Source organism: Pontibacter brevis (assembly GCF_054779655.1).
Window position 1 is genome coordinate 57672 of record NZ_BAAGXV010000088.1, and the last position, 57671, is coordinate 115342.

30 protein-coding genes (2 of these 30 cut by a window edge) are annotated in these 57671 nt (G+C 50.0%); 19 read left to right on the forward strand and 11 right to left on the reverse strand.

Annotated elements, in window-relative coordinates; translation table 11 throughout:
- From ACYVB1_RS19635 to ACYVB1_RS19645, 3 genes are all read left to right on the forward strand, one after another.
- Positions 1-2543, forward strand: partial view of a WD40/YVTN/BNR-like repeat-containing protein gene (locus ACYVB1_RS19635; RefSeq protein ID WP_460925514.1) — the 3' portion only. 406 nt of this gene lie to the left of the window's left edge; 2543 of the gene's 2949 nt are visible here — the last part of the coding sequence; its start codon lies off the left edge, out of view; the stop codon is at positions 2541-2543.
- A gap of 660 nt (positions 2544-3203) precedes the next feature.
- Positions 3204-4502, forward strand: a complete 1299-nt coding sequence (locus ACYVB1_RS19640) for an LVIVD repeat-containing protein (protein WP_460925515.1) — start codon at positions 3204-3206, stop codon at positions 4500-4502.
- A complete protein-coding gene (locus ACYVB1_RS19645) occupies positions 4503-5099 on the forward strand; it encodes a hypothetical protein (protein ID WP_460925516.1) in 597 nt (198 codons plus the stop codon). It abuts the gene before it with no gap.
- A gap of 84 nt (positions 5100-5183) precedes the next feature.
- Here the strand turns inward: ACYVB1_RS19645 and ACYVB1_RS19650 are convergent, their stop codons facing one another.
- Together ACYVB1_RS19650 and ACYVB1_RS19655 are read right to left on the reverse strand one after the other, a co-directional pair.
- Positions 5184-5963 (reverse strand): ThuA domain-containing protein, encoded by a 780-nt coding sequence (locus ACYVB1_RS19650; RefSeq protein ID WP_460925517.1) that lies wholly within the window; start codon positions 5961-5963, stop codon positions 5184-5186.
- 164 nt (positions 5964-6127) lie between these two features.
- Positions 6128-6835 (reverse strand): SGNH/GDSL hydrolase family protein, encoded by a 708-nt coding sequence (locus ACYVB1_RS19655; protein WP_460925518.1) that lies wholly within the window; start codon positions 6833-6835, stop codon positions 6128-6130.
- A gap of 652 nt (positions 6836-7487) precedes the next feature.
- Between ACYVB1_RS19655 and ACYVB1_RS19660 the strand changes: the two genes are divergently transcribed.
- The gene (locus ACYVB1_RS19660; RefSeq protein WP_460925519.1) at positions 7488-10211 is read left to right on the forward strand and encodes a S8 family serine peptidase; all 2724 of its coding nucleotides are present in this window, start codon (positions 7488-7490) and stop codon (positions 10209-10211) included.
- 822 nt (positions 10212-11033) lie between these two features.
- Here the strand turns inward: ACYVB1_RS19660 and xylE are convergent.
- The 3 genes from xylE to ACYVB1_RS19675 are packed head-to-tail and all read right to left on the reverse strand — an operon-like array spanning position 11034 to position 15358.
- On the reverse strand, positions 11034-12473 hold the full coding sequence (xylE, locus tag ACYVB1_RS19665) for a D-xylose transporter XylE (RefSeq protein WP_460925520.1): 1440 nt from the start codon (positions 12471-12473) through the stop codon (positions 11034-11036).
- A gap of 40 nt (positions 12474-12513) precedes the next feature.
- Positions 12514-13845: a xylose isomerase gene (gene xylA / locus ACYVB1_RS19670; RefSeq protein ID WP_460925521.1), complete on the reverse strand. Its 1332-nt coding sequence runs from the start codon at positions 13843-13845 to the stop codon at positions 12514-12516.
- 28 nt (positions 13846-13873) lie between these two features.
- Positions 13874-15358 carry a xylulokinase gene (locus ACYVB1_RS19675; protein ID WP_460925522.1) on the reverse strand — a complete coding sequence of 495 codons (1485 nt, stop codon included), beginning with the start codon at positions 15356-15358 and terminating at the stop codon, positions 13874-13876.
- A gap of 227 nt (positions 15359-15585) precedes the next feature.
- Here ACYVB1_RS19675 and ACYVB1_RS19680 point away from each other — a divergent pair, with 227 nt between their 5' ends.
- A complete protein-coding gene (locus ACYVB1_RS19680) occupies positions 15586-16614 on the forward strand; it encodes a LacI family DNA-binding transcriptional regulator (protein ID WP_460925523.1) in 1029 nt (342 codons plus the stop codon).
- Positions 16615-16846: 232 nt separating this feature from the next.
- Here the strand turns inward: ACYVB1_RS19680 and ACYVB1_RS19685 are convergent, their stop codons facing one another.
- The 4 genes from ACYVB1_RS19685 to ACYVB1_RS19700 all read right to left on the reverse strand — a co-directional run bounded on the left by ACYVB1_RS19685 (position 16847) and on the right by ACYVB1_RS19700 (position 22114).
- Positions 16847-18016 carry an endo-1,4-beta-xylanase gene (locus ACYVB1_RS19685; RefSeq protein WP_460925524.1) on the reverse strand — a complete coding sequence of 390 codons (1170 nt, stop codon included), beginning with the start codon at positions 18014-18016 and terminating at the stop codon, positions 16847-16849.
- Between the two features lie 49 nt (positions 18017-18065).
- Entirely contained in the window at positions 18066-18824 is a 759-nt protein-coding gene (locus ACYVB1_RS19690; protein ID WP_460925525.1) for an SDR family NAD(P)-dependent oxidoreductase, read from the reverse strand.
- 20 nt (positions 18825-18844) lie between these two features.
- On the reverse strand, positions 18845-21007 hold the full coding sequence (locus tag ACYVB1_RS19695; protein ID WP_460925526.1) for an alpha-glucuronidase family glycosyl hydrolase: 2163 nt from the start codon (positions 21005-21007) through the stop codon (positions 18845-18847).
- A gap of 81 nt (positions 21008-21088) precedes the next feature.
- Positions 21089-22114 carry a LacI family DNA-binding transcriptional regulator gene (locus ACYVB1_RS19700; protein ID WP_460925527.1) on the reverse strand — a complete coding sequence of 342 codons (1026 nt, stop codon included), beginning with the start codon at positions 22112-22114 and terminating at the stop codon, positions 21089-21091.
- Between the two features lie 646 nt (positions 22115-22760).
- On the opposite strand from ACYVB1_RS19700, the gene ACYVB1_RS19705 reads away from it, so the two are divergent.
- From ACYVB1_RS19705 to ACYVB1_RS19765, 13 genes are all read left to right on the forward strand, one after another.
- Positions 22761-24155, forward strand: coding sequence for a Gfo/Idh/MocA family protein (locus tag ACYVB1_RS19705; protein WP_460925528.1), 1395 nt, complete (start codon positions 22761-22763; stop codon positions 24153-24155).
- A gap of 67 nt (positions 24156-24222) precedes the next feature.
- The gene (locus tag ACYVB1_RS19710) at positions 24223-25062 is read left to right on the forward strand and encodes a ThuA domain-containing protein (protein ID WP_460925529.1); all 840 of its coding nucleotides are present in this window, start codon (positions 24223-24225) and stop codon (positions 25060-25062) included.
- A 58-nt stretch (positions 25063-25120) separates the two neighbouring features.
- Complete coding sequence (locus ACYVB1_RS19715) at positions 25121-26569, forward strand: putative oxidoreductase C-terminal domain-containing protein (RefSeq protein WP_460925530.1); 1449 nt, start codon at positions 25121-25123, stop codon at positions 26567-26569.
- 216 nt (positions 26570-26785) lie between these two features.
- Positions 26786-27970, forward strand: coding sequence for a Gfo/Idh/MocA family protein (locus tag ACYVB1_RS19720; RefSeq protein ID WP_460925531.1), 1185 nt, complete (start codon positions 26786-26788; stop codon positions 27968-27970).
- Positions 27971-28874: 904 nt separating this feature from the next.
- Positions 28875-31934, forward strand: coding sequence for a SusC/RagA family TonB-linked outer membrane protein (locus ACYVB1_RS19725; RefSeq protein WP_460925532.1), 3060 nt, complete (start codon positions 28875-28877; stop codon positions 31932-31934).
- Between the two features lie 22 nt (positions 31935-31956).
- Positions 31957-33624 carry a RagB/SusD family nutrient uptake outer membrane protein gene (locus ACYVB1_RS19730; RefSeq protein ID WP_460925533.1) on the forward strand — a complete coding sequence of 556 codons (1668 nt, stop codon included), beginning with the start codon at positions 31957-31959 and terminating at the stop codon, positions 33622-33624.
- Between the two features lie 1162 nt (positions 33625-34786).
- The gene (locus ACYVB1_RS19735) at positions 34787-37918 is read left to right on the forward strand and encodes a SusC/RagA family TonB-linked outer membrane protein (RefSeq protein ID WP_460925534.1); all 3132 of its coding nucleotides are present in this window, start codon (positions 34787-34789) and stop codon (positions 37916-37918) included.
- Between the two features lie 11 nt (positions 37919-37929).
- Entirely contained in the window at positions 37930-39876 is a 1947-nt protein-coding gene (locus ACYVB1_RS19740; RefSeq protein ID WP_460925535.1) for a RagB/SusD family nutrient uptake outer membrane protein, read from the forward strand.
- A 270-nt stretch (positions 39877-40146) separates the two neighbouring features.
- Positions 40147-41538, forward strand: coding sequence for a glycoside hydrolase family 30 beta sandwich domain-containing protein (locus tag ACYVB1_RS19745; protein WP_460925536.1), 1392 nt, complete (start codon positions 40147-40149; stop codon positions 41536-41538).
- Positions 41539-41711: 173 nt separating this feature from the next.
- Positions 41712-42881 carry a mannonate dehydratase gene (gene uxuA, locus ACYVB1_RS19750; protein ID WP_460925537.1) on the forward strand — a complete coding sequence of 390 codons (1170 nt, stop codon included), beginning with the start codon at positions 41712-41714 and terminating at the stop codon, positions 42879-42881.
- 98 nt (positions 42882-42979) lie between these two features.
- Positions 42980-44299 carry an MFS transporter gene (locus tag ACYVB1_RS19755; RefSeq protein WP_460925538.1) on the forward strand — a complete coding sequence of 440 codons (1320 nt, stop codon included), beginning with the start codon at positions 42980-42982 and terminating at the stop codon, positions 44297-44299.
- 42 nt (positions 44300-44341) lie between these two features.
- A complete protein-coding gene (locus ACYVB1_RS19760; RefSeq protein ID WP_460925539.1) occupies positions 44342-47299 on the forward strand; it encodes a glycosyl hydrolase 115 family protein in 2958 nt (985 codons plus the stop codon).
- Positions 47300-47370: 71 nt separating this feature from the next.
- On the forward strand, positions 47371-49119 hold the full coding sequence (locus tag ACYVB1_RS19765; protein ID WP_460925540.1) for a glycoside hydrolase family 43 protein: 1749 nt from the start codon (positions 47371-47373) through the stop codon (positions 49117-49119).
- 534 nt (positions 49120-49653) lie between these two features.
- Here ACYVB1_RS19765 and ACYVB1_RS19770 read toward each other — a convergent pair.
- Complete coding sequence (locus ACYVB1_RS19770; RefSeq protein WP_460925541.1) at positions 49654-53091, reverse strand: VCBS repeat-containing protein; 3438 nt, start codon at positions 53089-53091, stop codon at positions 49654-49656.
- 484 nt (positions 53092-53575) lie between these two features.
- On the opposite strand from ACYVB1_RS19770, the gene ACYVB1_RS19775 reads away from it, so the two are divergent.
- Positions 53576-55462, forward strand: coding sequence for an apiosidase-like domain-containing protein (locus tag ACYVB1_RS19775; protein WP_460925542.1), 1887 nt, complete (start codon positions 53576-53578; stop codon positions 55460-55462).
- 314 nt (positions 55463-55776) lie between these two features.
- Here ACYVB1_RS19775 and ACYVB1_RS19780 read toward each other — a convergent pair whose 3' ends face one another.
- Positions 55777-57671, reverse strand: partial view of a cytochrome-c peroxidase gene (locus tag ACYVB1_RS19780; RefSeq protein WP_460925543.1) — the 3' portion only. The gene runs 100 nt beyond the window's last position; only the last 1895 of its 1995 coding nucleotides appear in the window; its start codon lies off the right edge, out of view; its stop codon occupies positions 55777-55779.

Here is a 57671-nt window from a genome sequence, read left to right on the forward strand (position 1 = left end):
GCTCTTCCTACTCCGGAGTAGGTGTTTACAAAAGCACTGATGGCGGTAAGTCCTGGCAACACATGGGCCTTGACGACACGCACCACATCGGCAAAGTCATCCTCCACCCTACAGACCCGAACACGGCCTGGGTAGCGGCTGTAGGTCACCTTTACTCTCCTAATAAAGAGCGCGGAATCTTTAAGACCACCGACGGCGGCAAGACCTGGAAGAAAACACTGTACATCGACGACAACACCGGTGCTATCGACCTGCAGGTAGACCCGCAGAACCCCAACAACGTGTATGCGGCCATGTGGCACCGCGAGCGCCGCGCCTGGAACTTCGTGGAAGGAGGCAAGACGTCCGGAATCTACAAGTCAACAGACGGTGGCGACAACTGGGCAGACATCAGCACGGCCCAGAGTGGCTTTCCGGATTCTGACAATGTGGGCCGCATCGGCCTGAGTCTATTTCCGGGAAATCCCAACATTATGTATGCGCTGGTAGACAATTACGACCGCCGCCCGGTAGAGAAGGCTGCTGACAAACTCGAAATGCTAGACAATGATTTGTTCGCGGGCATGACAGCGGAAGAATTCCTGAAACTGGACGACAAAAGCCTGAATGCGTTCCTGGACAACAACCGCTTTCCGAGAGAGCATACAGCTAAGAGTTTGAAAGCGAAGGTTCGGAGTGGCGAGTTAAAACCTGCTGCGCTATCACAGTACCTGACTGACCCTACCGCTGAAACTTATGCCTCTGAAGTGAAAGGTGCCGAAGTGTACCGCACCGACGATGGCGGCAAAACCTGGCGAAAAACCCACGATGATTTCATCAACGACATGTACTCCAGCTACGGCTACTACTTTGGCGTGGTGCGCGTGGCTCCGACTGACCCGAATAAGATATACATCCTGGGAGTGCCGCTACTTTTGTCGGAAGATGGCGGCAAGACCTTCCGCAACATCGAGGGCGATAACGTGCACTCCGACCACCAGGCCCTGTGGGTGAGCCCGGATAAACCCGGCTACCTGATAAACGGAAACGACGGCGGAATCAACATCACCTACGACGACGGTAAAACCTGGTACTATGCCAATGCCCCGGCTGTCGGCCAGTTTTACTCGGTGGCCGTGGACATGGCCAAGCCTTACAATGTGTATGGCGGCCTTCAGGACAATGGTACCTGGTTCGGCCCCAGCAACTACCAGTACAGCACAGAATGGACGAGCAGGGGCCGCTACCCTTATGAGCGCATTGGCGGCGGCGACGGCATGATGGTGCAGGTGGACTGGCGCGACAACAACATAGTGTACCTCGGCTCGCAATACGGCAACTACACCCGCCTGAACAAGCAAACCGGAGAGCGGACCTTCATTAAGCCAAGCCACAAGTTAGGCGAAACACCCTTGCGCTTTAACTGGGAGGCTCCCATCCACCTGAGCCGCCATAACCAGGACATCCTGTACTTTGGCTCCAACAAATTCCACCGTTCCATGAAACGCGGCGAAGAGATGGAAACGCTCTCCGGCGATCTGACCAACGGCGGCCGCAGAGGTGACGTGGGCTATGGCACTCTGACCACCATAGATGAATCGCCGAAGCGTTTCGGACTGCTGTATACCGGCTCTGATGATGGCGTGATTCAGGTTTCGAAAGACGGAGGCTATACCTGGAACCGCATCTCCGATAAATTGCCACAGAACCTTTGGGTATCTACCGTTGTGGCCTCTAATCACCAGCAGGACCGGGTATATACTTCTCTCAACGGCTATCGCTGGGATGATTTCACGCCTTACCTGTACGTATCGGAAGACAATGGCAGGAAGTGGGAGCGCCTCGGCACCAACCTGCCGCAGGAAGCCATTAACGTGGTGAAGGAGGACCCGAAGAATCCAAACCTGTTGTATGTGGGCACCGACCATGGCCTGTACATTTCCCTGGACAGAGGTAAGACCTTTACAGCCATGAGCAAGGGCATGCCGGCAGTATCTGTACATGATTTGGTTGTTCACCCGCGGGAGAATGATTTAGTAGTCGGCACTCACGGCCGCTCCATCTACTTGTCAAACGTGGAACATCTGCAGCAGCTAACACCGGAACTCATGAACCAGCCGCTGCACCTCTTTGCCTTAAAGCAGGTAAACTATAACGAGCGCTGGGGCCAGAAGTGGAGTGCCTGGAGCGAACCAGTTGTGCCGGAACTCACCATCCCGTTCTACACCAATACGTCCGGCAGCACGATTATCCGAATCAAAACGGACAGCGGGCAGGTAGTGCAGGAAATGCAGGACCAGAGTGAACGCGGCATGAATTACGTGACCTATGATCTGTCTGTAGCAGAAGCCAATGCCAAAGCATATGAAACTGCTATAAACACTGCAAAGAAAGATGGCGAGGAGGCTGTGCAGGTGGAGCCATCAGAAAACAAAGTCATTTACTTACAGCCTGGAACCTATACGGTGGAAGTAATAACCTCCAACGGCACCACCAAAGCACAGGAGTTCACCATTAAAGCACCGGAAAGGCGAAGCAGAAGCTATGGTAAAGTTTTATCATAATTCTTAATCAGGGGCAGCTTATATAAGCTGCCCCTGATTTTTACTACCTGTTCTTCTAACAGCATTTATATCTCATTTCCCAAAGCTCCTTTCATTTTTGCCTAAGCTGCCGTAGTAACGGCTTATCCAGCGACTCATAAACAGCCTTTTTCATTGTTTATGCCTGTGCTCTCAGGCCGAGGGGCCTCGTCTTCGGGCATCGCGCTGTGTATATTTCCTGCCTTACGGCTGCCACTGGCGTGGCACCGGAAATTTACAAGGCGCTCAACCCAAAGACTGGAAACTCATTCACTCCGTGCTGGGAGGTCGCATCAATATTGAAAGGATTATAGAAAAAGCCTTGGGCAACCTGAAAAAGCAGACTCCCCTACTTGGACAAGGAGGGGTAGGGGTGGTTTGACCCGGTATATCATAAAAAATGGGGATATGTAATAAGCTTGAAGGGATAGGGTATTAGCAAATATAAGCTTGTTTATAAAGATGACTCATTGTATGTAGTTCAACAACGGCAGCTTAGGCAGAAAAGAAAATAATACATTTTTATAACACCTTACAACCTTTTGCCCGTTGCTGGGGTCCTCCAAACAGGAGGGCAACAAAAGTCGGACATACTTTGCCAGCCTTGCTTGAAAACATGGTTTCACAACAAGATGAATCAGTATGAGAAATAGTGCGCTACCCCTCTTCCGGCAAGTGTTTGCTTTGCTTCTTTTCCTCCCGGCCCTGCTGCTGAGCTCCTGCTCCGACGATTGCGAGACCACCATTACGTACACCGTGCAGGAACCTGTTTATATGATGCGGGCAGAGTTAAGAAGTTCCTTTAAGATAAATGGTCCGCGTGTGTTGGAGGCGCCCGGCAAAATTTACGCGAAAGGAAATTACCTCTTCATCAACGAGATGAACGAAGGAATCCATATCATTGATAACTCAGACCCGGCTGCTCCACAAATCATAAACTTTGTGGAAATACCAGGCAACATCGACATGGCCGTAAAGGGCAACATCCTGTATGCCGATAGTTATATCGACCTGGTGGCGATGGACATCAGCAATCCGCTGGACGTAAAGCTGGTAAACCGCATTGAGAATATTTTCCCTGCCCATGGGATGCTGGTGCACGATACGGCCAGCGTGTTTATATCGGAGTTTGTGGAGAAAAAAGTAACAGAAGCCTACGGCGCAGATTGTAACGGCGACACCGGTAGCCGCAGATGGGGAAGTTGGCTTGCGCTGCAGAGTGATAGCAAATCTTTTAACTCAGGAGGTGGGGTGCCTGCATCAGGAGGTGCCGGAAAGGGCGGCTCCATGGCCAGGTTCACCATATCAGGCAACCACTTGTATACCGTAAGCCTCTCCAGTATGCAGCTCTTTGACATCAGCAGCGAGGAAAACCCACAGGCAGGTCAGAAAATTCACCTGGGCTGGGGTATCGAGACTATTTTTCCCTACAACGATAAGCTGTTTATTGGCTCTACTACCGGCATGCACATCTACGATAACAGCAACCCCACAAGCCCGGTACACCTTTCCACCTACGCCCACGTCAACAGCTGCGACCCGGTAGTGGTAGACGGCAACCTTGCCTGGGTAACACTTCGCTCCGGCAATGCCTGCGCGGGCTTCACCAATCATCTGGAGGTAATTGATGTAAGCAATGCCCGCAGCCCGAAGCATATTAAAACCTACCCCATGCAGAACCCGCATGGGCTGGGCATAGACCAAAGCACCTTATTCCTCTGCGAGGGGGAGTATGGCTTAAAAGTATTTGATATAAAAGACCACCTGAAAGTGGACCAAAACCTGATGGCGCATTTCAAGGGGCAGGATGCATTTGATGTAATCCCGCTGGGTACTTCGCTGCTGATGATTGGCAAGGATGGCTTGTACCAGTACGACTATAGCAATCCTTCCAGTATAAAGCTGCTCAGCAAAATACCTGTGGTACGCAAAGAGATTTAGATGAAGATAAAGCTGACACTCCTCACCCTTTCCTTTTACATGGCGCTGTCCGGTTTCTCCGCAGCACAGTCGCAGGAAAAAGCTTTTCCTGCGGCCACTACATCACCCGATGCACCCAGGGGCTACATGGGCATGGCTGAAATCGGTTATCTCTACGGAAAGACAGGCGACAACGAATTTAGCTCATCTATTGCCTCCCCCACTGTGCAGCTGTTTAACGGCTACCGCTTCCACAGAATGCTGGCAGTGGGCGGCACAGTAGGCTTCGATTTCTACGACAACGTCCTGATTACTCCCCTGGCGTTGGGTATACGTGGAGAACTTCTAAAGGGCAGAATCAGCCCCATATATGGAATAGACGCAGGCTACGGAGCCATTTTCCTGAGCGATGAAAGTGATGGGCAGCAAAATGAAGGCGGCTGGATGTTCAGTTCTTCTGCAGGTATCCGCGTGAAAACAGGTAACGGCACGGCCTTCACATTTGATGTCGGCTATAAAAGGCAAAGAGCCAGAACAGAAACCAACTGGTGGGGCACCAGAACCGACAGGAAAATAAACTATAACCGCCTGTCGTTGCGCATGGGCTTTAGCTTTTAGGTTGCCGACATTTACTTACAGAGAAAGGGGAGCACCGCTAAAAGCAGTGCTCCCCTTTCTCTGTTTACCACATATTAACAGGCGTTATTCGTTTTGCCCCATTGCATAGTTTATCCCGCCCCATATGTGCTGCAGGAATACAGGGTTGCTGTAGCTCTCTTTTGTGTGGCCCAGGCCAGTATAAAAAGCACGGCCACCATCAAACTCGTGGTACCATACAATAGGATGGTTTTCGCCGTTCTCGCCGCCCTGGTAGGTGCTTTCATCTAAAGTAGCCAGTACTTTTACATCCGGGTTGATGTCCTTGTAATTGTAGAGCTCATCAAAAATCTCCCAGTTATCTGGCAAATGCTTTGTGGAAGGATGGCTCTTGTCCTTTACCCTGACAGTAGCATTCTGTTGCTTCGGATGGCTCAGGAAATAAGCGCCCACCAGTTTGTTGTACCAGGGCCAGTCATATTCTGTGTCAGCGGCTGCATGGATGCCGGCGAAACCGCCGCCGCCCTGTATGTACTGTGTGAAAGCTTGCTGCTGCTGTTCGTTCAGCACATCCTGCGTTGTGCTTAAGAACACAACGGCATCATAATTTCGTAGCGAATCCGGGTTAAAGTAAGCGGCTGCATTTTTAGTGGTGTCCACCTGCACGTTGTGCTCGCTTCCCAGCTTCTGAATAGCGGCGACACCATTCGGTATGGACTCATGGTAAAAACCGGCGGTTTTAGAAAACACAAGAATCCGGGAGGGGTTGGCAGCTTCTGTTTCTGCTGCTACGGGCGTTTGCGAATTGGTGGCAGAGGATGAACAGGACTGGGCACCGCAGGCAAACAGCAGCGCAAAGCCATAAAGGAGTAATGGTTTTTTCATTTTATGGGGTGTAGAGTTAGTAGTCAGAATATTCTTAAACTTAACTTTTCCCTTTCTTAAATGAAAGCGCTGAGCCAGAATGTTAAAACACATAATAACATTCCCTGTTGTTTTCCTACAAATCCTGAACAAACGCCTGGTTGCAAGGCTACCTCCTTATTTACTCATTTTAAAATATCTTTCGCTTTTGGTAGCGCTAGCAGCGCCCACTCCCGGTGCATCTTGCCGGAGTAGTGCAGGCCATCGTTCGCTATGTAAGAAAGGTCAGTAGCAAGTGTCCGTGACAGGGGCGTGATATCGATAAACTCCACACCGGCATTTTGCGCCACCTCCCTGGCCACCGCATTAAAAGCATCTATCTCTGCGGAAATCTGCTGGCGGTCGCGCCCCTGCCCGAAAGGTGTGGCACCCCAATCCGGAATGGATAGCACCAGCACATGCTTTGGGTCTCCTTTCGCCAGCCGAATGGATGTTTGCAGCAATTGGGCAAACTCTGTGCGGTAAGTGGCGACAGACTGGCCGCGGTACTGGTTGTTCACCCCTATCAGCAAAGACACCAGGTCAAATGTTGGCTTCAGGTCAGCCTCGGCAACGGCGCTGGCCAACTGGGAGGTTGTCCAGCCGGTGCGGGCAATCGTAACAGGGTCGCTTATATCCACTTCCTCCTTTCGTAGCAGTTCAGCCAGCTGCATCCCCCACTGGTCTTTTGCAGGTACGCTTTCTCCTATGGTATAGGAGTCGCCTAAAGCTAAGTAGCTGTAGGTATTTTTGCCGGTTGGTGCCGGCTTATCCGTAGGCTCGGGTGTGTCTTGGTTACAGGCGGTCAAAGTGAAGCTGAGCAGTATAAAGCAGAAAATAATATATCGGTGCATACGTAATCATTTGTTTCACCTGTATATACTCTTTTAGCTGCCTTTCAGATTGATCTTCCGCTCATGTTTGCTTTGCATGCAACTCCCTTTAATGTCGCACTTATCTAACGTGTGCTGCAGGAGGAGCAGGCACTGCGCCCTTACACAACAGAAAAAGCAGGAAAAAAAATATTTTTTCCCTGCTTCACTTTTAACAGTCAGCAAACACACATGGTGGTTTTTTGGATAAAAAATCACCATGTCAAAAATGTTACCTGCAGATAACATAGGATGCTCATACCATTAAAAGCTCAAGTCTATTCAAAAGATAAATCCTTATCCTAAACAATACGTTAAACATTATCTTTTAAAAGTTATAGTTACCCTTGTCTAACAAGTTTCCTTTTACTTGCACTACTTTATTCTTTTCTTGCTATTATCCCAAAAAGCAGGCATTACCTTCCAGTCCCACCGAAGGCCATTCCTGCACATCAGAACCATAAAACCTTCTGATACCGAAGCCGTTATTAGAGCATTTATTGCAAAACAGGCGCTTGCCGGAGAAGGCTCATATCATTATAACTCAATGTTCCAGAAACATTTTTCACAAACCGTTCAGTTTTAAATATTCCTTAATTACTATTTTAACTAACTCCTCTAACACATCTCACCTATGAAGTTAATTTTATCTTGTTTAACTATTTTATGCCTGTTTGCAAACAGTGTTTTTGCACAGGTTACCATAGACCCTGAGTTACGACAGGTGCTACAGTCGGCCACTGTACCTGTAGAAGTAGTCGTAACCTTTCATGGAGACAGCGCTCCCACCCAGGCAAACCTCTCGCTACTCAACAGCCTTGGCCTTACATCTGGGGTTGTTTTTCAGTCTCTCCCAATAGCCGGCGTATTGGCTACAGCAGCACAGGTAGATGCCTTAGCTCAGGATGCACAGGTGCGCTCATTGTACCTGAATAAGAAGCTTACTTTATACAACTACCATGATACTCATCTGACAGGGGTCCAAAGACTGAGGCTGGATATGGAGATGACCACCAGAAATGGCGGTATGCCTGTGTCCGGCAAAGGCGTTACGGTGGTGATCAACGACAGTGGCGTGGATGGCACCCATGAAGACCTGAAGCTGGGAAAGAACCTGAAGCAGAACGTAATGGGCTCTACCAACCTGAATAGCTTCACGACACTGGCGCCTCCTACCTGGGCAGAGAATGTTCCGAACACTGACACCAACTCCGGCCACGGCACACATTGCGCAGGTACTGTAGGAGGACTTGGCACCATGTCGAATGGGAAGTACGCAGGTGTTGCCACTGGCGCCGATCTGATTGGATATGGCTCCGGCGGAGCGCTGTTTATCCTGGATGCCATTGGTGGCTACGACTATACAATCGTGAACCAGGCCCGTTACGGCATCAGGGTAATCAGCAACTCCTGGGGTACATCAGGCAAGTTTAATCCAGACAATCCTGTGAACGTAGCTTCCCTGAAGGCTTATGAAAGAAACATCATCTCTGTGTTTGCTGCCGGTAACTCAGGTCCGGGTGCCGACACGCACAACCCATATGCCGTAGCACCATGGGTTATATCAGTGGGTGCCGGCGACAGATACGGCAGACTGATTGGCTTCTCATCCAGAGGCCTGAAAGGCGACAAAGGCACTTTTACAGCCGGAGGAAGAACCTGGACATATGAGAACAGACCAACCTTAGTAGGTCCGGGTGTAGACGTCGTTTCAACACGTGTGCTTGCTCCTGTTTCCTCACTTGCCACACAGAAAGATTTAGAAGTACTGGAAGCATCTGAAGTTCCTTATTATACACATATGAGCGGTACCTCTATGGCTACACCACACGTGGCAGGGATTGTAGCACTCATGCTGGATGCAAACCCTGCTCTGACAGCTGACCAGGTGAAGAACATCCTGCAGCAAACAGCTACGAACATGCCCGGCCGCGAGTCGTGGGAGGTTGGTGCCGGTTACGTGAACGCTTATGCCGCAGTAGATCATATCTTCAGAGGTACTTCCTTTGGCTCATCACTTAACATCAGCAGAACATTCAACAGCAACATCAACGTGAAAGAAGACAGAGTGCCTTTCACCATTAGCTTTGACCCTGTTCTGACAGCCGGAAACACCAGCACCTTTACAGTGGCAGATGGCACAACCGGTATTGATGCCAAGATAATAGCGGGCGGTATTTCCGGAGAGACAGGCAACCCTGTCAACTTAAGCCTCATATCTCCTAACGGAACAGAATACAGATCAGGTATCTCTGTAGCCTTCACTTTGTACCAGGACCGTGCTGTAGCAGTAGCGAACCCTATGGCTGGCACCTGGACAATCAAAATCTCAGGCCTAAACGGCGTTGCATTCCCTGAGCAAATCAGTGGCAGTGTCACAACAAAACAGATTACAGGCGCTACAGGATTGAGTGATATTGCCGGACACCCGGCGGAGGCTTCTATCAGGCTGGCCGTTAGCGCACGTCTGGCAGATGGCCTGAGCGGTGGAAGCTATAAGCCGGATGAGCCACTGAATCGCATCCAACTAGCCGACTACCTCGTGATGGGGCAGGCAGTCCGTCAGTTTATGCCTACTACAGGAGCCGTTTCTTTCAGCGATTTGAAGTCAGACCAGCTTCTGTTGGCAGAGTCAGTTTCAGCGAAGGGTGCAGCGTTAAGAGATGGCTTCCATGCATTTGGTGGCGTTGTGCTGCCTGCTGGTGCCGGCAAATTCTCTCCAAACGGCAATGTGAACAGAGCAAGCCTTGCATATTCTCTGGTGCAGGCCTTAGGCTTACAGGAAGAGGCGCTGAAGCGTAACGGAAAAACTGTAACTGTTAACGTGGACGGTAAAGATTACGCCATAGAGGATGCCAAAGATATTCCGGCTGGCTTAGAGGGCTTTGTAAGTGTCGCACTGGATCTGAGACTAATTAACGCCTACTATACTGTTACACAAGGCCCATACGACCTGGAGCCAACACTGCACGCAACCTTTAAACCGCTGCAGGATGTAACCCGTGCCGACTTTGCCGTAGTGATTACCCGCACTTTCGAGGGCTGGAAGTCGCTGTCTACTGTAAGTGTTTCAAGCATGCAGTCAGCAGGCGCGCAGCAGTGGACACAGAACTTTACTTACCCTAACCCATTCTCTGAGTCTACTACTATCAGCTATGCGGTAGAGCAGGATGGATTTGTTACAGTGGAAGTATTTGATGTACTGGGCAAGAAAATAAATACGCTTGTTTCGGAAGCGAAAGCAGCTGGTCAGCACACGGTACAGTTTGACGGCAGCAACCTGCCGAGCGGAACGTACCTGTATCGTATTAACGCTGGTGGCAAAACCTTTACAAACCGTATGATGATTACGAAGTAGTCGGTTCCTTATCAATTTAAAAGCGGCTGCTCTAATTAGGGCAGCCGCTTTTAATTTTCATCACTTTGATAAGCTACACAGCACAATATTCATTTTTTCAGTCCCAGAAGGATGAGCTGTTGATAGATATGAGGTAGCAGTAACAAACAAAGTAGCGTTAATCAATTGCACAGCACCTTTGCTTTGTCTGATGTACCGGGTCAAACCACCCCTACCCCTCCTTGTCCAAGGAGGGGAGTCTGCTGCTTCAGGTCAACCACTGCTTTTTCCATAGTTATGCCTTTCTAAAGTATATTACCAAAAACAGCCAGCACGGAGTGAAACTGATTCCAGTCTTTGGGTTGAGCGCCTTGTATTTGATGCGGTGCCGAACGCAGTGAGGCAGCCCGCAGCGGAGCTAAAGAGGGCCCCTACCCCCGGCAGCTTCAAATACACAGCGCGATGCCCTTATAGAGGGCCCCTACCCCCAAGACGAGGCCCCTCGGCCTAGAGAGCACAGTGCAACAGCAATGAAGCAGTAGGTCTGATGCCGCTGGATAAGCCTTCACTACGGCAGCTTAGACAAAAACGGAAGGAGCTTTGACAAAAGTGGTATCATTTTACAAAGATGATTAAATCAAGTTTGATACCTTATAAAATGTGTGCTGAACATGAAGCCATTCTTTAACTTACCCTATCCCCTCCAAGGAGGGGAATCTGCAATGAAGCAAAATGTAATGCGTATGAACTAATCGTGGTATAAGATTGGAGACGGTCAAGCTATAAAAAAAAGGCTCTCCATTACAGAGAGCCTTTCATTAAGTTTCGATCAAGCCTGGAATTCTATCTGCCTGCCATTGCATTTGATTCACGCACAGGACTTGCTTCTCCTTTCCAAAGCTGCTCCATTTCCTCAAGGGATTTACCTTTGGTTTCAGGAATCATCTTCCACACAAACAGGAAGGACAGCACGCTCATCAGGCCATAGAAGCCGTAGGTAGCAGCCCCACTGAACTCCATCATAGACGGGTAAGTGGCGGAGATAAAGAAGTTGGCAGCCCACTGCGCCGCAACGGCAACAGCTACTGCTTTTCCCCTGATTTTGTTAGGGAATATCTCCGATATCAGTACCCAGCAGATTGGTCCCCACGACATCATGAAAGATGCCGTATAGATGATAATGAAGACCAGCGTGCCGATTCCGATTACCTCGTAATAAGAAAGACCGGCAATGGCAAACATACCAATGGCCATGCCTACGGAGCCTACCATCAACAGCGGTTTTCTACCCCATCTGTCTACAGTAAGAATAGCAACAACAGTAAAGAATACGTTTACAACACCCATTACCACCGTCTGCAGCATAGAGGCATCTTTACCAGCACCCATGCTTTCGAAAATTCTAGGGGCATAGTACAGGGCCACGTTAATACCCACAAACTGCTGGAACACGGAAAGTAAAACACCGATTACAATCACGGTCTTTCCGTAAGAAAACAGCTTGCCGGAGTGGTGCTCTACCGTATTCTTGATATCAGCAAAGATCCTTTTAGCAGTTTCAGTCCCGTTCACTTTTGCCAAGATTTTCAACGCTTCTTCATCTCTGCCCGCCATGCTCAGGTAGCGAGGTGTTTCAGGAACAAAAAGCAACAGAACCCCAAACAGGCCTGCCGGAATAGCCTCCGAAAGGAACATCCGTCTCCAGCCTACATTGTTAAGCCATTCAACAGACTCCCCGCTGGCAATGCCCCAGTTCACAAAATACACCACCAGCATACCGAAGATGATAGCAAACTGGTTCAAGGAAACCAACCGGCCCCTCATGTTAGCCGGAGCTATCTCACCAATGTATACCGGAACAACAGCGGACGCCAGGCCTACCCCTATTCCACCGATTATTCTGTAAAAGTTAAACATATAAAGCAAGCCCATGGTGGGCTCGCCTTCGTTAAAGAACAAAAACTCCGGATAACCTGACCCTAAGGCAGATATAAAAAACAAAATCGCCGCTATGATCAAGGTCTTTTTACGGCCTATTCCGGATGCAAAAACACCTGAAATGGCACCGCCGATAATACACCCGATCAGGGCACTCGAAATAGTAGCGCCATGCACCCAGGTACTCAGCCCCAGGCTGTCTACCAGATAGGCCTGCACAGAGCGCTCCGCACCCGAAATAACGGCTGTATCGTACCCAAAGAGTAATCCACCCAGAGTGGCGATCAGCGTAATCCCGGCAACATAGGGAATATTCTGCCCCGCCGTTTCTTTTTCGTTCTTCATCTTAATCAACTGGAAAAGGGTTTATTTACTGATTTAGGTATTAGATGTAGCGGTTTATTATGTTCTCCAGGTACTCCTGACGTCCGCTCTTCAGCTCAGGCTCACCGTTCTCGATAGCGAACTGGCGCAGGTCCTCCAGCGTTAGCTTGCCTTCCTCAAACGCCTTTCCCTGGCCGCTGTCGAAAGAAGCATAGCGCTCCTGGCGGATTTGCTTATAGTCAGAGTTAGAAAGGATTTTGTCTGCTGTGATAAGCGCTCTTGCAAACGTGTCGGCACCACCGATGTGGGCATAGAACAGGTCAGCCGGGTCAGTAGAGTTTCTTCTGATCTTCGCATCGAAGTTGATACCGCCGCCCTGTACGCCACCGGCTTCCAGGAACACCAGCATCGCCTCTGTCAGTTCGTTCAGGTTGTTCGGGAACTGGTCTGTATCCCAACCATTCTGGTAGTCACCGCGGTTGGCATCAATAGAGCCCAGCAGGCCGGCATCAGCAGCAACTTGCAGTTCGTGCTGGAACGTGTGGCCCGCCAGTGTGGCGTGGTTTACCTCAATGTTGATTTTGAAATCGTTCAGCAGGTCGTACTTGCGCAGGAAGCCAATTACGGTAGCTGAATCGTAGTCATACTGGTGCTTGGTTGGCTCCATTGGCTTCGGCTCAATGAAGAAAGTACCTTTAAAGCCTTGCTTGCGGGCATAGTCTTTTGCCGTGTGCAGGAAACGGGCCAGGTGCTCCTGCTCACGTTTCATGTCGGTATTCAACAGGGTCATGTAGCCTTCACGGCCGCCCCAGAATACGTAGTTCTCGCCATCCAGTGCGATGGTAGCGTCCAGCGCTGCTTTTACCTGTGCGGCGGCATGCGACAGCACATGGAAATCAGGGTTCGTAGAGGCACCGTTCATGTAGCGCTGGTGTGAGAACACGTTGGCAGTGCCCCAAAGCAGTTTCACGCCGCTTTCCTGCTGCTTCTGCTTGGCATATTCTACCATAGCCTGCAGGCGTCTTTCGTTTTCAGCGATGTCGTTGCCATAGTCCACCACGTCCACATCATGGAAGCAGTAGTACGGCATGTTCATTTTGGTGATGAACTCGAAAGCCGCATCCATTTTGTCTTTTGCTCTTTCAACAGGATCAGATTTCTCGTCCCAGGCGAACTGCAAAGTCGGGCCACCAAATGGGTCAGAGCCGTTTGCGTTGAAAGAATGCCAGTAAGCCACTGCAAAGCGCAGGTGGTCTTTCAGTGTTTTTCCGGCTACAACTTTGTTTTCGTCATACCAGCGGTATGCCAGTGGGTTATCAGATTCAGGACCTTCAAACTTTATCTGTCCTATACCTTTGAAATATTCTTTTTCTCCTATTAATGGATTTGCCATGGTAATGTATTTTAAATTTAGTGTTGATTTATTTCTTGTTCAGTTGGTCCATCAGAAGCGTTCTCCACTCCTGGTAAATAGGCTCGTACTGGGCTGTAGCCTTCGGTTCAATTAGTTTTACCGGATTGAAGTTGCTGAATGCTTCTTCCGGTGTAGCGAACACCGTGGAACCGATGCCGGCGCCTAAAGCCGCCCCCACACTGCCATCATTCTGGTAGAGCTCAACAGGCACGCCCGTGGCATCCACAAAGGCCTGAGCAAACAGCGGGCTCAAAAACAGGTTTGCCTGCCCCGCCCGTATCACTTGCGGGTTCATGCCATTCTCACGCATGATGTCCAGGCCGTAGCGGAAAGCAAACACAATACCCTCCTGCACAGCCCGGAAGATGTGGGCCTGCGTGTGCAGGTTCAGGTCGATGTTGTGGAAATGCGCCCCTACAATCTTGTTGTTGAGCATGCGTTCGGCACCGTTACCGAAAGGCAGAATGCGCAGGCCGTTGCTACCCACCGCGATCTTCTCCGCCGACTCGTTCATGGCGTTATAGCCCTGGCCTCCGCCAACGTTGTGCCGCACCCAGCTGTTCAGGATGCCCGTTCCGTTGATGCACAGCAGCACCCCCACCCGCTTTTCGTTGGTGGCGTGGTTCACGTGGGCAAACGTATTTACCCTTGACTGCTGGTCGTACACCAGTTGATCGCTTACGCCATAGATAACGCCGGATGTACCCGCTGTGGCGGCTACTTCACCCGGATTCAGCACGTTCAAAGACAGTGCGTTATTTGGTTGGTCTCCGGACTTGTAAGTAACCGGGATGCCCGCTTTCAAACCTAGAGAATCGGTGAACTCCTGCTTCACGCGGCCGTGCTCTGAAAACACAGGCTTCACATCCGGGATAAGTGACTTTTCAAACTTGAAGTGCTGAATCACATCCTCCGACAGTGCATCTTTCTTGAAATCCCAGAACACACCCTCTGAAAGCGCAGAGGGGCTTGTGGTGATGTTGCCGGTGAGTTTCATGGCGATGAAATCGCCCGGGAGCATGATTTTATAAATTCTGTTGTAGGTCTCCGGCTCGTTTTCCTTTACCCAGGCCAGTTTGGAGGCCGTGAAGTTACCCGGAGAGTTGAGCAGGTGCGAAAGGCTTTTCTCATGTCCAATGGCATCGAAGGCTTTGTTTCCGATTTCCACGGCACGGCTATCGCACCAGATAATGGAATCGCGCAGCACGTGCTGCTCCTTGTCTACCACGACCAGGCCATGCATCTGGTAGGCAATACCAATGGCGCTGATATCCTGTGGATTATAGTTGCCGCTGGCGTTTGCCTTGCGAATGGCCTGCTGTGTATGCTCCCACCACATCTCCGGCGACTGCTCTGCCCAACCTGGCTGGAGGGACGTAATGGCCGATTCTGTATCCGGGTATTGTGCCGCAGCAAGCGTTTTCTGCGACTGCGCATCCACCACCGACACCTTAATGGAAGAAGTACCTATGTCTATACCTAATAATAACATTTTTGCTTTTGTTTGAGCGGCTTATTATTTCCTTTTCCCGTTTTTCAGGAAGATGCTCTCTTCCATGCCAACGTTGGCATAAATTTGAAAACTTTTACTTACATTAACAAGTGTTTACTTACTTAAACTTAAATAAGTGTAGCAAATACACCTTTTATTTACCTGCACAAAAAAGAAAGAAGTTTTACATTTGCTAACTCTCTATTTCTGATTCTTAGTACAAGCCGTTGAAAAAAGTTACCATACAGGACATTGCGAAAGAGCTGAACATTTCTTTTTCAACTGTAGCCCGTGCACTGAATGACCATCCGGCCATCAGTGGGGCTACTAAAAAGTTGGTGCGGGAGGCAGCTCAGAAGCTAAATTACCGGCAAAACAAACTGGCTTCCTCTCTCCGCTCCGGCCACAGCGACACCATCGGCATCATGGTGCCCAGCCTGGATGTCAGTTTCTTTAGCTCGGTGGTGCATGGTATTGAAAAAATCATGAATGAAAACGGCTACAGCATCCTGCTCTACCAGTCGAATGAGTCCTATGAAAGCGAGAAGAAGGGGGTGGAAACATTCCTGAACTCAAGAGTAGCGGGCATCATTGCCTCTGTCGCCAAAGAAACGACCCGGTATGAGCACTTCGCTGAGATACAGAAGCGACAGATCCCGCTCCTGTTTTTTGACCGGATTGCAGAAGGGCTTCAGGTACCTGCTGTAACGATAGATGATTACAGAGGTGGTTTTCTGGCCACAGAGCATTTAATCAGGCAGGGCTACAAACGCATTGTGCATATCACAGCCGGACAAACCATCGGCATTTTTAAAGAACGATTGAGAGGCTATGTAGATGCTCTTCAGCTATATGACCTGCCTGTAGACGAGAGCCTCATCCTGTACGGGGACTTCTCGCTTGAATTTGGCCGCCAGTGTGTAAAGGAACTATACCAGAAGAAAGTAGCCTTCGATGCTGTTTTCGCCCTCGAAGATTTTACAGCCATGGGGGTGCTGCAGCAACTATTGGATTATAATGTGCAGGTGCCGGAGGAAGTGGGCGTCATTGGTTTTGCAAATGAATCGTTTGCTGCCCTGGTCACTCCCGGTTTGTCCTCCATTGATCAGCAAACGATACCTATGGGAGAAGCCGCCGCCGAGCTTTTTTTAAAGATGCTGCGATCAGAGGATTTATACAACAACCTGCCGGAGCGCATTGTGCTCGATCCTCACTTAATTGTCAGAGGCTCTTCGAAGCGCCTGGCTTCCTCTTGAAGCCCCCAAGGTACTTACCGAAAACAGAAGCGCCTGGGGAATTAATTCTTTTGAAATCATTCCCCAGGCGCTTCTTCACTTCCTGACTTAAAGCTCTCGCTGTTGTTGGTGTTTTTCACCAACAACCCACTTATTAGAGCTGTAGCGTTTTGTTGTTGGTGAAAAACACCAACAACGGCAAAAAGCCCCTGAGCCTAGATATTCTTAGGCTCCGGGGGCCTGCTGAAATTTCTTATTTCGTAGCGACTTCCAGCACAGCATTGTAGGCTGGTTTCGGCTGATACTGGCGGTCGAACAGCATCGGATAGCTGGTGCGGCCCTGAATTGGCCAGTTGTTTAGCCAGGAATCATTGTCTGTCACGCCCCAGAAGGTAACGCGGTCAATTTTATCGCTGTGCTTTTTAAACAGCTCAAAGAGCTCTGCGTAACGCTGCGTCAACTGCTGCTGCACAGAGTCTGGCAAGCCTGTGGTGTACACGTTGTACTTCTCGTCAAACTCGAAGGTCGCATCAATGTCTGCGCCTGCTCTGCCGCTTGGGTTTGGCAACACGTCAATGTCTACTTCGGTGAAGGACACCTTCACCCCCAGGTCCGAGAACGCTTTGATACTTGCCTCTATATCCTCTAAGGAAGGTTCTGTCAGGCCATAATGCCCCTGCATTCCGATACCATCCACTTTGATGCCCTTCTCCTGCAGGTTGCGTACCAGGCGTACGGCACCATCACGTTTTGCAGGTTTCCAAAGGTTATAATCGTTATAATACAGCTGCATTTCTGGGTCGGCCTGACGGGCAAACTCGAATGCCTTCTGCAGGTAATCCTCCCCAATAATCTGCATCCACTTTGACTGCCGCAGTGTGCCGTTGTCGTTCAGGGCTTCGTTCACAACATCCCAGCTATCAATTTTTCCTTTGTAGCGACCTGCTACTGTTTTGATGTGGTCTTCCATGCGCTTCAGCAGCACTTCTCTGCTAACCGGGTTTCCCTGCTCATCCTCAAACACCCATTTCGGCGTCTGGTTGTGCCATACCAGCGTATGCCCCACCACAAACATATCGTTTTGCTCGCCTAAGGCCACGTACTGGTCTGCTGGCTCAAAGTTATATGTATCCAGCTTGGGGTGAACAGACTCCCACTTCAGGAGGTTTTCCGGGCTGATGGTGTTAAAGTGCTGCCTGATAAGGTTGGCAGCTTGTTCATCGTTGCCACTCACCTGCCGCCCGTTTAAAGCAGCGCCCACATAAAACTCATCTTTAAATGCTTCTTTAAGAGTAACAGGAGCCGCTGCAGTTACCTGTTCTGCCGTTGAAGTTTCTGTGGTTGCCTGGTTGGAGTCGGCACAGGAAGTTGCAAGGCAGACAGCTACAAGGGAAGGAGCAACGAACGTTTTGTATAATTTCATTTGTAAGATTTCTTGATTGAGGGGTGTTTATTTGTGTAGGAGGCTGTTATTAAAACCCGATGGAGTTACCGCCATCTACTGGCAGCACGGTGCCGGTTACATATTTTGCCCCTTCCGTGGCGTAGAAATACACGGCGTCCGCCACATCTGCCGGCACACCCAGTTTGCCCATCGGTGTTCTGGACAGCACCTTGTTCTTGCGCTCCGGGTCGTTGTTCAGTGCTTTGGCCGACATATCGGTGGCAATAAAGCCAGGAGCAACACAGTTTACCCGTATGCCTTCCGGAGACAACTCTACCGCCATGGCCCTGGTCATTCCCTCAATAGCAGACTTGGAGGCAGTGTAGGCAATTACCTTCGGAATACCGTACTGCGAAGCCATGGAACTGATGTTGACAATAGCACCTTGCTTCCGCGGCAGCATCACGTTGACTACTTCCTTGCTCAGTGAGAAAATAGCTGTTACATTGGTGAGGATGATTTTCTGGAAATCTTCGTCTGTCACCTCCGTGAACGGCTTTTTCATGTTAATACCAGCGTTGTTTACCAGAATATCAATTCTGCCGTACTCTTTGGCAATACCCTCTACCAGATCCGGTATCCCCTGCAGGTTACTTAGGTCAAAGGAAATAGTAGAGCACAACTCACCGAAGGCTTCTTTGGCAGCATCCAGTTTTTCCTGGTTTCGGCCAATCACAATGGTGCGGATGCCGTTCTGTACAAACTTCTCAGCAATAGCGTAGCCAAGCCCGGATGCTCCCCCGGTTACAATCGCTACCTTTTGTTCTGATGTGGAATTTTCGTTCATATCTGATATAAGTGTCTTGATTAAATCCCGGGGACAAACTTCGGGTCGAGCTGCATATAATACTCCAGTGAGTGCTCCGGCTCTTCCAGGCCTTTTGGTATTGGTCTTTTAGAGAAGGTCTGGAAGTAAAGCAGGCAGGCATCGCGCCACCACTTGGCTTCCTGCTCCTGAATGGCCAGCAGCATTTTCACGTGGTTGAATCTTTCCTCGTCTATCATACCCTCCACTGTATTCCAGGTTTGCTGCATCTGGCGCACGGTGTCTACACCGGCGGAATAACGGTAGGCCAGTTCATCCCAGAGTATTCTGCCTGAGTTCGTTTTATAATCCCACGGCACGTGGTGGAACCACAGCAGGTACTTCTCCGGGCATTTCTTGATGTTGCCAAACTGCTTTTGTACAGGAGGGAAGTACTGTGCCACCGCATTGCTGCCTGTTTTGGTACGGTCAAACCCAATACCCTTTTCATCTGCCTGGTGGTAATACACAGAGGTCCAGTCGGCACGCGGCTTGTCTTTTATCCACGGTCCCGGCCCATAGTGGTGCGACCAGCCCATGAGGTGGTGCAGGCCAAGCGGCGTCATATAATTCACAACAGCCTCATGCGAGTTCAGCATCATCCTTTTTACAGGAGCCACAAACTGGTTGTTGTTCGTGAATGTCATCTTTATCCACTCGTCGGCTATCGCTTCAGAAGTGAGGGAGTGGTCCCAGGCCAGGCGCCCAAAGGTATACCAGTTAGACTGCGCGAACTGGTGCCCCGTCCAGTTGCGGTCGGTGCCGATGTTGCTGACACCTGCGATGGCTGACAGTTGGTGCTTGTCCAGTGTTCCGTCCACTACCTTGGCTACGGTTGAGCCTTTGCCTTTGGCATAGGTGTCCGACTCCAGCACTTCTTTGTAGAGGGGAGCAAGGTACGCCAGATTTGTTCCCTGACCCAGGTACTCCTGCGTAATCTGGAACTCCATCATCAACTTCGTATTGGGCATGGCGCCAAACAGCGGGTGGAATGGCTCGCGCGGCTGGAAGTCGATGGCACCGTTCTTTACCTGCACCAGCACATTGTCCCGGAACTTGCCATCTAAAGGCTTAAACTCATTGAAGGCCTGCTTGTGGCGATCATCTGGCGTGTGCTCGCTGTATACGAAAGCACGCCACATCACAATACCGTTATGGGGTGCCACGGCATCGGCCAGCATGTTTGCGCCATCTGCCTGTGTCCGCTTGTAGTTATGTGGCCCCGGCTGTCCTTCCGAATCCGCCTTCACCAGATAGCCGCCGAAATCAGGAATGTAGCTGTAAATTTCTTTTGTCTTCTCCTTCCACCAGGCCTGCACCTGCGGGTCCAGCGGATCAGCGGTCTTCATGCCGCCAATCTCCATCGGGGCACTGAAGCGGGCGGTGAGGTATACTTTAATGCCATATGGCCGGAAGGCATCTGCCAGGGCTTTTACTTTTACCAGATATTCCTTTGTAAGGACAAGGGCATTGGCGTTCACGTTCGTCAGCACCGTACCGTTGACACCGATAGAGGCGTTGGCGCGGGCATAGTCGATATAGCGCTGGTCGATGTAGCCTGGCAGCCTGTGCCAGTCCCAGAGCGAGAAGCCGGCATAGCCGCGTTCCACAGTTCTGTCGAGGTTGTCCCAGTGGTTGAGCACCCGGTGCTGGATTTTGGGGACACTTACAACAGAGAGGTTGCTGATGTCCTGGTGCGTCTGCAGAAGCCTTAAGAGATGGAACGAGCCGTACAAAACGCCGATATCGTTGTTTGCGGCAATCACGGTGCTTTTTCTTCCGTTCGTGTTTGTTGTCAGCAGCAGGTAGCCATCCTGCCCCAGCGGCTTCAGCCTGTTCTCTAACTGCAGCGAACGAATAAGTGCTGAGTTAGCCGGCGTGCCTGCGACAAGCGCTCCTGCCTGTGTCATCCTTTGGGCTACAGGCACTTCTTTTCCCAGCAAGCCGCTCAGGCCGTTTTTCAGCTCCTTTTGCGCCACCAGCAGGGTGGGCGAATTTCCTTCAAAAACCACTTCCGTCAAGGCTTGCTGGTAGCTGTTCAGCTTGGCGGCATCCGCTATCTTATCATACCGCTGCCACAGCCTGTACCCGTCATCGGCACGCAGGGAAGCAGTTACAAAAAAGAGCAGCAGGAACGGTAAAATAAAAACAAGTTTATGTCTCATAAGATTAAGGGGTGATGCTGGTATGTGAAAGCTTCTCAGCCATGAATTCATGTTTGGACAGGAAAGCAGTTGGAAAGAACATTACCTGCTCTTTTTTAAAGATGACTCCCTTACAATCAACTCCGACCGTAAGGTAACTGTGTTAGTGATGCTGATATCAGACAAAGCGTCCAGGTAATTAATCAGGCTTCTGACCGCAACTTCGCCCATTTCATAGCCAGGGTAATCAATGGTGGTCAGGTTGGGCTCCACAACCCTGGTGATGGGGTCGTTGTTGAACCCGACAACGGCCATGTCGTCCGGTATGGTAACACCTGCCTGCTTCAGGGCCTTCATGCAGTTAACGGCACAGAAATCATTGGCCACAAAAATGCCATCCGGACGCGGGTCCATCTTCAGGATTTGCTCTGCCGCCTTTATGCCTCCCTCCTCTGTCAGGTCTGTTGCAATAACGGAAGCCTCCTTGTACGGCAGGTCATTATCTATCAAAGCATACTTAAAGCCTTTTAGCCTGTCGGCATATACATTGATCTTCAAACTACCTGTTATGTGCACAATGTTCCTGCAGCCCTGGTCTATCAGGTGTGTAGTAGCTTTGTGAGCTGCCTGCACATTGTCTATCACAATGTTAGTGCTTTGTTTGTGCTCCGCCACACGGTCATAAAAAATAACAGGTATGCCCTTCTTAAAGAAAGGCTCAAAGTGCTCAATGCTCTCTGAGTCATGCGACAGGGAAACCAGCAGGCCATCTACCCGGCTGTTGTACATGGTTTTGGCATTGGCTATTTCTTTCTCCATCGTGCCCAGCGACTGGCTTATAATCAGGTTGTAACCAGCCTCATTTGCCACTTTCTCCATACCAGCCATTACAGCCGACTGGAAGTTACTATTCAGGATAGGCACAATAACCCCGATGGTATTGGTGTGCTGCCGGCGAAGGTTACTGGCGAACAGGTTAGAACGATACCCCATCTGGGCGGCTATATCATATATCCGCTGCTTTGTTTTCTTGTTCACGGCAGGATGGTCGTTCAGTGCACGGCTAACCGTGGTAGGTGAAAAACCGACTCCTTTGGCTATATCATAAATAGTTATTTCTTTATTCATTTCTCAGATGGATGTTAGCACAAGGTTCTGGAATCGATTCCATATTTTCTATTACTCTTTGCTTTGCTGTTACACCTTTTAAGACATATAACTTTTGCCCTTTTAAGAAGCACTCTTCTTGTATAAGACAGAGAGGCTGTACCCTCAGGAAAACATGCTGTTTAGTTAACTTCTGTTCACCCAGCCTTACTCCCTCCTGCAGTATGTTCTGCCGCTTTCCACAACCTTATCAAAACAAATTTATGAAATCGGTTGCAATTACCAAAAAATATATTCATGTTTACAATAGTGAGCAGTTACTCAGTAGTCAACGTTTTGCTATATCGTTAAAGATAATCCAGTATATCATCTTTTATTCCAGATAATTAGGCAAAACCCGCTGAGCTAGTAAAAAAATACTGCAGCCGTAAATGTGGCGACAGGCAACGTTCTGAAGCTTTACTATGTAAGCCCGTGCGAATGCACTCAGGGGCAAATTGTGAAATTTTATTTCATTTAAGCCCCTGACCATCCTCTTTTACAAGAAAAGTGTTTCTTCTTAAGAAAGCACCTCTCTTTTTCTTCTTTTCTGCCCAGGGTACCAGTGCATTAGAACCATTAGCATATTTCCCGAAAACATAAGTGTAACTCCTTAAGAAAGAGAGCAATGCCGAACATCAAAAACGCTATCAACAGAAGAAATTTCATTAAAGCCACCGCAACAGGAGCCCTGACTACTTCCCTGGGCATCAATGGCTTTCCCACTATTGTGCCTGCATCTGTACTGGGCAAGAATGCACCCAGCAACCGTATCAATGTGGGCGCAATCGGCACGGGCCGCATATCCCTTGGCCACGACATGCCCGGAGTAATGCAATATGATACTGCAAAAATAACAGCGGTGTGTGACGTAGACAGCAAACGGGCAGAGGCAGGGAAAAACTTTGTGAACAACTACTACACCAAGAAAAATGGCAAACCCTACGATGGTGTTAAGGTTTACACAGATTTCCGGGAGCTTTTACAAAACAAAGACATTGACGCTGTCATCATCAGCACGCCGGACCATTGGCATGCCCCTATCGCTATTCTGGCAGCGGAGGCAGGAAAAGATATCTACATGCAGAAACCTGCCTCCCTTACTATCAGCGAAGGCAGAGCCATGAGCAACGCAGTACACCGCACCGGCCGTATTCTGCAGATCGGAAGCCAGCAACGCTCTTCACCACAGTTCCGCTACGCAGCAGAGTTGGTTCGGAACGGACGGATTGGACAATTAAAAACCGTTTACATTGGCCTTCCGGGTGACCCTGGTGGAAACGAAGAGCCAGCGATGCCCATACCGGCCAACCTGAACTATGACATGTGGCTGGGCACCACGCCCTATGTGTACTATACCGAAAACCGGGTGCACCCTCAGAACAGCATCGAGGCCAGGCCTGGCTGGTTGCGTTGCGAGCAGTTCGGTGCCGGCATGATTACGGGCTGGGGCTCCCACCACATCGACAGCGCCCACTGGGCCATGGACACAGAATATACCGGACCCATAGAAGTTAAAGGATGGGCAGAATACCCAACTTCCGGGCTGTGGGATGTGCATGGCAAGTTTCAGACAGAAGCCCTGTATGCGAATGGCGTAAAAATGATTGTCAACAATGAGTTCGAGAACGGGATCAAGTTTGAGGGCACAGAGGGATGGATATTCGTTACCCGTGGAGATTATGCCGCCACGGCCAGTGACCCGGTGAAACAAAAAGGAACGAAAGCGCTTACAGCCAGCAACAACAAAATTATTACGTCTGTTATTGGCCCGAACGAGATTCATTTAATTGACAGCAAAGAGCACCATGGCAATTGGCTGGAGTCAATCAAAAGCCGCAATCCTCCCATTGCCCCGGTGGAGGTTGGCCACCGCTCCTGCTCTGCCTGCCTCATTCACCAGATTGCCATGAAGTTGAAACGCACCGTATATTGGGACCCTATCAAGGAGCGCTTCAGAAACGACGACGAAGCAAACAGCATGCTGTCGCGACCGCAGCGTTCGCCATGGGCTATCAGCTAAGCAAAGCTGTTGCAGAACCTGCTATAACCATTCAAAACTTTGAACAAGGCAATCTGAGTATAAGCTTATGAAGCCAATTTATAACTTCTTTTTCCTGTGTTTCCTGTTTGTAGCCCCGGCAACCTATGCCAGCGCACAACCTGCCGGGAAAGTTGACTGGGGTAAGGTGCGCGTGCTGGTGTATACTAAAAACGGGGAAGGCTATGTGCATGACAATATTCCCCATGCTGTAAAGGCTATTCAGAAACTCGGCCGGGAAAATGGTTTTACAGTAGATGTAACAGACAACCCGGCCGCTTTCACAGACAAGAACCTGAAGCAGTATACCTTCCTCCTGTTCCCCAGCACCAACAACGATGTTTTTGAAACAGATGAGCAACGGGTGGCTTTCCGGCGGTATATAGAAGCGGGAGGCGGATTTGTAGGCCTGCATTCTGTTACCGGCACGGAGCGGAACTGGAAGTGGTTTAAAATGATGGTAGGCGGCTCCTTTTTGTGGCATGCCAGCTTTCAGCCTTTCAAAGTGAAAGTAATGGACAAAGACCACCCGACTGTTCAGAGCCTGCCGGCAGTGTGGGAAAGAGCCGACGAATGCTATTTCGCAAAAGAGCTGTACCCGGGCATAAAGGTACTGCTGGCACATGATTTAAGCTCTTTAGACAGAAAGGAAGAAGAAAAAATAAAAAGCGCCTCTGCCCCATTTGCAGACTACTACCCTGCCGCCTGGTACCAGCATTTTGACGGCGGCACAGTTTGGATAACCACACTGGGGCATGACAAGCAATCTTATGAAGACCCGACCTTTATCAGGCACATCTTTCAGGGAATGCATTATGTAGCCAGTCAGCGCAAAAACCTTGACTACGCTAAATCTTATGCCGCTGCCAGAGACACGCCACTTCCATAAGTAACGGGCAGCATAATTTAAACTTAGATAAAACCAGTCTAAATTTTATTCGTCACCTATGCTAAAAAGAATCTCCGCTTTATCATGCAAGGCAGCAGCTTTAACATTACTGGTCTCCTGCTCCGCCAAAACACAGGAAACAAACACACAAGCTGTTGCTACTAATACAGAGGCAACCGTGACTTCTTCAGAAAAAGTAAGATTAATCACCCTGGACCCTGGCCATTTCCATGCGGCACTGGTGCAGAAGAGCATGTATGACAATGTAGACCTGGTTGTGCATGTCTTTGCGCCTGCAGGCGACGATGTACAGGAACACCTAAAGAAGGTAGAGGCTTATAACAGTAGACCGGAAAATCCTACCAACTGGCAGGAAGAGGTATATACCGGCGCGGATTATTTACAGAAAATGCTGGCTGAAAAGCCCGGCAATGTGGTCGTGTTGGCAGGGAACAATCAGAAAAAGACAGAATATATCAAAGCTTCAGTAGACGCTGGTTTGCATGTGCTGGCCGATAAACCAATGGCCATCGACACAGAAAGTTTTGGCTTACTGAAGGAGGCTTTTGAATCTGCCACAAAAAACGACGTGCTGCTCTACGACATCATGACAGAGCGCTACGAAATCACGACCATGCTGCAACGGGAGTTTTCTATGCTGCCAGAGGTGTTTGGCACCCTGCAGAAAGGCACCCCCGCCGATCCGGCTATCACAAAGGAAAGCGTGCACCACTTCTTTAAATACGTATCGGGAATGCCGCTGAAGCGCCCGGCCTGGTTTTTCGATGTAACGCAGGAAGGCGAGGGCATTGTAGATGTCACCACGCACCTCGTAGACCTGGTGCAGTGGGAATGCTTCCCGGAACAGGTGATTGATTATAAACAGGATGTCCGGATTACGAATGCCCGCCGCTGGAAGACGAACCTAGCCCCGGAACAATTTAAACAAGTAACCGGAATGGCTGACTACCCTGCTTACCTTAAAAAGGATGTAGGAAAGGACAATCAGTTAGCGGTGTATTCGAACGGCGAAATCAATTACCAGGTGAAAGGCGTCCACGCTAAAGTATCGGTTATCTGGAACTACAAGACACCCGAAGGAGCCGGCGACACGCATTTTTCCATGATGAAAGGCACAAAATCCAACCTGGTGATTCGCCAGGGGCAGGAACAAGGCTATAAGCCACAACTTACCATTGAACCTGCCAGCGGCACTGACCTGAATGCTTTCGAAAAAACGCTGAAAGAGAACCTGGCGACCATACAGCGAAAGTACCCTGGAGTAGAGGTCAACAGAACCGGAGATACCTGGATTGTAACCGCTCCGCAAAAATATCATGACGGCCATGAGGCACACTTCGCACAGGTAGCAGATAAGTTTCTGGAGTATGTGGCTGCTGGCAGTATGCCTGATTGGGAAATACCGAACATGATAGCCAAGTATTACACCACAACCAAGGCACTGGAAGTTGCCAAGCAGAAAAGCACCACTACTTCAAGAAGATAGCTACCGCCAATAAAACACGATAGGCTCATTCTACTACTCCTGGCTTGGTTCTCCGGTTTCGTGACGCAGGGTGCGTACTGAAACCTTGAACAAAGGGGCAGTGGCTTATTAAAGGTAGACGCAGGCAATGACGCTCGCGCTATTTTAAGGGCACAGCTTAAACAGAATAATGTAAAAGATTTCCCCATATTTCAACCACCAGACAGCATCATACACATGAAAAACTCTCAATTCGATCGGCGCAGGTTTATAAGAGACACTGTTACAACAGCTGCTGGCCTTGCCATGTTTTCAGCCTTGCCCCAGGAAGCGATGGCCTCCCCGAAAAACTTTGCCTCTAAGCCGCTGGGGAGTGGGCAGGAGCACAACAGAGGAAATGCAGTTGCCCCGCGCATTCGTTTTTCTGTCATAGGCATCAACCATGGCCATATTTATGGCCAGGTAGAGGCTGTGAAAAGAGGCGGCGGTGAGTTTGTTTCCTACTATGCAAAAGAACCGGAGCTACTGGAACCATTCGCCAAGCGTTTCCCGGAGGCAAAACTTGCCCGCAGCGAAAAGGAAATCCTGGAAGACAACTCCATTCACCTTGTTCTCAGCTCCATTATTCCTGCTGAGCGTGCGCCCCTTGGTATCCGGGTCATGCGCCATGGCAAAGATTACATGTCAGACAAGCCCGGCATCACCTCGCTGGAGCAGCTGGCGGAAGTAAAGCGCGTGCAGAAGGAAACAAAGCGCATTTATTCCATTATGTACAGCGAGCGCTTCGAGAACCGTGCTACCGTGAAGGCCGGGGAACTGGTGAAAGCCGGGGCTATTGGCAAGGTAGTCCAGACAATTGGACTGGGGCCCCACCGCATGAACGCGAAGTCACGCCCTGGCTGGTTCTTTGACCGCAAGCATTTCGGCGGCATCATCACTGACATTGGTTCGCACCAGTTCGACCAGTACCTGTACTTTACAGGCACGACCAAAGCCGATATAGTGGCTTCGCAGGTAGGCAATGTACATCACCCACAGTATCCTGCCTTTGAAGATTTTGGCGATGTGATGGTGCGCGGCGACGGAGGTACAGGCTATATCCGGGTAGACTGGTTTACACCCGACGGGCTGAAATCCTGGGGCGACGGACGTTTGACCATACTGGGCACAGACGGCTTCATCGAAATTCGCAAGAACATAGACATTGCCGGGCGGGACGGCGGAAACCATCTTTTCCTGACAGACCAGAAAGAGACACGGTATATCGATTGCAGCCAGGTACACCTGCCTTACGGTGAGCAGCTTGTGAATGACATCCTGAACCGCACGGAGACCGCCATGACACAGGAGCATTGCTTCCTGGCTACAGAACTGGCACTAAAAGCGCAGCAGCAGGCCCAGAAAATGACCCTCAAGGCATAAACCGCCACCCGGTTATACTGTCATTGTTGCTGAAGAAGATTAACGGCCGATGAACGAACATCCATAACAATCATTTTATCACACAACCCGAAGCTGCAGCACTTCTTGCAAAAGTGCTGCAGCTTCGGGTTGTGTGTTTTCAGCCTACACCGCCCCTACACACACCAGTTTATCAGGAATCACACATCAGACTATACATAATAGGAATATATCTGTGTCACAACATTGGACATTTAAAAGAACAAGTAGTACCGCGTATTGACTCCTTGTATCACTCCTATTTACTTAAGAAGTAAAAAAAACTTTTGGAGAATTAAAATAAATACCTATATTTCAACACAGTAAACAATGATTGATTAATCACTAATAAGCCCATGAACAGGCGAATCCTTTATTAACCCATATTTTACAGACAAAATACCGGTTAATTTTTCAACTCTAAACAATCGATTCCAAGGATACACTTTATATAAATAATAGCAGGGCATCCTGTACTCACTTTAGCCATTACCGTGTTTTGGGTTGCCGGATGAGTACAAAGGAATCATGAAAACAGAAAACCCAAAGCTTTAGAACCAAATGGGGCGAAGCAACACCCGGATTAGTTAAAGATATCTTACCCATAAACTCATTTGCTGTATGTCTTTCATCATTAGGGTTAAATATTGGCTTCTGGCCGCATTCACATCAAAGGAATCTGTCAATCTAGAGTACGTCTTTTGTGCAGAGGAAAAGAGCTTGTTTGCTTTGTCTGCAATCGATTCCATGGCTTTGTCTAATCCTACCCCAACAAACTCTAATTCAGCAGCTTGTTTTTTTTTAGGCGGCTTTATCCGGCTGCGCTACTTCATCGCTTATATACACCTCTTATACTTTTTAAACTTCCACCTTAAACAAACCGTGCATGAAAAACACTTTACATTTATGGCGAGTTAGGCTCTGCCTCTTGCTAATCGGCATCGTGACGGGAAGCATGATTTCGCCGGAGGCTTTTGCCACAGAAGCAACTCCTTTTGCATGGCAGATAACAGGCAAGGTAACGCTTAAAGGAGACCCGCTCCCTGGCGTTGCGGTTGTACTCAAAGGAACAACGGTAGGCACATCTACAGACATTGATGGAAGCTTCTCCATCTCGGTACCTGAATCCCCCGGCACGCTGGTGTTCTCCTTTATCGGCACAACCCCTAAGGAAATGCCTTTTAAAGGACCGGGCACCATTAACGTAGCCTTGAGCGAAGACGCCAAGGCGCTGCAGGAAGTGCAGGTAGTGGGCTATGGAACGCAGAAGAAAAGCCAGGTAACAGGGGCAATCTCTTCCGTATCGTCCAGAGAAATAAGCGAAATGCCCATTACGAACGCCCGACAGGCCATACAGGGTCGTGCAGCAGGGGTAGACGTGGTGCAGGCAGGCAGCAAGCCTGGTGCCGGACCGCAGATACGTATCCGTGGCCGCCGTTCTTTCAACGCATCCAACGACCCGCTATATGTAGTAGACGGCATTCCGCTTTCCGGCGGAATCGATGACATCAACCCGCAGGATATTTCCTCTATGGAAGTACTCAAAGACGCTTCCGCCACCGCCATTTATGGCTCCAGAGGTTCCAACGGCGTTGTAATCATCACCACTAAAAGAGGTGTAGCAGGCAAAACCTCTGTAACTTATGATGCCTTTGTGGGCATAAACAGCAGCCTGGGAAGAATTGAAGTGTTGGATGGCCCCGGCTTTGCAGAATATAAGCGGGAATCCAGGAGAGCGATTGGTCAGTACCCGCTGGGCCCTGCCACCCCCGAGGCTGATGAGAAGATATTTGAACCTGTAGAACTGGAAAGCATCCGGACAGGCCGCAGCACCGACTATGTCGACGCTATGCTGCGTACCGGTATGATCCAGAGCCACCAGCTAGGCGTATCGGGAGGTTCCGAAAAAACAACCTTCAACATCTCCGGTAACTTCTTTGAAGATATAGGGGTTGTTAAGAAGCAGGACTTTTCCCGCTATACTTTCCGTGTAAACCTGGATCACAAAATTAATGAGAAGTTAAGAGTTGGTACCTCCTCTCTCTTTGTATACAGCGTCCGAAACGGTGAAAACTTTAACCCACTGGGAGGAGCGTTCGCGGAAAACCCGCTGGGCAAGCCTTACAACGACGATGGCACGATTAACTTCTTACCAACAAACGATGGTTTACGTACCAACCCGCTGGCCGAAATTGTAGACGGTGCCCAGGTTGATGAAACCAAGCGCTACCGCATCTTTAACAGCATCTATGGCGAGTGGGACATTGCGGACGGTCTGAAATACAGAATGAACTTTGGACCGGACATAACGGTAAGGAGAAGCGGCCGGTTTACGGGTTCGCAAACCAACGCACGCCGTGGGGGAGCGCCAACCGGAAGTGTATTTGAAGAATTTGTTCTCAACTATACTCTTGAGAACATCCTGACCTATAACAAGCAGTTTAGTGAAGCCCACAATTTTAGCTTTACAGGTCTTCAGTCTATCCAGAGAGACCGTTATGAAAACTCTTCTGTCAATGTATTGGGCATACCGGCTGAATCACAGCAGTATTTCCGCTTAGGTGATGCCAGCCAGATAACAGGGGCCAACACCGACCTCCGCACCTGGACGCTGTTGTCGTTCATGGGCCGCGTAAACTACGACTTTAAAAACAGGTACCTGATCACCGGAACCTTGCGGGCAGACGGCTCTTCGCGCTTCGGTGAGAACACCAAGTTCGGCTACTTCCCTTCTGTTGCGTTAGGCTGGAACATTACCGAGGAACCATTCATGTCCGGGGTAAGCTGGCTAGATAATGCTAAGTTACGCGTAAGCTATGGTGCTATCGGAAACACTGCCATTGACCCTTACCAGACGCAGGCGCTGTTAGGCCGCACCTCTTATGCCTGGGACAATACCCCAGCCTACGGCTACCGCCCTAACACTATCGGAAACCCTGACCTGAGATGGGAAACATCCAAAACAGCCAACGCCGGTCTGGACTTCAGCTTATTCAGAGGCAGAATGTCCGGCAGCTTTGAATACTACGTGACCAACACCACCGACCTGCTGGCTCCTCAGCCGCTGCCTACTTCCATTGGCTTTGGCGGATATTTTACCAACATCGGCCATACACGCAATAAGGGAATTGAGATGACACTGACAACGGTGAACGTTGATAAAGGTGATTTTACCTGGTCCTCTGACTTTGTCTTCAACCGAAACCGCGAAGCCATTATCGAACTGGCGAACGGCAAAGTGGATGACGTAGCTTCAGGGCGCTTCATCGGCCAGCCGCTGTCTGTGTTCTACGACTACAAGAAGATAGGAATATGGCAGGCTGATCAGGCTGACCAGGCCTTGATATATCAGGATAAAGTAGGCCAGGTTAGGGTAGAAGACATAAACAACGACGGCAAGATCAATGCAGATGACCGCCAGATACTTGGCTCGGCCGTTCCGGATTTTGCCGGCGGTATCACCAACCGTTTCTCATACAAAAACTTTGACCTTTCCTTCTTCGTGTTTGGCCGCTACGGTCAGATGATCCGAAGCCGCTTCCACGACGATGTAAACCTGCTGGCAGGCCGCTACAACAACCTGGCAGTAGATTACTGGACGCCAAACAACCCTACGAACAACTTCCCGCAGCCGGTTGTTACCCAGGAATTTCCAAAATACGCCAGCTCCCTGACGTATTTCGACGGCTCTTTCCTGAAAGTGCGCAACATCAACTTCGGCTATAATGTACCGGCTTCTTTTGCCTCTAAACTGAAGATGGAGAGCCTGCGGGTGTACACCAGCGTTCAGCAGCCATTTATCTTCGCTTCCTACCGGTCTAAATACCAGGGTATCGATCCGGAGACCTATGTGGATGGCGACCAGGGTGTAGGTGGCGGTGAGATCAACTCTAACGTTACCCCTGCCACCAAAGTAGTGACCTTTGGTATCAATGCAAGATTTTAAAGAAGACTAAATCAGCTTAACCATGAATCTACAGATAAATAAAAACAAAACTTTGGGTTTGGCCAGAATCGGGCTATTGGGCATTCTTCTTATGGGCGCACCTGCCTGCGAAGATACCCTTGACGAAGAAGTGGTTTCCCGGATAGGCAATAATTACATGAACACGACCAAGGGCCTGAACGATGCAGTGAACGCCGCCTACTCCTCCATGCGCACCTGGTATGGTACGGAGCGAGGCAATAACTTCACTATTTTCGGCACCGACACCTACACCAACGGAGCAGACGGAGGCTGGAAGTTCATGAACACCTACACCACCCAGTTCGATACACAGAACGGGCACGTGAGGGAGCTTTGGGATGAGTTCTACCGGGGCATTAACACCACAAACGCCATTATAGAGCGTGCACCTGGTGTGACAGCCATGGCGGAAGACGTAAAAAAGCAGCGGATAGCCGAAGCAAAGTTCATTCGGGCCCATCACTACTTTATCCTCACACAGATGTTCGGCGGTGTGGATCTACGCCTGACTGAAACAATATTGCCCACAAAAGAAGTTACCAGATCTACGGTGGCAGCACAATACGAGGCTATCATCAGAGATTTGACGGAGGCCATTCCTGACCTAGAGGCAAAAGCAAAATCCTCTCAGTACGGCCGTGCCACACGCCCTGCCGCTGAGCATTTGCTGGGAAAAGTATATCTGACCAAGGCCACTTCGGAGGCCGCGGCTGCCGATGATTATGCCAAGGCAATTCCGTTGTTCCAGAACGTTATCAACAATTATGACCTCAAGCTTCTTCCTGATTTTGCAGCGGTACACCGCCAGGGAAACGAGATGAACGACGAGGTCATCTGGTCTGTGCAGTACACCCGCGACCCACTGACAAACGGAGGAGGAAACAACTCGCACCTGTACTTCCTGATGGAGTATGACGTGCAGCCCGGAATGCAGCGGGACACCGAAAACGGCCGCCCATGGAAGCGCTACATGCCTACTGCTTACACGCTCAATGAGGTTTTCACAGACCGGGACATTGACAGCCGTTATAAGAAAACTTTCAAAGATACTTATCTCAGCAACAAGCCAGGAACGTACAACACAACCTTCGATACGACAAAGCCAACAGTGACTTTTGCCCAGGGTGACACAACCATTTACCTGCCAGGGTATGAGATGTCAGCTGCGGAAATGGCGAAGCGCCCGTACCAGGTACTGGTGCCCAGCCGATACGACGAGCGCCTGTTCCCGACCCTCACAAAACACCTGGATGGTGGTCGCGTGGACAGAACCCAGGAACAAGGGGGGCGGGACTACATCGCATTCCGTTTGGCAGACACCTACCTGATGCTGGCCGAGGCGCAGCTCAAAACCGGCCAGGTTACTGAAGCGGTCGAAAACATCAACACCGTTCGGCGCAGAGCAGCATGGCCTGGAAAAGAAGCCGAGATGGAAATCACAGCCGATCAGCTAGACATGGAGTTCATCATTGAGGAGCGGGAAAGAGAACTCATTGGCGAGCAGATGCGCTGGCTGGATCTGAAGCGATGGGGAATTCTGATTGAAAGGGTGAAGGCACATAATGTGGCTGCCGCACCTAATATCCAGCCCTACCACGTCTTAAGGCCAATCCCTCAAACACAGATTGACCGCAGTGCCAATGGCTTTGGCCAGAACGATGGCTACTAGATAAAAACCAGGTTCACAGGTTACTTTGAAGCACCGCCTGCTCGTACGAGCAGGCGGTGCTTTTTTTATGGCTGGCTTACTATGTATACATCTGCCAGTCAGTAAGAAGACTCACATCAATACACATTTGGTGTAGTTGCAAACACACTACAGCGACAAAAGCGCCTCCCTCCACTTAAAACCTGCTCTTTTCCAGATAAGCAGCCATCACACCTATAACCAGATCTTCCAGCACAATACTTCGGGCTGTATTGCGCCACTACCGCCTGGTACTCCAAAACAACATCAGGATTACTTTATATCCTTTTCTTACATCCAGCACTTTAAGCCCCATCCTATCGGTGCCTAAAAGCATGGTGTCATTTCATCAGCAGCTTACTACTGGGTCAGTAACTTTGAAATCGGTTGCACTTTTCTTCCTGCTGTCTCTGATGCCACACAAGTTTTTTTCCCAAGCCTTATAGCCTTTCGCATGCTCATGCAAGCATTTCCTTAGGCTGTACATGCAGAACATGAATAACTACAGCAACTATCATATAAAGTGAAAAAATTGGAAAATAACTCTCTCAACAAGAGACGAGTCGGTGCTGACACTCTTGACATTAACCAAACCGTACTGCAAGAACAGTTTGAAAACTATTTATGAAATCGGTTGCAACTTCCAAAATAATTTATCAAGTTTACAGAGTAGTAGTGAGCAGTTACTCATTTACAGCGTTAAAAAAGTGTGAGTTCAGTGCAAATATTAAACAAAAATCAACCATAATAAAGAACTGAATATCAATGGTATTACGCAAACTACTCCTACAACAGCTACTTTCTTCTATCACAAAAAACGATTAACTGGTACAAAGAATAGTAGCGTGCAGTTCAAAGAAAATACTGAGTTAAGCCAAAAAGTACAGCTAAAACTATTGAAACCGATATCAGGGAAATAATTAAAACTCCAGCATGTTTAACCTTATCCATGAATACAGCTTGATAAAAACCCCAGATGAAAAAACTAAACTAAAACAGCCGGTGCTGCCTTTCCAGCCTCACAAAGAAAGCAGATAGGGCTACAACGATAGCCAATCATTCAGTTCTGCTTAAGGCAAGAGAGTTTACGCCTCAGGAAACACAATGAATAACAGCAATACTTTCCAACACAAAAAAATTAATTATGAAAGGTGATTTTACACAAGGCTCCCGATCAGCGACTTCGCCGATACGCTTGCCTAGAGTCATTAGAGTTGCCACCATGCTTTTCGCTTACTTGCTGGTGAGTGTGCAGGCAATGGCACAGTCTTTAACTGTGACTGGCCGGGTAACAGACGCAGAGACCCGAACCGGCCTACCAGGAGTAACTGTACTCCTGAAAGGAACCACAACGGCCGCACCCACAGGTGCAGATGGCAGTTACACGATTAATGTACCTGACGGCACTGGTACGCTTGTTTTCTCCTTCATCGGGTATCAGAACCAGGAGGTGCCTATCAACAACCGCTCTACCATTAATGTGAGCCTCGGCACAGATGCCAAGGCACTGGAAGAGGTGGTAGTAGTGGGTTACGGTGTTCAAAGGCAGGAAGCCGTTACAGGCTCAGTGGCCTCCATCAGTGCTGAAGAGATTACCCAGGTGCCATCGGGTAACATCACGCAGGCTTTGCAAGGCCGTTTGCCAGGTGTGGAGTTTGCGCAATCATCCTCTCAGCCGGGTGCCTCCATGCAAATCCGGATTCGCGGTACGCGTTCCATCTCTGGCGGAAACGACCCGCTGGTGGTGCTGGATGGTATCCCCTTTCCCGGAGCTATCTCTGACATAAACCCGAACGACATCAAGAGTATTGATATCCTGAAGGATGCCTCGGCAACCGCCATCTACGGTTCGCGCGGCGCCAACGGCGTTATATTAGTTACTACCAAAACAGGAAAAGCAGGGCAAAAGCCACAGGTAAGCTACAATGGTTTCCATGGCGTGAAAAACGTTTTTGCCAAATACGACATGATGAGCGGCCCGGAGCTTTTAGCGCTGCGTCAGGCAGCCGGACCAGGACAGTTTGCAGGACAATTAGGGCCAGATGAGGCGGAGGATGTAGACACGGATTGGCAAGACCTCTTATATAGAACTGGTATCACAACGAGCCACGACGTAGGCGTTACGGGTGGCACAGAGCAAGGCCGCTACAACTTTAGTGTAGGCTACTTTCAGGATCAAGGCGTGATTCCTACGCAGCAGTACACCCGTTACTCCATGCGCGGCGGTGTTGATCAGGAAATAGGGAAGCGTTTCCGTGTCGGCTTCACGACATACAATAACTACAGCATGACAGAAGGCAACAACGTGGGCCTGTACAATATCTTAAGCTTATCGCCTCTTGCCAATCCTTACAATGCAGATGGCACATTGAAAAGAACCATCCGTATGCCGCTAGATGAAACGTGGGTGTACACAAGAGACATGTTAGAGGATGGTGGCCTGGACGATCTGTGGCTAAGCCAAACCAGGGCTTTTGCCACATACAACACCCTCTATGGCGAAGTGCAGATCCCGGGAGTGGAGGGCTTGAAGTACCGTGCCAACCTTGGCCTGAATTACCGCCAAAGTCATGGAGGCGCCTACACTGCAGCGGGAATAAACAACGTCCTGCCAACCACCCCTTCAACTGCTTCTGTCAGCAACCAGGTTACAACCGACTGGACTCTTGAAAACCTGCTGACATATGACCGCACCTTTGCAGGAAAGCACAATGTGAATGTAGTGGGCTTGTACTCTGCCTCACAAAATAACATGAATCGCTCACGCATGGCGGCAAGGGATATTCCCTCCGACGCCTTCCAGTTCTACAACCTGGGACAGGCTGCCGGAGAAATCACAGTGAACCCGAATGACCAATGGTATAGTAAATTCGGACTGTTGTCGTGGATGGGACGCGCCATGTACTCTTATGACGACCGCTACATGCTGAGCGTTACCGTACGCTCTGATGGCTCCTCCAGGCTGGCCCCGGGACATCAATGGAACACCTATCCTGCCGTGTCTGCCGGTTGGAACATCGCCAGAGAATCGTTTATGCAGGATGTTAGCCTTGTAAACATGCTGAAACTGCGTGCGGGCTACGGACAAACCTCCAACCAGGGTATTCCGCCCTACTCTACTCTTGGGCGTTTAAGCACCAGGCCTTACAACTTTGGCCCCGATGTTTATGAGACCGGGTACTACGTAACAGAACTGCCTAACCCTGCATTGGGATGGGAGTATTCAAAGACATGGAACTATGGATTGGATTTCGCTATCCTGAACAACCGCCTGTCTGGTACAGTAGAGTACTATGTAACAAATACTGAAGATATTCTGCTGAGCCTTGGCCTGCCTGCCACATCAGGTGTGAGCAGCTATACGGCAAACATAGGGTCCATACAAAACAAAGGCCTGGAGTTCTCGCTCAACGGTCTGATACTGGACAACCTCAACGGCTGGACTTGGGAAGCCGGTCTCAACATATACGGCAACCGTAACCAAATTACATCGCTTGCTTCGGGAGCAGAGGAAGACAGAACCAACTGGTTGTTTGTAGGCCACCCTGTCAACGTCATCTACGACTACGAGAGAATTGGCCTTTGGCAAGAGGGAGATCCGTACCGGGACATCCTGGAGCCAGGTGGCAATGTGGGTATGATCAAAGTAAGGTATACCGGCGACTACAACGCCGATGGTACGCCAACAAGGCAAATTGGGCCTGATGACCGGCAAATCATGAACGCGAATCCTGACTTCCAGGGGGGCTTCAATACCCGCGTAGGGTTTAAGGGATTTGACCTGACTGCTGTGGCAGCCTTTCAGCGCGGCGGAATTCTCAACAGCACGCTCTACGGTTCGGCAGGTTACCTCAATTTAATGAACGCACGCAGGAACAACGTGCGTGTGGACTACTGGACACCAGAGAACACCGACGCCAGGTATCCGAATCCGGCAGGCATCAGAAGTGGCGATAATCCTAAATATGGCAGCACCCTCGGTTACTTCGATGCAGGGTACCTGAAGATGCGCACCATCACACTGGGTTATAACTTCACAAACAGCAATTGGCTGGAAGCAGTCGGCATCAACAATCTGCGGCTTTACGCTACAGCACAGAACCCATTTGTGCTGTTCTCGCCCTACAACAGAGCCTCAGGCATGGACCCTGAAACCAACTCATACGCCAACGAAAACGTGGCGTCAGGTGGTGGCGTCCCGAACCGTCTGCTGACGATTGGCACTAACACACCTTCCACGCGCAACTACCTGGTTGGTCTTAATGTGACATTTTAAATAAGATAAAGATGAAATTTATAAAAAATAAAGCTTTTATAGGAACAGCGTTAATGGTGGCGCTTTCCCTGGCATCCTGCGAGGAGATTCTGGACGAACAGCCACGCGCCACTTATACACCCGAGTTCTTCCAAACCGAACGAGGTGTTCAGGGTGGAATAACATCCATGTATGCCCACTTGCGCTATATCTACGGACAGGCCTACTACTATAACACCACCCAAACCGGTACCGATGAAGTAACATACGGGCAGAGTGCAGACCAGAACTTTCTGGTGATGGACCTATCAGGCCGGGGTGAAATCACTCCTCAGGACAGTCGTGCCGATGTTCTGTGGGGAGCCGCGTTCTCTAACATCAACACCGCCAATGGTGTTATTGAAAATGCGGCCGCAGTAGGAACGATATCAGATGCGCTTGTTGCCGAAGCCAGGTTCTTTCGCGCGTTCGATTACTTTCAGTTGGTGCGAACCTTTGGCGGGGTGCCTTTGGATTTAGGCGCAGGGGAACTAAGGTTTAACACCAGTCCTTCAAGAACCTCTGTGCGCAACACAGTGCCGGAAGTCTACACCAGAGCCATATTCCCGGATTTGGTGAGAGCGGTAGAAGATCTGCCGGTAAACCCTCGTGTTACCGGAGGTGCAACCAAAACGCTTGCACGTCTGTATCTGGCAAAAGCATACCTGACCTACGGATGGTGGCTTGAAAACCCGGACAACATTCCTACTTATCCGGAGGCTCCCCGAACTGACCCCGACGGACATAATGCCCAGTGGTATTACCAGCAGGCGTACGATGTGGCCATAAACGCCATTCAGAATCCGGGGCCTTTCCGTTTACAGGAAACGTTCTATGATGTGAACGTGGCGACAAACGACCGCAACAGTGAAATTCTACTGTATGCTGACCGCACCGAAACAAGCGAGTTCTACAACGCATCCAGCCTTACATGGAGTAATGGCAGTGCCCCTGAAAACTTTGCCGGCTGGATGATGACGTGGAACTACACCAACATCAGAAGCGCTCTTGATCCAAACTGGTCTAATCCCATAAGTTCTGTGCAGCGTGAAGCAGTGCAGGCACTGGGTCGCCCCTGGACCCGTATGGCCCCTACAATCGGTGCCATTACAAACACCTTTGCCGACAAGACAAATGACTCCCGCTACGACGGCACCTTTACAACCGTTTACCGTGGCAACTGGCCTAAAGCAGGCATCAATGCACCGGTAGTGTATAACGCAAACGGTTTGCCGGTTGAACCAGGTGGAGCCATCCTGACTTTCCTGGATGAACAACCAGCGACACCAATCAACTACCCTAGTGGAGCAGGTAAAAGCAATGTCGGTGCTGGAGAATTACCCGGAAGATCTGATTTTGTAATAGGTCCACGCGATATTAGCAGAATCGTGTATCCAGGGCTTTGGAAACTCGGCCCCCACCGCACCGACAATGGCAGCGGTTTAGGACAGCCAAACGCTGCCAGTACCCGTCCTTTCAACATTGCAAAATTCTCAGAACTTTACTTTATAGCGGCCGAAGCAGCCGTGAAGGGCGCCAACACGCAGTCTGGTTACACTGCCAGAGAGTTGATTAATGTTATCCGTGCACGCGCTGGCAACTGGCGCTGGGACAACAACGGAAACCAGGCCAGGGTGGAAGACCGTAGCGCAGAACTAGTCGCTGCCACGCCAGAAGTCATAGACATAGACTATATTCTGGCAGAGCGTTCGCGTGAATACTATGGCGAAGGTTACCGCTGGTTCGATCTGACTCGTACGCAAAGATGGGAAGATCTTGCTTCCACGTACGAAATTGCCGGAAACACCTACGGTGACCATACACCTCAAACGGTAACACGTAACATTCAACCATATCACTACCTACGCCCAATTCCGCAAGGCCAGATAGACGCTATGGAAGGCAACACAGACCTATATCAGAATCCTGGGTATAATTAATTCCGGTGAACCATAATCAGAAAGATTGGGTGCTCTTGTTGAGCATCCAATCTTTTATTTTTCCCTGGGTTCAGGTAACACCTGCATTTTCTGTAACCTATATGCTACCGTGGACTGGCTGACCTTAGAGCAAAAGCTACACAGCAAGCAGGATGAAAGTACAGAGTTCCTAAAGAGGCATGGCCTCATCAACTAAGGTAAAACAAATGCCTTCAACGCCCGTCAACTGCGCCAAAGTCCTGTGCTTTCGGCATGTACTTTGAAACCTATATGTACAACAGAACAGCTAATTTAAAAAAAGGAGTCCTGTCCCTCATGCTGCTCAGCACCGCCTTTATGTTTGCCTGTGGCAGCGAGGACTCGCCGGACACTCCTACTCCGGTAGTTAAACCCGCTAATAAAATTACTGTTAAACCTGCCACAACTTATCAGGAGATGGTTGGGTTTGGGGGAGCACTAACGTGGTACAGCGACAGGGTTGTGACCAGCAGCAAAAGAGATGAAATTTACCAGCTGATGTTCGAGGATCTGGGAATGGACATCCTTCGCCTTAAAAACTGGTATTATCCACTCAACTACCCGGAGAACAAATCACCGGAAACGATGCTCACAACCGGTGACAAAACCATGTTCAACGCTACCAACACTTTTTATCAGAAAGCCAAACAGTATAACCCTGACATCAAAGTGCTGCTCAGTTCGTGGGGACCGCCACCTGCCTTAAAGAGTAACAACCATTTAAGAGAAGGCACATTGAAGAAAGATGCAGACGGCTACATGTATGATGAGTTCGCCACCTATTGGTCAGACATTTTAGATAACATTGCTTTTACCCCTGATTACATCAGCATCCAGAACGAACCAGGGTATACGAACCCGGGCTGGACAACCGCCGCATGGAGCCCTACGGAAACATCCTCACTGGCTGGCTACAGCGAGGCCTTTGACGCCGTGTATAACCAAATAAAAGACCGCCCCGATGTACCGGTTATGATAGGCCCGGAGGCAGAGAACATCCAGGCTTTTCTGAGCTTTGCACCGGTAGTACAGGCCAAAGCACACGCCCCTATCTATGCTTACCACCCCTACAACTTCAACAGCGGTACCGTTGTGGGCCAGACCACTTCTCTGCTGAACGAGATTCGCACCCGTTTTGGCGACGAGCCCAACATCATGACAGAGTACTCCACCATGCCGTGGTTTAAGACCGCCAGGTTTATTCACCAGACAATGAAGCACGCCAACACTTCAGGCTACATTTACTGGGAGCTAGTATGGGGGGACGCCAACACAAAAGACCAGGCCATGATTTACGTGGATAACTCCGGCAACTATACCATCAACCCTTTTTATCACGTCATCAAGCACTTCGCAAAGTTCATAGATGAAGGCCATCAGCGGGTAGAGGTAACTTCCAACACTCCGGCACTGGAGATAACAGGTTACATGCACCCCGACCAGAACCAGCTGACCCTGGTCATCATTAACCCTGAAACAAGAGCTTTAAATTACCAGGTGGAAGTAGAGAACAAGACAGTGAAAAGTGTAAAAGCATACCAGAGTGTGGAAGGAGAGTTCTTCAAAGACCTTGGAAACATAGCAACTGACGCTGCTGTCAGCATTCCTGCCAACTCCATCACAACAGTGGTAGTAGGTCTTTAGCCCCCATTGGCCCAGAATAAAAGCTGAGAGTAGCTGTAACACAATTAGCTTTTTGGTTCAGGGATATGGTAAAGCGTTTGAACTAATAACATACAGGAAAATAATTTTAAAGAAAGTCGCGGGCTTCAGTTAAATTGTAAGTCTTCAAACATATAAAAATCATCAAACGAAGCATGTCATTAATTCAAAGTTGGAGATGGTACGGGCCCAATGACCCCGTTACGCTACAGGATGTAAAACAGGCGGGTGCCACAGGTGTTGTTTCTGCCCTGCACCATATGCCGCATGGCGCGGTGTGGCCCCTGGAGGAAATACAGGAGCGCAAGCGCGTGATTGAGGCCGCTGGCCTGGAGTGGGTGGTGGTAGAAAGCGTGCCGGTGCACGAGGCTATCAAAACCCGCAGCGCCGACTGCGAAATGTACCTCGACAATTACCGCCAAACACTGCGCAACCTGGCGGCCTGCGGCATCAGCACCGTGTGCTATAACTTTATGCCGGTGCTCGACTGGACCCGCACCAACCTGGCCTTAGAGCTGTGGAATGGTGCCAAAGCGCTGTATTTTGACTGGGCTGATCTGGCAGTATTCGACCTTTTCATTTTGAAGAGAGCGGGCGCTGAGCAGGATTACGCAGAAGAGGTCCTGCAACAGGCAAAAGAGCGATTCTCCTCTTTCTCTCAACAGCAGTTAGACGAGCTAAGCGAGATCATCCGGATGGGTGTTCCGATGGAAGGATTTATTACGCTGGAACACTTAACCGAAAGCATCGGAATCTATAAGAACATCGGCCATGCTGGTTTGCGTGAGAACCTGGCTTATTTCCTGGAATCCATCATGGATGTTTGTGAAGAGACCGGTATCAAAATGACGATTCATCCGGACGACCCACCTTATCCTATCTTAGGTTTACCCCGCATTGCCTCCAACAAAGAAGACCTGTTGTACATACTGGATAGGGTGGACCGTGCTCCTAACGGCATTTGTTTCTGCACCGGATCTTTGGGTGCAGGTCCGCACAACAACCCCGTGGAAATTCTGAAAGCAGTAGGCCACCGCGTTTACTTCGCCCACCTGCGTAATGTAAAAAAAGACCAGCTCGGAAACTTCTATGAGTCCGATCACCTGACAGGTGATGTGGACATGTATGGCGTGATGAAAGAACTGGTCGCCATCAACAAAGAACGTAAGCAGCCAATCCCGTTCCGTCCCGACCACGGGCACCAGATGCTCGACGACCTGCACAAGGTAACGAACCCCGGCTACTCTGCTATTGGGCGCCTGCGCGGCCTGGCAGAGCTGCGCGGCCTGGAAATGGGTATCGAAAAATCATTGCACAGCAAATAAATGGAATATTCAGCAGCAGTCTTCCTGAATAGGCAAAACAGGAGGACTGTTGCCGATTATTCCCCACACAATTCATCAATTAAAAATTAACCACTGCCATGAATGCACCTTTGATGACAGAAAAAGCCACCAGGAGGGAAAAAATCGGGTCGTACCGCTGGACAATATGCGCCCTTCTCTTCTTTGCCACCACCATCAACTACCTCGACAGGCAAATCATCGGCTTACTTAAGCCCGCCCTTGAGCAGGAGTTTGCCTGGACAGAAAGTGATTACGGCAGCATTGTAATGGCCTTTACCGCCTCCTATGCACTGGGTATGCTTATCTTCGGTAGAATTATCGACAAAATAGGCACCAAACTGGGTTATTCTATTTCTATTGTCGTGTGGAGCGTGGCCGCCATGTTTCATGCTGTGGCAAGAACCACCTTCGGTTTTGGTGTGGCCAGGGCTGCTTTGGGTATTGGAGAGGCAGGCAACTTTCCGGCTGCCATCAAAACAGTAGCAGAGTGGTTTCCTAAGAAAGAACGGGCACTGGCAACAGGCTTGTTTAACTCTGGTGCCAACGTTGGCGCTGTGGTAGCTCCTATCCTGGTGCCCTGGATGCTGGGTGCCTACGGCTGGCAGGAAGCCTTCATCGCTACCGGGGCCATTGGTTTTGTGTGGTTGGTTTTCTGGTTGATATTCTATGAAATTCCTTCCAGGCAGAAGCGCCTGAGCCAGCCGGAGTACGTGTACATTCACAGCGACAACGAAGAAGCCGGGGCTGAAGCAGACAAAACGCCCGTGAAGTGGGGGAAACTGTTGTTTGTGAGACAGACGTGGGTGTTTATCGCCGGCAAGTTTTTCACCGATCCTATCTGGTATTTCTTCCTGTTCTGGCTTCCCTCTTACTTCAGCACCACCTTCGACCTTGATTTGAGCAAGCCAAGCCTGCCTCTTGTGATTGTGTACTCTGCTACCACCATTGGCAGTATCGGCGGCGGTTACCTCTCCTCATATTTCATCCGGAAGGGCTGGGCAGTGTACAAGGCGCGCAAAACAGCCATGCTCATCATTGCCCTGCTGGTAGTGCCGATTATGGCCGCCCGCTATACCTCCGACATCTGGATTGCAGTAGGTTTAATCAGTTTAGCGGCAGCAGCACACCAGGCCTGGAGCGCCAATATCTTCACTACCGTGTCTGATATGTTCCCAAAGAAGGCAGTGAGTTCGGTAGTAGGTATCGGGGGTATGGCTGGCTCAGTGGGAGGCGCGCTGTTCCCGCTGTTCATAGGTTTTATACTGGACTACTACAAAGGCATTGGCAACATTCTTGCCGGTTATAATATCATTTTCACAGTGTGTGGCAGTGCCTATGTCGTAGCCTGGCTCATTATGCACTTCCTGTCACCTAAAATGAAAGAGGCAAGAATTTAGTAACAGGAGTCGCCCTGAAAAGCGGCTCACTAACACATTCATATGATGACAATCGAATACCCCTATTACCTCCCGCAAAACAAACGAGGCAAAGCAAAAGCAGGCTGGCGGCGGAAGCCACTTTGCCTGGTGCTGCTGTTCTTCTTTGCCCTGGCTGGTCCACAGGCAGCTTTCGCTACCGACGACCTTCCCTCCTATATCGCCACAGAAAAAGGCCTGAATCGCTTTGCGCTTACAGCCGGTGGCAAGTCCGCGCCTATCTTTGTGAGTGCTGATGATTACCCTGGCGTTGCCCGGGTAGCGAAGCACCTGCAGGCAGACATCCAGCGGGTAACAAACGTTGAGCCCCAACTGACGGTGGGCAAAAAAGCTCCCAAGGCAAAAGAAATTGTACTGGTTGGAACGCTGGGCAAAAGCCCCCTCATTGACAAGCTAGTGCGCGACAAGAAGCTGGACGTAGCCGGTATAGCCGGTCGTTGGGAAGCTTCCTTGATTCAGGTGGTAGAAAAGCCGATGCGCGGTGTAGACCGGGCCTTAGTTATTGCGGGCAGCGACAAGCGCGGCACCATCTACGGCATGTACGACCTGTCAGACGAAATGGGGGTTTCCCCGTGGTACTGGTGGGCGGATGTGCCGGTAAAGAAAAAGCAGAACGTGTACGTATTACCTGGTCGCCATACACAGGGAGAGCCTGCTATCAAGTACCGCGGCTTCTTTATCAACGATGAGGCTCCTGCACTTTCCGGTTGGTCGAAAGAGAAATTCGGCGGTTTTAACCATAAATTCTACGACAAGGTATTTGAGCTCCTGCTGCGCATGAAAGGCAATTACCTCTGGCCCGCCATGTGGGGAAATGCCATTTATGACGATGATTCGTTAAGTGCACCTTTGGCTGATGAATATGGTGTAGTACTCGGCACTTCGCACCACGAGCCTTTAACGCGCGCCCACGACGAGTGGCGGCGTTATGGCAAAGGCCCCTGGAACTACAACACGAACAAAGAAAACCTCCAGGCGTTCTGGCGGAAAGGCATGGAGCGCATGGGCACCAACGAAAGTATCGTCACCATAGGCATGCGCGGCGACGGGGATGAGCCGATGTCAGAAAGCAGCAACATTGCCTTGCTGGAGCAGATTGTGGCTGACCAGCGCCAAATCATAGCTGACGTTACAGGCAAGCCAGCCTCTGAAACACCGCAGATATGGGCGCTCTACAAAGAAGTGCAGGACTACTACGACAAAGGCATGCGCGTGCCGGACGACGTGACGTTGCTATTGGCCGATGACAACTGGGGCAACATCCGTAAGCTACCAAAGGTGGGCGAAAAGCAGCATTCCAGCGGCTACGGCATCTACTACCACTTCGACTATGTAGGTGGACCCCGTAACTACAAATGGCTGAACACGAACCCGATTCCGAGGGTGTGGGAGCAGATGCACATGGCGCACAAGTACGGTGCCGACCGCATCTGGATTGTAAATGTTGGTGATATCAAACCGGTGGAGTTTCCGCTGGAGTTCTTCCTCGACTATGCCTGGACCCCGGACAAGTGGCCGGCTGAGCGTCTGCAGGAATACACAATCCAGTGGGCAGAGGAGCAGTTCGGCAGCCAGTACGCTCAACCCATAGCGGAAATCCTGGCTAAATACTCCAAGTTTAACGGCCGACGTAAGCCTGAATTAATTTCTCCGGAAACCTACAGCCTGACGAACTACCGTGAAGCGGAAAGAGTGGTGGAAGAGTATAACCAACTGGTGGAGAAAGCAGAGCAAATTTATCAGAAGCTGCCTGCCGAATATAAAGATGCCTACTATCAGCTGGTGCTCTTCCCGGCAAAAGCCTCTGCTAACCTCAACGAGCTGCACATTACCACAGGTAAAAACTACCTCTATGCAAAGCAGAACCGCGCCGCTGCCAACGACATGGCTGCGAAGGTGCGTGAGCTGTTCGAGAAAGACCAGGCGCTGATGAAGTATTACAATAAGGAACTGGCTGGTGGCAAGTGGAGCCACATGATGGACCAAACACACATCAGCTATACCTACTGGCAGCAACCAGAGAAGGACGTGATGCCGGACGTGAAGTTAGTCAATGTGGCATCCGGAGCCAAAATGGGCGTAGCGGTAGAAGGTTCTGATGCCTGGTGGCCAAGGGAGAAGCAGCAGGCAGAACTACCTGGATTTACACCTTTCGGCCAGCAAAACTACTATATCGAGCTGTTCAACCAGGGCAAGGAGCCTTACACCTATAAGGTGCAGTCTGGGGCTCCGTGGCTGAATGTTTCGGCTACCCAGGGCACTGTAGACAAGGAGCAGCGCTTACTGGTAAGCGTAGACTGGCAGAAGGCTCCAACCGGCGTGCAGCGCGTTCCGATTACGATTACCGGGCCAAACAACACGACGGTGAAAGTACAGGCTGTCGTGAATAACCCAGCTGGTTTGAAGCCGGCCGTGGTGAAAGGCTTTGTAGAAAGCAACGGTTATGTGTCGATGGAAGCAGCACATTACAACCGTGCCGTAGACAGCGGCACCATCGAATGGCAGCTTATCCCGGACCTAGGCAAAACCATGTCAGCGATGACGCCTTTCCCGGTAACAGCTGAAACACAGAAGCCAGGCGGCGACAGCCCACGTTTAGAATACCGCATGCACCTGCTGAACGCGGGTGAGGTAAAGGTACACGCCTACCTGTCTCCTACCCTTAACTTCAACGCTTCCGACGGCCTGAAATTTGCCGTGTCCATTGATGATGAAGCCCCGCAAATCATCAACATGCACAAGGAAAACTCGGAAGGTGCCTGGAACAAGTGGGTAGCCGATAACATCAACATCCAGACATCCACCCACAAAGTAGACAAGCCAGGAGAACATGTGCTTAAATTCTGGATGGTAGACCCGGGTGTGGTGCTGCAAAAGATTGTGGTAGACACAGGCGGTTTAAAGCCATCCTACCTGGGGCCACCGGAAAGTTATTATCAGCCTGAAAAGGCAAATCAGTAAAACAAAAAGCTCCGTTGGCAGACCTGCTAACGGAGCTTTTTGTTTCTAGCATCTTATAACGCTTTATATTTATGAACCGACGAAACATCCTACTGCAAAAGGCTTTTGTATGCCTGTGCTGCCTTTTTTATCTGGGCTACTCTCCTGCTTTTGCACAGCAGGAGGATACATTCCAGAACCCTATTCTGCCAGGCTTTTACCCTGACCCCAGTATTACGCGTGTAGGGAATGACTACTACATGATTCACTCCTCCTTCTCCTTCTTTCCGGGTGTGCCTGTTTTCCATAGCAAGGACCTGGTAAACTGGACCCAGATAGGCAACATCCTGGACAGGCCGGAGCAGCTGGATCTGGATGGCCTGGGTGCAAGCAGAGGAATATTTGCCCCTGCTATCTCACACCATGAGGGCACCTTTTACATGGTCACCACTCTCATAGACAACGGCGGGAATTTTGTGGTAACGGCCACCGACCCTGCTGGTCCATGGTCAAATCCCACGTGGCTTCGGGAGGTCAGCGGCATCGATCCTTCCATCTTCTTTGACGAGGATGGAAAAGCATACATCACATACAACAGCGAGGCGCCTGATAACAAGCCGCTCTACGATGGCCACCGCACCATCCGCATCATCGAGTTCGACTACAGGAACATGAAAACAGTAGGCACCCCAAAAATACTGGTGAACGGCGGTGTGGATATTTCCAAAAAGCCGGTTTGGATAGAAGGACCGCACATTTATAAGAAGGACGGCTACTATTACCTGATGGCGGCAGAAGGCGGCACCAGTGTGAACCACTCTGAAGTAATCCTGAGGAGCAGAAACGTGATGGGAGAATACGTGCCGTACGAAAACAACCCTATCCTGACGCAGCGCCATTTATCGAATGACAGAAAGAACCCGATATCTGCCACAGGCCACGCCGACCTGGTGGAAACGCAAAACGGCGAGTGGTGGGCCATCTTTCTGGCTACCCGCCCCTACGATACAGAAGACCATTACAACATAGGCCGCGAAACTTTCCTGGCACCTGTAACCTGGAAAGATGGCTGGCCTATCATCAATGCTGATTTCGAAGAGGTGCAGTACTCCTATAAGCGCCCGAACCTGCCAGCAGGGGAAAAGCCACAGTTCCCGTTGAGCGGCAACTTTGTGCAACAGGAAGATTTCAAGGAGGGAAAACTGCCCTTCTACTGGCTGGTCCTTAGAACGCCCCGTGCCCAATGGTATCGCCTGAATGACCCATCCGGAAGCCTGACGTTGAACCTGCAGCCTGCCACCTTATCCGGTAAAGAAAACCCTTCTTTTGTTGCCAGGAGGCAGCAGCATGTTACGGGCAGTGCCAGTACCAAAATGAGCTTTAAACCGGCATCCTCTACTGAGTTTGCGGGAATAGCAGCCTTCCAGAGTGAGAACAACTACTATGCACTGGGTAAAACCATTTCGAATGGCAAAGAAGTGGTGCAGCTGCTAAAATCAGAAAAGCCAGCAGATGGGACAACGAACGGTACCACCACTGTGTTGGCAGAGAAGACCCTTAGCAGAAGTGAGAGAGGTAAGCCACTTTACCTGAAAACAGAATTCAACAAAGGCACTATCAGCTTCTACTATAGCACGAAAGAAGGGGACTGGAAACTGCTGCAGGACAATGTGGATGGCACTTTTTTAAGCACCCGCGTTTCCGGCGGTTTTGTGGGCACCACCTTGGGCATGTATGCCACTTCTCAGGGCAAGCCTTCAACTGGCAAAGCAACTTTTGATTGGTTTAGGTATGAGGGGAAGGATCCTATCTACGACACGTTATCCACTAAAAGTAAGTAGGAAGAGGAACAGGAAAGGGCTCAGCTTAAAGGGGCTTCCGGATTAGGAGCATCCACTTTGGGTAGAAAATGGAATAGATATCAGTCACCAATACTGTATTTACCCTATGGCAGGAAAAGTGTCTCGTAAGGTTGCCCTTCGCTTTGAGTGTAATACCCTAATCAGTTTACAATAAACTGATTAGGGTAAATACGTGATCGTCAAATTCATATAATTTTGTACTCCTGCTACTTTATTTCGTCCCCTGATTTGTACCTTAAGTGAAGACAACACACGGCATACTTATAATCGGTTTTAAAAAACCTGGTGTATAATACAGCACCGGAACAAACACAAGTCGCTTCACAGGAAAACTAAAAACATATTCACTTCGTGCTGGCAAACGGTGATTTATGCAAAAGAAGGGTTTCAAACTTGTCTTTAAAAATGAGGTCAAGCTTGTAGGCAACTGGGCCAGGAACCCAAGTATAGCGCACACCCGGGGGATGCAATCGGGAGCAGGCACAGAATAAAACAGCCCCCTCACCTTACCAGTTATTTGGCAGCATTTTCACTACTGCGATTTGCCATTAAACCCATCGACGGGACCACTGCACGGGGACTGAAGAATTGTATCGGGAGGTTGTTTCTGGCTACCAACACCAGAGGGCCTGCCGGCGTATTCACTGATTTAATATCCCGCACCTCTCCCTTCAGCAGGAAGCCGCATTCGGTGGGAGAAAGCGCTTTGAAGTTGCCTTTCCCGTCTCCTTTCAGCACCAATCCCCAGTTTGCGTCATAGCGCCCCTGATAGGCACTCACTCCCCAGAAGTTACCGCCCAGCAGCACATCCTGATGTCCATCGCTGTCCACATCCATCACATGAAAAGCCCAGATTTTGGATGTCTGTGCCTCGACTGGCAGGAGGTGTTGCTTAAACTTACCACCCCCTAAATTCTCCAGGTACACCGACTCAAAGCGATCTACCTCCAGCTCAAGGGCTCCCTCCATCTCGCCTTCATTAAAGATTTCGGCTACCGTTTTTCCGGCATAGTCTTTAAAGTACTTGAACTTCTTATTCATCTGCGGCAACTGCTTTCCCAGTTCTTCCTTATTGGCTACCGGGTACCACTTCTCCTGGCGCTGGTACATTAAAATGTGCTCCTGTTTTTGGTTTTCATCCACATCTTTTACCAGCATTTTCAAGGGTGTCCCATTATGCCTCCGCAGCTTGCTGTTGATGCCCAGGTTTCCAATTAAAAAATCAGGGTCGCCATCGCCATCAAAATCTGCTGCCTGCACTGTTTGCCAGAAACCATTCGACTGCTCCAGGCCAGGCACATTTTTCACTTCCTGCAGCTGCCTGCCGGTATTCCGGAAAAATTTAACAGACATCCAGTCTCCCACTACCACCAGGTCCGTCAGGCCATTGCCGTCGTAGTCCACCCACTGTGCATCGGTGAGCATGCCTGCTTTACGAAGGCCGGGTGCCAGCTGCTCCGTTTGGTCAGAGAAGCGGCCTTTCCCATCGTTCATGAGCAGGTAAGAATCCGGTATATGACCGTATGCGCCGCCTTCTACCCTTCCTCCTACAAACAGGTCGAGGTCGCCATCGCCATCAAAGTCATTGGCGCGCACACAACTCGTATGGCTGTAAAGCTCCGGCAAATACTCTGGCATGCGGGTAAAATTGCCCTTGCCATCGTTCAAATACAGCCTGTCGAGAAGTTGTTCTTTTTTAGCTGTATGTTCATTTCCGGCACTCACAACATAAAGGTCCAGGTCCTTGTCTCCGTCTGCATCAAAGAACAAGGCATCTACATCTTCTCTGTCGGCATCAGCCAGAAAGGCGGCAGAATTGCCTGCCATAAAACCACGGTTAGCTCCTTGCAGAAACAGGCTACCTGCTTGCCTGCTGGCTCCGCCAACATAAAAATCCTCCAGGCCATCCCCGTTCACATCGCCCACTGCCATTTTTGGACCTTCGGTAGAGAGCTGAAAAGGCATAAGTGATTCTATGGCAAAGTCGTTATAGTCGTTTTCCTGGTGCGCATAATTCAGGACATAGCTGGTGCTAACCTCTTCTAAAAGCGGTTCGGGTTTGGAAAAAATCTTGGCATAATAAGGCGCTGCACTGGCGGTAGCATTTACCTGAGCCAGTTCCAGTGTTTGGTCAGGGGAAACATCCTTGATAACCTGGGCTTTCTGATTGCCCCAGAGTACCAGCACGCTATCGATTTTGGTTTGCTTTCCCAGGCCAAAAGTAAGGGTAGGCTCTACCGAAGAAAGGAAACCTCTTGTGGGCATCTGCTGCTGATACTGCATTGTTCCGCCCTGCATTACAAACACCTTGGCTCCTACACCATAAGTATTGGCTCCCTGGCCCTGCAGTTTTACCTTCAGATAGTGATGGCCATGCAGTTCCTGGCTCCGGTTTTCATAGATACCAGCCGGTTCGTTGATGTTGTTGGTCACCAGCTCCAGGTCTCCGTCCCCATCCAAATCGGTGTAGAGCGAACCACTGCTGAGGGTTGGGCTGCCAAAACCCCATTCCTGGGATTTATCTTCGAACTGCAAGCTTTTGGTGCCCCTGAAAATAAAATTAGGCACCTTGCCACTCGGCATTGCTTCGACGAGTTCCTGGTCAATTTTTTCGCTCTTCCGGAGGTTAAGCGCTGTATTAGAAAAATACCGGATAAAATCCAGGTCGTTCTGGCGGCGTGCAATGCCATTGCCAATGAAAATATCTTTCTGTCCGTCATTATCAAAGTCAGCCAGGAGGGTGCTCCAGCTCCAGTCCGTTGCAGCCACACCCGCCATGTAACCAATTTCAGAGAATTTCTCGCCCGACAGGTTTAACTGCAGGCAGTTACGGCTGTACTGTGGCATGAAACCATATGCCATTTTTTGCTTCATAACAAGGAAAGCTTCTTCTCCCATCGATGTTTTTTCCACCACCTCGTTTTCCGGAAACATGTCAAGCGTCATCAGGTCCGGGTAGCCGTCGTTGTTCAGATCGGCGGCATCGCAACCCATGGAGAAGCGGCTCAGGTAGCGGAAACGCTCCCGAATGCTTTCTTTAAAGGTGCCATCGCCCTGGTTGATGTAGCAAAAGTCATCCTCATGAAAATCATTGGCTACATAAATATCATCCCAGCCATCCTGGTTAAAGTCGGCCACCACTACCCCCAGCCCAATGTCCATCGGAGACTGATAAATACCGGCCTGCTCACTTACATCTATGAACTTAGCCACTGCTGCTTTTCCCGCCTGCCCTGCTACGCCGTTAAGTTGATTTTCGTAGAGTACATCGCCGACTCTTTCATCCTTCTCCTCCCTGTCCATGTCAGCAATCCCGTAATTCAGGTTGACTACTGCCGCGTGGTTTAACAGGTACATGTCGAGGTCTCCATCCTGGTCGCAATCAAAGAAGGTGGCCTGTGTGGAATATCCTTGAAAATCGAGACCCCATTCCGCAGCCTGTTCCGTAAAGCTCACATTGCCGCTGGCATCCACCCCCTTGTTGATGTACAACCTGTTATGGCCCTTCAAACTCTGGAAACCTACCAGGGCACAAACATAAATATCAAGCCAGCCATCGCCGTTCACATCGGCCATCGTCACTCCTGTCTCCCAGTCGGAGTGCTCACCAAGGCCGCTTTCCGCTGTAATGTCCTGGAAAGAGAAAGAGCTGCTTTCGCTTTTTCCTTTATTCAGGTAAAGCTTGTTCTCGCCTTTGTTCTGTACAAAAAACAAATCTGTGAGCCCATCGTTGTTTACATCGCCTGCCGCCACCCCTGCTCCATTGTAGAAATAAGGATAGGTCATTAAGTTGAGGGGGCCGGTGGCAGGCAGTTGATTAACAAAATCAATGTTGGTTTCTGCAGCGTCTCTTTGCCAAAACAAGGCGGAGGGGTTTCTCTCCTGCCCCTGCTTACAGCTAAAGAACAGTGGGAGCAACAGCACATATAAAAGGAACAGGTAGTATTTCATGTACGCGGGTATTCTTGATACTTCATCTACTGCACCGGCAGGTTTACCAGCAACTTATTATAAACACAACTATAAAGATGCCATTTTTTCACCTGATAAGCATGTTGTAGCTGGCAGAAAATACAGTCATATCGAAGCTATAGTTAACTAAGGGATTTCTTTTTCTTATTAGGTTAACTTGAACGAACCGTCAGACGGAACTCCTTTGAAAGTAAACAGACAGACAAAGACATCTAATCTTCTTCTAAGTAACTACTACTGAGGCTAGAAGGAAGGATTATTCTAAATAGTTCAAAGAAGAATCTATGAAACTAGCACAGCAACATCAGTAGGGCAACCCTACTCCCCTTTCCTGCAACCAATGTTAGGATAATAACTACCCACAAATTTTATATATTTAGAGGTGCTTTAACATCGAACCACTTAATTTTCAATGCATATCAAACGATTCTGCTTCCCCTTCTTTTGCCTGCTCATTTTATGGATGCTCCATTTTCAGGCAGTTGCTTTTCAAACTTCTCCGGCTGCCAACCCGCATGTGTGGGAGATGCAGGAAATAACCCTGACGGCTGAAAAGGCCTATGGCAATTACTATACAGATGTTACCGTATGGGTAGATTTAAAAGGCCCGGATTTTTCAAAGCGCGTGTACGGGTTCTGGGATGGTGACAATGTCTTTAAGGTACGCCTCGTGGCAAACAAGCCTGGCCAATGGCAATGGACCAGCGGGTCAAATCAGCAGGAGGATGCCGGACTAAACCAAAAGACCGGCCAGTTTACCGCTGTAGCGTGGACGGAAAAGGAAAAGCAGGAAAACCCTAACCGCCGCGGCTTTGTAAGCGCCACTCCTAATGGGCATGCGCTGCAGTACGCCGATGGAACTCCGTTTTTTATGGTCGGCGATACCTGGCTGGCTGGTACCACCTGGCGGCTGCCGTTCCGCAATGCGCCCACCTCCGATAATTACCAACCGGGTCCTGGCATCGGCTTTGAAGACGCCATCAACTACCGCAAAAACCAAGGGTTTAACTCTGTCAGCATGATTGCCGCCTTCCCTAACTGGGACACAGATCTTAACCCCAGCACCTATGCTAACGAAGACGGCGTGTTTGTGCGCAATGCCTGGGAAAAATTCGGCTACGACGTGGCCCAGGGCAAGGGAACCGACGCTTCCGGCGGCCTGAGCTACTGGGGCACTTTCACCGCCAAGAACATGCGGGACGAATATGGGAACCTGCCCTTTTCCATTTCTGCGGAACATAAAGGCGTTTCAGACTTTAACCAGATTAACCCAGCTTATTTTCAGAGCCTGGATAAAAAAATGCAGTATATGGCAGAGCAGGGTTTTGTGCCTTTGCTGGAGACCATCCGCCGTGATGCCGGGCCATCCTGGAACGCCTACTTCGACTTTAATGAGACCTTTGCCCGCTACGTACAATACCTGATTTCCCGCTACGGCGCGCAAAACTTTGTATTCAGTGGCATTCACCTAGACTGGATTCCCAAGGACTTTAGCCTGACCGCAGAGCAGTTCAACGAAGCCCTTACCTACCACCTAAACAAGTACGGCCCGCCGCCCTTCGGACAACTGCACACTTCCTTGATCGACCACTCCACCTATACCACTTTTGGCCATGGAAAAGAAGTGCCCTGGCTCGACATGCACAGCGTGGGCAACAAACCCCGGGACCATGGCTTTTACGGGGCAATGGATACCCTTTTTCATCTAACCCCTCCTTATCCAGCTATCAACTTTGAGCCTTATTATACCGGCTGGAACCATGAAATCAACAAGCCGGGAGGCGAAACTCCACCTGCCAACTCCGACCGGGACAACTACTTTGCACGGGCGCAAATGTATGGTTCCGTGCTTTCCGGAGGCCTGGCAGGCCATGTGCATGGTACCGCTGCGTATGATATGACCACAACCGGAGAACCAACCGGAGCCCGCCCACACCTCTGGGATGCCTTGAAATATGAATCCGGAAAGCAGATGCAGCACCTGAAGACTTTTGTCCTTTCAGAAGGAGAACGATACCAGCAACTGCAGCCCTACCACCAGCACCTCCATCCTCAGAAAGCAAAAAACAGCTCGGTGCGTGGTTTGGACGGCTGGTCTTTTATGATGATGAACCCGGCACAAGATTTTGCCTTGCTCTATTTTGAAAACAAGGCAGCGCTGCCCAGGATAAGTGGATTAAAAAAGAATACTTCGTATGCCTTCCAGTGGTTTGATCCCAGGAGTGGAGAATGGAAAGCTCCTCAAACAATCAAATCAGACCGAAGAGGAAACCTGATAACTCCAAAATTCCCGGATGGCTCCAATCCAGCCGCAACGGACTGGGCTGCCAAGATTTTACTCAGGCCTTGATGTTAGCTTGTATCAAATTTGTTAGTTCATGCGCAGTACCCTTTACACGTCTATAATCAGATTTCCCTACTCCCACAAAAAACAGGAAACTGATATAATCCGTGCTGTCAGTTTTTAGCAGTAAAAGAACTGACAATGAAACAGGCACTGTGCAACCTGAAGAAGCAGGCTTTCCTGCCTGGATTAGCCAAAACGATAGTTTTGAGCTAACGAGCGTGGCGCTGAGGGGCGGTTTGACCCGGTACATTAGAAAAAAAGATAGAGCTATGGGATAGGCTTAACAAGACTTGTTCTATCAGCTGTACCTCCAGCCCCTAATAGCGTCCTCCAACAGGGCGGTTATTTAAAGCGGCCTTCTTTGGAAACTTTGGAAGCCGCTCAGGAACCTCAAAAACAGTCGCTGTATCGGTGAGAGACTCCATGAAGGCGATGAGGTCCTGCTTCTCCTGCTTTGTCAGGTTCAGCGGACTATCGGGCAGGGTTTGGTTTGGCACGTCCAGTCCGAGACCTGCCCCTCCTCCTGCATCATAAAAATTTACCACTTCTGCTAAGCTTGCAAAAGCACCGTTGTGCATGTAAGGCGCTGTGAGAGCAGCGTTTCGTACAGTCGGTGTTTTAAAAGAATGTTTCCAGGCATCCGCCGGAATAACACCTGCACGTCCCAAATCTTCATCCAGTTGAGGATGCGCAAAATCAGCTGAAGTTGTTACGCCTAAAACTTCTGTTTCGCTTTCGAGGTAGCGGGGCGGCACTGTGCCGTTGAAGGTAGGCGCAAAGTGGCAGGTACCACAAGCGGCTTTCCCCATAAACAGGTTGAAGCCGCGCCTGGCTGCTACATCAAGCTGCTCTGCTTCGCGGCGCATGTACTGGTCGAAAGGAGAGTTAAGCGCCACCAGGCTTTGCACATAGGCTGCAATGGCCCGGTTGATGGTGTTTGTGTTCAGGCTGTTGTCCTGCTCGTCTGCAAACGCCTGACTGAACAGTTTCTTATATTCTTTGCTTTGCTGTAGTTTCTGCACTACTTCTTCGTAGTTGCCATGCAGTTCATCAGAATTTACTACTACGTCCGGCACCTGGTCCTGCAGGTATATGGCACGGCTGTCCCAGAAGTATGCATTACTGAAAACGGAATTCAGCAGCGTGGGCGAGTTGCGCTGCACGGTGCCCTTAAAGCCGAAGGCCACGCTGCGGGCCTGTCCATCAGAAAAAGCTTTGGCAGGCGCGTGGCAACTGGCACAGGAGCGTTCGTTGTTAGCCGACAGTACCGGGTCGAAGAAAAGGACCTTCCCCAACTCAACTAATTGAGGCTTTTGCTCCTTCCGGTCCTGTTTGGCAAAGTAAGCCGCCTGCAGGAAGTCGGCGCTGAAAAGACTGTTAGCATGGTCGTTTACAGGTTTGGCAATGGAAGCGGCTGTCGGCAGGAGCTCCTGTTGCAAAGCCGTAAGCGACGCATAGGCAGGGTCTGCCAGTTCTCTTATAAAGTGCAGCCTGTCGAAAGTGTCGAAATCAGGATGCTGCTGCAGGTATGCCATTGCCTGCTGCAACTGCTGAACAGCTTTACTGGAATATTCTTTGGCTCGGCCGCTTGTAGGATGTTCATACTGCTGCGCAGCATCTAACACTGGCTGCAGGGCCACAGCTGCATACGCTATTTCTCTTCCGGCTGCCGGAGCGTCAAAACCGGTTATTCCCATCGTCATAATCCGGACAAGCTCTTCACGGAGGCTTTCCAGTACCTGTTTGTCTGTGAATGGCTGATAGTGCAGGCTGTTGGCAACAAGCGACACTTCTTCCTGAAGCGCATAAGCTAGTATAACGGCTTCTTTCATCTTCTCCCGGTCCAGCTCTTCTGCAAAAAGCAGCTCTTCTAATACCTGCAGCCCCTCAGGAGGAAACGTTCTGACACTGGGCTTCTGGAAGTGCAGGGTCTGGTAATTCGCCTCCTCAATCAGCACTTTGGGCAGGGGCGCTCCATTCACTTTTTTTGCCAGTGTAGGGTCCAGGTACTCTACCAGGTACTCCACTTTCTTATACCCCTGCTTTACCTCATAGAACGCGCCCTGCAACTGTTTAACAGAAACCTGCTTTTTGTCTGCTACCTCCAGGGCCTCTTTCAGGAGCTGCGTCAGCTGCTGAAAGTCTGCCATATCCTGTATCAGGCTTTGGCGGACGGTGCTGGCCACCTGATTCGGAATAACAGTTTCTGCTT

Excerpts from the sequence above, each read along its gene's own strand:
- ACYVB1_RS19640 (WP_460925515.1), top strand. The coding sequence starts at position 3,204 with ATGAGAAATAGTGCGCTACCCCTCTTCCGGCAAGTGTTTGCTTTGCTT.
- ACYVB1_RS19645 (WP_460925516.1), top strand. The coding sequence starts at position 4,503 with ATGAAGATAAAGCTGACACTCCTCACCCTTTCCTTTTACATGGCGCTG.
- ACYVB1_RS19650 (WP_460925517.1), bottom strand. The coding sequence starts at position 5,963 with ATGAAAAAACCATTACTCCTTTATGGCTTTGCGCTGCTGTTTGCCTGC.
- ACYVB1_RS19655 (WP_460925518.1), bottom strand. The coding sequence starts at position 6,835 with ATGCACCGATATATTATTTTCTGCTTTATACTGCTCAGCTTCACTTTG.
- ACYVB1_RS19660 (WP_460925519.1), top strand. The coding sequence starts at position 7,488 with ATGAAGTTAATTTTATCTTGTTTAACTATTTTATGCCTGTTTGCAAAC.
- xylE (WP_460925520.1), bottom strand. The coding sequence starts at position 12,473 with ATGAAGAACGAAAAAGAAACGGCGGGGCAGAATATTCCCTATGTTGCC.
- xylA (WP_460925521.1), bottom strand. The coding sequence starts at position 13,845 with ATGGCAAATCCATTAATAGGAGAAAAAGAATATTTCAAAGGTATAGGA.
- ACYVB1_RS19675 (WP_460925522.1), bottom strand. The coding sequence starts at position 15,358 with ATGTTATTATTAGGTATAGACATAGGTACTTCTTCCATTAAGGTGTCG.
- ACYVB1_RS19685 (WP_460925524.1), bottom strand. The coding sequence starts at position 18,016 with ATGAAATTATACAAAACGTTCGTTGCTCCTTCCCTTGTAGCTGTCTGC.
- ACYVB1_RS19690 (WP_460925525.1), bottom strand. The coding sequence starts at position 18,824 with ATGAACGAAAATTCCACATCAGAACAAAAGGTAGCGATTGTAACCGGG.
- ACYVB1_RS19695 (WP_460925526.1), bottom strand. The coding sequence starts at position 21,007 with ATGAGACATAAACTTGTTTTTATTTTACCGTTCCTGCTGCTCTTTTTT.
- ACYVB1_RS19700 (WP_460925527.1), bottom strand. The coding sequence starts at position 22,114 with ATGAATAAAGAAATAACTATTTATGATATAGCCAAAGGAGTCGGTTTT.
- ACYVB1_RS19705 (WP_460925528.1), top strand. The coding sequence starts at position 22,761 with ATGCCGAACATCAAAAACGCTATCAACAGAAGAAATTTCATTAAAGCC.
- ACYVB1_RS19710 (WP_460925529.1), top strand. The coding sequence starts at position 24,223 with ATGAAGCCAATTTATAACTTCTTTTTCCTGTGTTTCCTGTTTGTAGCC.
- ACYVB1_RS19715 (WP_460925530.1), top strand. The coding sequence starts at position 25,121 with ATGCTAAAAAGAATCTCCGCTTTATCATGCAAGGCAGCAGCTTTAACA.
- ACYVB1_RS19720 (WP_460925531.1), top strand. The coding sequence starts at position 26,786 with ATGAAAAACTCTCAATTCGATCGGCGCAGGTTTATAAGAGACACTGTT.
- ACYVB1_RS19725 (WP_460925532.1), top strand. The coding sequence starts at position 28,875 with ATGAAAAACACTTTACATTTATGGCGAGTTAGGCTCTGCCTCTTGCTA.
- ACYVB1_RS19730 (WP_460925533.1), top strand. The coding sequence starts at position 31,957 with ATGAATCTACAGATAAATAAAAACAAAACTTTGGGTTTGGCCAGAATC.
- ACYVB1_RS19735 (WP_460925534.1), top strand. The coding sequence starts at position 34,787 with ATGAAAGGTGATTTTACACAAGGCTCCCGATCAGCGACTTCGCCGATA.
- ACYVB1_RS19740 (WP_460925535.1), top strand. The coding sequence starts at position 37,930 with ATGAAATTTATAAAAAATAAAGCTTTTATAGGAACAGCGTTAATGGTG.
- ACYVB1_RS19745 (WP_460925536.1), top strand. The coding sequence starts at position 40,147 with ATGTACAACAGAACAGCTAATTTAAAAAAAGGAGTCCTGTCCCTCATG.
- uxuA (WP_460925537.1), top strand. The coding sequence starts at position 41,712 with ATGTCATTAATTCAAAGTTGGAGATGGTACGGGCCCAATGACCCCGTT.
- ACYVB1_RS19755 (WP_460925538.1), top strand. The coding sequence starts at position 42,980 with ATGAATGCACCTTTGATGACAGAAAAAGCCACCAGGAGGGAAAAAATC.
- ACYVB1_RS19760 (WP_460925539.1), top strand. The coding sequence starts at position 44,342 with ATGATGACAATCGAATACCCCTATTACCTCCCGCAAAACAAACGAGGC.
- ACYVB1_RS19765 (WP_460925540.1), top strand. The coding sequence starts at position 47,371 with ATGAACCGACGAAACATCCTACTGCAAAAGGCTTTTGTATGCCTGTGC.
- ACYVB1_RS19770 (WP_460925541.1), bottom strand. The coding sequence starts at position 53,091 with ATGAAATACTACCTGTTCCTTTTATATGTGCTGTTGCTCCCACTGTTC.
- ACYVB1_RS19775 (WP_460925542.1), top strand. The coding sequence starts at position 53,576 with ATGCTCCATTTTCAGGCAGTTGCTTTTCAAACTTCTCCGGCTGCCAAC.